The sequence below is a fragment of the Micromonospora sp. B006 genome, assembly GCF_003408515.1.
Lineage (GTDB): Bacteria > Actinomycetota > Actinomycetes > Mycobacteriales > Micromonosporaceae > Micromonospora > Micromonospora echinospora_A.
Genome location: NZ_CP030865.1, coordinates 2264046 through 2320133 on the forward strand (window position 1 = coordinate 2264046; position 56088 = coordinate 2320133).

Annotated in this window: 53 protein-coding genes (2 of these 53 running past the window's edge); 29 read left to right on the top strand and 24 right to left on the bottom strand. The window is 74.3% G+C overall.

Annotated features, from left to right (window positions below; genetic code table 11):
- The 3 genes in view from MicB006_RS10795 to MicB006_RS10805 are tightly spaced (at most 59 nt apart) and all read left to right on the top strand, a layout consistent with a single transcriptional unit that may run on beyond the window.
- Positions 1-270, top strand: partial view of an acyl-CoA dehydrogenase family protein gene (locus tag MicB006_RS10795; protein ID WP_116505673.1) — the final stretch only. 873 nt of this gene lie to the left of the window's left edge; the window shows 270 of its 1143 coding nt (coding positions 874-1143); its start codon lies beyond the left edge, outside the window; it ends in the stop codon at positions 268-270.
- 9 nt (positions 271-279) lie between these two features.
- Positions 280-495 carry a DUF433 domain-containing protein gene (locus tag MicB006_RS10800; RefSeq protein WP_030502405.1) on the top strand — a complete coding sequence of 72 codons (216 nt, stop codon included), beginning with the start codon at positions 280-282 and terminating at the stop codon, positions 493-495.
- Between the two features lie 59 nt (positions 496-554).
- On the top strand, positions 555-1058 hold the full coding sequence (locus MicB006_RS10805) for an Lrp/AsnC family transcriptional regulator (RefSeq protein ID WP_030502406.1): 504 nt from the start codon (positions 555-557) through the stop codon (positions 1056-1058).
- On the opposite strand, the gene MicB006_RS10810 is transcribed toward MicB006_RS10805, so the two are convergent.
- Complete coding sequence (locus MicB006_RS10810; RefSeq protein WP_116505675.1) at positions 991-1602, bottom strand: histidine phosphatase family protein; 612 nt, start codon at positions 1600-1602, stop codon at positions 991-993. The two genes, MicB006_RS10805 and MicB006_RS10810, sit on opposite strands and share 68 nt — an antisense overlap.
- A 161-nt stretch (positions 1603-1763) precedes the next feature.
- Here MicB006_RS10810 and MicB006_RS10815 point away from each other — a divergent pair, with 161 nt between their 5' ends.
- Positions 1764-1958: a CsbD family protein gene (locus tag MicB006_RS10815; protein ID WP_073829538.1), complete on the top strand. Its 195-nt coding sequence runs from the start codon at positions 1764-1766 to the stop codon at positions 1956-1958.
- A 59-nt stretch (positions 1959-2017) separates the two neighbouring features.
- On the opposite strand, the gene MicB006_RS10820 is transcribed toward MicB006_RS10815, so the two are convergent.
- On the bottom strand, positions 2018-3424 hold the full coding sequence (locus MicB006_RS10820; protein ID WP_116505677.1) for a KamA family radical SAM protein: 1407 nt from the start codon (positions 3422-3424) through the stop codon (positions 2018-2020).
- A gap of 143 nt (positions 3425-3567) precedes the next feature.
- Between MicB006_RS10820 and MicB006_RS10825 the strand changes: the two genes are divergently transcribed.
- Genes MicB006_RS10825 through MicB006_RS10850 form a run of 6 tightly spaced genes read left to right on the top strand, consistent with a single transcriptional unit; the run spans position 3568 to position 10289 of the window.
- Positions 3568-4629, top strand: coding sequence for a zinc-binding alcohol dehydrogenase (locus MicB006_RS10825; RefSeq protein WP_116505679.1), 1062 nt, complete (start codon positions 3568-3570; stop codon positions 4627-4629).
- Between the two features lie 4 nt (positions 4630-4633).
- On the top strand, positions 4634-6205 hold the full coding sequence (locus MicB006_RS10830) for an amidohydrolase (RefSeq protein ID WP_116505681.1): 1572 nt from the start codon (positions 4634-4636) through the stop codon (positions 6203-6205).
- Positions 6202-7761, top strand: a complete 1560-nt coding sequence (locus MicB006_RS10835; RefSeq protein WP_116505683.1) for a lysine 5,6-aminomutase subunit alpha — start codon at positions 6202-6204, stop codon at positions 7759-7761. Before MicB006_RS10830 ends, MicB006_RS10835 begins: the two co-directional genes overlap by 4 nt.
- Complete coding sequence (locus tag MicB006_RS10840; RefSeq protein ID WP_043324123.1) at positions 7758-8513, top strand: OAM dimerization domain-containing protein; 756 nt, start codon at positions 7758-7760, stop codon at positions 8511-8513. Before MicB006_RS10835 ends, MicB006_RS10840 begins: the two co-directional genes overlap by 4 nt.
- On the top strand, positions 8510-8902 hold the full coding sequence (locus MicB006_RS10845) for a hotdog domain-containing protein (protein ID WP_116505685.1): 393 nt from the start codon (positions 8510-8512) through the stop codon (positions 8900-8902). The genes MicB006_RS10840 and MicB006_RS10845 overlap by 4 nt, the downstream gene beginning before the upstream one ends.
- Before the next feature lie 52 nt (positions 8903-8954).
- Positions 8955-10289, top strand: a complete 1335-nt coding sequence (locus tag MicB006_RS10850) for a glutamate mutase L (RefSeq protein WP_116505686.1) — start codon at positions 8955-8957, stop codon at positions 10287-10289.
- Between the two features lie 414 nt (positions 10290-10703).
- Here MicB006_RS10850 and MicB006_RS10855 read toward each other — a convergent pair whose 3' ends face one another.
- From MicB006_RS10855 to MicB006_RS10865, 3 genes are all read right to left on the bottom strand, one after another.
- Entirely contained in the window at positions 10704-11486 is a 783-nt protein-coding gene (locus tag MicB006_RS10855; RefSeq protein WP_116505688.1) for an ABC transporter permease, read from the bottom strand.
- On the bottom strand, positions 11483-12451 hold the full coding sequence (locus MicB006_RS10860) for an ATP-binding cassette domain-containing protein (protein ID WP_116511339.1): 969 nt from the start codon (positions 12449-12451) through the stop codon (positions 11483-11485). The genes MicB006_RS10855 and MicB006_RS10860 overlap by 4 nt, the downstream gene beginning before the upstream one ends.
- 68 nt (positions 12452-12519) lie before the next feature.
- Positions 12520-15630 (bottom strand): BTAD domain-containing putative transcriptional regulator, encoded by a 3111-nt coding sequence (locus MicB006_RS10865; protein ID WP_116505689.1) that lies wholly within the window; start codon positions 15628-15630, stop codon positions 12520-12522.
- A gap of 138 nt (positions 15631-15768) precedes the next feature.
- Between MicB006_RS10865 and lnt the strand changes: the two genes are divergently transcribed.
- Genes lnt through MicB006_RS10880 form a run of 3 tightly spaced genes read left to right on the top strand, consistent with a single transcriptional unit; the run spans position 15769 to position 18775 of the window.
- Positions 15769-17364, top strand: a complete 1596-nt coding sequence (gene lnt, locus MicB006_RS10870) for an apolipoprotein N-acyltransferase (protein ID WP_225980800.1) — start codon at positions 15769-15771, stop codon at positions 17362-17364.
- 26 nt (positions 17365-17390) lie between these two features.
- Positions 17391-18182, top strand: coding sequence for a polyprenol monophosphomannose synthase (locus MicB006_RS10875; RefSeq protein WP_073829528.1), 792 nt, complete (start codon positions 17391-17393; stop codon positions 18180-18182).
- 53 nt (positions 18183-18235) lie between these two features.
- The gene (locus MicB006_RS10880; protein WP_116505691.1) at positions 18236-18775 is read left to right on the top strand and encodes an FxsA family protein; all 540 of its coding nucleotides are present in this window, start codon (positions 18236-18238) and stop codon (positions 18773-18775) included.
- 962 nt (positions 18776-19737) lie between these two features.
- Here MicB006_RS10880 and MicB006_RS10885 read toward each other — a convergent pair.
- A complete protein-coding gene (locus MicB006_RS10885) occupies positions 19738-20079 on the bottom strand; it encodes an RNA polymerase-binding protein RbpA (protein ID WP_007070998.1) in 342 nt (113 codons plus the stop codon).
- A 224-nt stretch (positions 20080-20303) separates the two neighbouring features.
- On the opposite strand from MicB006_RS10885, the gene MicB006_RS10890 reads away from it, so the two are divergent.
- On the top strand, positions 20304-21785 hold the full coding sequence (locus MicB006_RS10890; protein ID WP_116511342.1) for a peptide MFS transporter: 1482 nt from the start codon (positions 20304-20306) through the stop codon (positions 21783-21785).
- Between the two features lie 6 nt (positions 21786-21791).
- Here the strand turns inward: MicB006_RS10890 and MicB006_RS10895 are convergent, their stop codons facing one another.
- From MicB006_RS10895 to MicB006_RS10905, 3 genes are read right to left on the bottom strand one after another with little or no spacing between them, the layout of a single operon-like run.
- A complete protein-coding gene (locus MicB006_RS10895) occupies positions 21792-22382 on the bottom strand; it encodes a pyridoxamine 5'-phosphate oxidase family protein (RefSeq protein ID WP_116505693.1) in 591 nt (196 codons plus the stop codon).
- A 60-nt stretch (positions 22383-22442) separates the two neighbouring features.
- Positions 22443-23702: a hypothetical protein gene (locus MicB006_RS10900; protein ID WP_116505695.1), complete on the bottom strand. Its 1260-nt coding sequence runs from the start codon at positions 23700-23702 to the stop codon at positions 22443-22445.
- A 12-nt stretch (positions 23703-23714) separates the two neighbouring features.
- Positions 23715-25067 carry an MFS transporter gene (locus MicB006_RS10905; protein ID WP_116505697.1) on the bottom strand — a complete coding sequence of 451 codons (1353 nt, stop codon included), beginning with the start codon at positions 25065-25067 and terminating at the stop codon, positions 23715-23717.
- Positions 25068-25147: 80 nt separating this feature from the next.
- On the opposite strand from MicB006_RS10905, the gene MicB006_RS10910 reads away from it, so the two are divergent.
- From MicB006_RS10910 to MicB006_RS10925, 4 genes are read left to right on the top strand one after another with little or no spacing between them, the layout of a single operon-like run.
- A complete protein-coding gene (locus tag MicB006_RS10910) occupies positions 25148-25804 on the top strand; it encodes a TetR/AcrR family transcriptional regulator (protein WP_116511344.1) in 657 nt (218 codons plus the stop codon).
- Between the two features lie 54 nt (positions 25805-25858).
- A complete protein-coding gene (locus MicB006_RS10915; protein WP_116505699.1) occupies positions 25859-27166 on the top strand; it encodes an NAD(P)/FAD-dependent oxidoreductase in 1308 nt (435 codons plus the stop codon).
- A gap of 52 nt (positions 27167-27218) precedes the next feature.
- The gene (locus MicB006_RS10920) at positions 27219-28100 is read left to right on the top strand and encodes an SDR family oxidoreductase (RefSeq protein ID WP_116511346.1); all 882 of its coding nucleotides are present in this window, start codon (positions 27219-27221) and stop codon (positions 28098-28100) included.
- A 10-nt stretch (positions 28101-28110) separates the two neighbouring features.
- Complete coding sequence (locus MicB006_RS10925; RefSeq protein WP_116511349.1) at positions 28111-28620, top strand: NUDIX domain-containing protein; 510 nt, start codon at positions 28111-28113, stop codon at positions 28618-28620.
- Here the strand turns inward: MicB006_RS10925 and MicB006_RS10930 are convergent.
- From MicB006_RS10930 to MicB006_RS10950, 5 genes are all read right to left on the bottom strand, one after another.
- On the bottom strand, positions 28617-30794 hold the full coding sequence (locus MicB006_RS10930; protein ID WP_116505701.1) for a glycoside hydrolase N-terminal domain-containing protein: 2178 nt from the start codon (positions 30792-30794) through the stop codon (positions 28617-28619). The two genes, MicB006_RS10925 and MicB006_RS10930, sit on opposite strands and share 4 nt — an antisense overlap.
- Positions 30791-31810, bottom strand: coding sequence for a LacI family DNA-binding transcriptional regulator (locus tag MicB006_RS10935; protein ID WP_116505703.1), 1020 nt, complete (start codon positions 31808-31810; stop codon positions 30791-30793). Before MicB006_RS10935 ends, MicB006_RS10930 begins: the two co-directional genes overlap by 4 nt.
- Positions 31807-34215 carry a beta-glucosidase gene (locus tag MicB006_RS10940; RefSeq protein ID WP_116505705.1) on the bottom strand — a complete coding sequence of 803 codons (2409 nt, stop codon included), beginning with the start codon at positions 34213-34215 and terminating at the stop codon, positions 31807-31809. The genes MicB006_RS10935 and MicB006_RS10940 overlap by 4 nt, the downstream gene beginning before the upstream one ends.
- A 239-nt stretch (positions 34216-34454) precedes the next feature.
- Entirely contained in the window at positions 34455-35651 is a 1197-nt protein-coding gene (locus MicB006_RS10945) for an ROK family transcriptional regulator (RefSeq protein WP_116505707.1), read from the bottom strand.
- Positions 35652-35699: 48 nt separating this feature from the next.
- Entirely contained in the window at positions 35700-38063 is a 2364-nt protein-coding gene (locus MicB006_RS10950; RefSeq protein ID WP_116505708.1) for a TIM-barrel domain-containing protein, read from the bottom strand.
- A gap of 115 nt (positions 38064-38178) precedes the next feature.
- On the opposite strand from MicB006_RS10950, the gene MicB006_RS10955 reads away from it, so the two are divergent.
- Positions 38179-40188: a beta-galactosidase gene (locus MicB006_RS10955; protein WP_116505710.1), complete on the top strand. Its 2010-nt coding sequence runs from the start codon at positions 38179-38181 to the stop codon at positions 40186-40188.
- A 45-nt stretch (positions 40189-40233) separates the two neighbouring features.
- Here the strand turns inward: MicB006_RS10955 and MicB006_RS10960 are convergent, their stop codons facing one another.
- Entirely contained in the window at positions 40234-40884 is a 651-nt protein-coding gene (locus MicB006_RS10960) for a LysE family translocator (RefSeq protein WP_116505712.1), read from the bottom strand.
- 152 nt (positions 40885-41036) lie between these two features.
- Here MicB006_RS10960 and MicB006_RS10965 point away from each other — a divergent pair, with 152 nt between their 5' ends.
- Positions 41037-41573, top strand: coding sequence for a GNAT family N-acetyltransferase (locus tag MicB006_RS10965; protein WP_116505714.1), 537 nt, complete (start codon positions 41037-41039; stop codon positions 41571-41573).
- Between the two features lie 18 nt (positions 41574-41591).
- On the opposite strand, the gene MicB006_RS10970 is transcribed toward MicB006_RS10965, so the two are convergent.
- Positions 41592-41984, bottom strand: a complete 393-nt coding sequence (locus MicB006_RS10970; protein WP_116505715.1) for a YkvA family protein — start codon at positions 41982-41984, stop codon at positions 41592-41594.
- 120 nt (positions 41985-42104) lie between these two features.
- Between MicB006_RS10970 and MicB006_RS10975 the strand changes: the two genes are divergently transcribed.
- On the top strand, positions 42105-42578 hold the full coding sequence (locus MicB006_RS10975) for a DUF1992 domain-containing protein (protein ID WP_116505717.1): 474 nt from the start codon (positions 42105-42107) through the stop codon (positions 42576-42578).
- 4 nt (positions 42579-42582) lie between these two features.
- Here the strand turns inward: MicB006_RS10975 and MicB006_RS10980 are convergent, their stop codons facing one another.
- The gene (locus MicB006_RS10980) at positions 42583-43149 is read right to left on the bottom strand and encodes a hypothetical protein (protein WP_116505719.1); all 567 of its coding nucleotides are present in this window, start codon (positions 43147-43149) and stop codon (positions 42583-42585) included.
- Entirely contained in the window at positions 43146-43922 is a 777-nt protein-coding gene (locus MicB006_RS10985) for a class I SAM-dependent methyltransferase (RefSeq protein WP_116505721.1), read from the bottom strand. The genes MicB006_RS10980 and MicB006_RS10985 overlap by 4 nt, the downstream gene beginning before the upstream one ends.
- A gap of 94 nt (positions 43923-44016) precedes the next feature.
- On the opposite strand from MicB006_RS10985, the gene MicB006_RS10990 reads away from it, so the two are divergent.
- A complete protein-coding gene (locus MicB006_RS10990) occupies positions 44017-44874 on the top strand; it encodes an MBL fold metallo-hydrolase (RefSeq protein ID WP_116505722.1) in 858 nt (285 codons plus the stop codon).
- Positions 44875-44878: 4 nt separating this feature from the next.
- On the opposite strand, the gene MicB006_RS10995 is transcribed toward MicB006_RS10990, so the two are convergent.
- On the bottom strand, positions 44879-45601 hold the full coding sequence (locus MicB006_RS10995) for a hypothetical protein (RefSeq protein WP_225980697.1): 723 nt from the start codon (positions 45599-45601) through the stop codon (positions 44879-44881).
- Between the two features lie 220 nt (positions 45602-45821).
- Here MicB006_RS10995 and MicB006_RS11000 point away from each other — a divergent pair, with 220 nt between their 5' ends.
- Positions 45822-46316 carry a tetratricopeptide repeat protein gene (locus MicB006_RS11000; RefSeq protein ID WP_116505724.1) on the top strand — a complete coding sequence of 165 codons (495 nt, stop codon included), beginning with the start codon at positions 45822-45824 and terminating at the stop codon, positions 46314-46316.
- Here MicB006_RS11000 and MicB006_RS11005 read toward each other — a convergent pair.
- Entirely contained in the window at positions 46313-46906 is a 594-nt protein-coding gene (locus MicB006_RS11005; protein WP_116505726.1) for a TetR/AcrR family transcriptional regulator, read from the bottom strand. The genes MicB006_RS11000 and MicB006_RS11005 overlap by 4 nt on opposite strands.
- 127 nt (positions 46907-47033) lie before the next feature.
- On the opposite strand from MicB006_RS11005, the gene MicB006_RS11010 reads away from it, so the two are divergent.
- The gene (locus MicB006_RS11010; RefSeq protein WP_370013476.1) at positions 47034-48221 is read left to right on the top strand and encodes a macrolide family glycosyltransferase; all 1188 of its coding nucleotides are present in this window, start codon (positions 47034-47036) and stop codon (positions 48219-48221) included.
- A 69-nt stretch (positions 48222-48290) separates the two neighbouring features.
- Here the strand turns inward: MicB006_RS11010 and MicB006_RS11015 are convergent, their stop codons facing one another.
- Complete coding sequence (locus MicB006_RS11015; protein ID WP_225980698.1) at positions 48291-48827, bottom strand: DUF1062 domain-containing protein; 537 nt, start codon at positions 48825-48827, stop codon at positions 48291-48293.
- Between the two features lie 332 nt (positions 48828-49159).
- Between MicB006_RS11015 and MicB006_RS11020 the strand changes: the two genes are divergently transcribed.
- Together MicB006_RS11020 and MicB006_RS11025 are read left to right on the top strand one after the other, a co-directional pair.
- The gene (locus tag MicB006_RS11020) at positions 49160-49768 is read left to right on the top strand and encodes a TetR family transcriptional regulator (protein ID WP_116505731.1); all 609 of its coding nucleotides are present in this window, start codon (positions 49160-49162) and stop codon (positions 49766-49768) included.
- Positions 49769-49835: 67 nt separating this feature from the next.
- Positions 49836-51407: an MDR family MFS transporter gene (locus MicB006_RS11025; protein WP_116505733.1), complete on the top strand. Its 1572-nt coding sequence runs from the start codon at positions 49836-49838 to the stop codon at positions 51405-51407.
- A gap of 66 nt (positions 51408-51473) precedes the next feature.
- On the opposite strand, the gene MicB006_RS11030 is transcribed toward MicB006_RS11025, so the two are convergent.
- The 3 genes from MicB006_RS11030 to MicB006_RS11040 all read right to left on the bottom strand — a co-directional run bounded on the left by MicB006_RS11030 (position 51474) and on the right by MicB006_RS11040 (position 54304).
- Positions 51474-51782 carry a hypothetical protein gene (locus MicB006_RS11030; RefSeq protein ID WP_073829505.1) on the bottom strand — a complete coding sequence of 103 codons (309 nt, stop codon included), beginning with the start codon at positions 51780-51782 and terminating at the stop codon, positions 51474-51476.
- A gap of 148 nt (positions 51783-51930) precedes the next feature.
- On the bottom strand, positions 51931-52749 hold the full coding sequence (locus MicB006_RS11035; RefSeq protein ID WP_116505735.1) for a TIGR04222 domain-containing membrane protein: 819 nt from the start codon (positions 52747-52749) through the stop codon (positions 51931-51933).
- Between the two features lie 13 nt (positions 52750-52762).
- Positions 52763-54304, bottom strand: coding sequence for a glycosyltransferase family 39 protein (locus MicB006_RS11040; RefSeq protein ID WP_116505737.1), 1542 nt, complete (start codon positions 54302-54304; stop codon positions 52763-52765).
- A 108-nt stretch (positions 54305-54412) separates the two neighbouring features.
- Between MicB006_RS11040 and MicB006_RS11045 the strand changes: the two genes are divergently transcribed.
- The 3 genes from MicB006_RS11045 to MicB006_RS11060 form a co-directional block, all read left to right on the top strand.
- The gene (locus MicB006_RS11045) at positions 54413-54901 is read left to right on the top strand and encodes a GNAT family N-acetyltransferase (protein ID WP_116505739.1); all 489 of its coding nucleotides are present in this window, start codon (positions 54413-54415) and stop codon (positions 54899-54901) included.
- Positions 54902-55191: 290 nt separating this feature from the next.
- Positions 55192-55719, top strand: a complete 528-nt coding sequence (locus tag MicB006_RS11055) for a DUF2087 domain-containing protein (protein WP_116505741.1) — start codon at positions 55192-55194, stop codon at positions 55717-55719.
- On the top strand, positions 55716-56088 hold the 5' portion of the coding sequence (locus tag MicB006_RS11060; RefSeq protein WP_192900226.1) for a GNAT family N-acetyltransferase. Its footprint extends 137 nt past the window's final position; only the first 373 of its 510 coding nucleotides appear in the window; the start codon lies at positions 55716-55718; the stop codon falls past the right edge of the window. The genes MicB006_RS11055 and MicB006_RS11060 overlap by 4 nt, the downstream gene beginning before the upstream one ends.

Sequence of the window (56088 nt, forward strand, 5' to 3'; positions counted from 1 at the left end):
ATCTCCGCCGCGCGGGCGCTCACGCTCGCCGCCGCGCGGCTGCGTGACGCCGGACGCCCGTACTCGATCGAGGCGGCGAAGGCGAAGCTGTTCGCCACCGACGTGGCGATGCGGGTGACCACCGACGCGGTGCAGGTGCTCGGCGGCGCCGGTTACGTCGCCGACCATCCGGTGGAGCGGTACATGCGCGAGGCGAAGGTGCTGCAGATCGTGGAGGGCACCAACCAGATCCAGCGGCTGGTCATCTCGCGCGCGCTGGCCAAGGGCTAGCCTGTCGCGGTGACCTTCCCCCGGATCACCGCCGACCCCGACGTCATGGGGGGTGCGCCCTGCGTACGGCAGTCGCGCATCCCCGTGGCGACCCTGCTGGCCATGATGGCCGAGGGCATGTCCGTCACCGACATCCTCACCGACCTGCCATTCCTGGACGAGGAGGACATGGCGGAGGTGCTGAACTACGCCGCGGACGCGGTGCGCGACCGGACGGCGCGCTGAGCGTCACCCCGGCGGGCCGGGTGCGGCGTGGGAGCGCTTTTCCGGCTAGGGTGCACCGCGTGGAGGAGATCGACCGTGCCATCGTCGCCGCGCTGACCGGGGACGGTCGGCTGTCGTACACGGACCTGGCCGAGCGGGTGGGCCTGTCGGTGTCGGCCGTGCACCAGCGGGTCCGCCGGCTGGAGCAGCGCGGGGTGATCAAGGGGTACGCCGCGCGGGTGTCGTTCGAGGCGCTGGACCTGCCGCTGACCGCGTTCGTGGCGATCCGGCCGTTCGACCCGTCGCAGCCGGACGACGCGCCCGAGCGACTGGCGCACCTGCCCGAGATCGACTCGTGCTACTCGGTGGCGGGGGAGGACTTCTACCTCCTGCTGGTGCGGGTGGCGGGTCCGGCCGACCTGGAGCGGGTGCTGCAGGAGATCCGCACCTCCGCGAACGTCACCACGCGCACCACTGTGGTGCTGTCGACGCCGTACGAGAACCGGCCGCCGAAGATCAATGGCGAGCTGACCGGTCGGGGGCGTCCCCGCCCGTCGGCGGAGCCGGCAGGTTCCACCGCCTGATCACCCGCCGGCCGTGCTCGTGACCGAGCACGCTGAGCGTGGCGGTGTCCAGGCGCAGCAGCCCGCCGGCCGAGGGCGGCAGCCCGATCCAGCGCGCCCCGAGCACCCGCAGGCTGTGTCCGTGCCCGACGAGCGCGACGTCGCCCTGCTCCAGCAGCGGCGCGACCCGGTCCAGCACGCGGTCCAGGCGGGCACCCACCTGCTCCGGTGACTCACCGCCGGCGCCGCCGTCGGTCCAGATCGACCAGCCGGGCCGCTCGGCCTGGATGTCCGCGCTGGTGCGTCCCTCGTACTCGCCGTAGTCCCACTCGGCCAGGTCCGGCTCGATCGCGTCCACGGTGAGCCCGGCCAGGGCGGCGGTGCTGGTGGCGCGCTGCCGGGGGCTGGACAGCACCCGGGCGAAGCGCCGGCCGGCGAGCAGGGGAGCCAGCGCCCTCGCCTGCCGCTCGCCGTCGGGGGTCAGCTCCAGGTCGGTGTACGAGGTGTGCCGGTGGGCGGCGCTCCAGGTGGTCTCGCCGTGCCGGATCAGCAGGATCTCGTTCACCGGCCCAGTCAACCACGGTGAAGCCGCGTCGGCCCGGGCACCGAGTCTTCAACCTATTATCCTAGGACGCCTTACGCGATGTGCGCCGGTCAACGGCGTTTGACCCGACAGGCACCGGGGACGCGACAAGGGCAAGGCGTAGCCGGACGAGGGAGGGCGACATGAGCTTCACCGACAAGGCGAAGAACAAAGCCCAGGAAATGAGCGGTATGGCCAAGGAGCGGATCGGCGACGTGACCGACAACGAGCGGTTGCGGGCCGAGGGCGCCTCCGAGCAGAGCACGGCGCGCGCCCGGCAGGCCGGGGAGCACGCCAAGCAGGCGGGCCGCGACGTCAAGGACGCCTTCAACAAGTGAGTACGCGAACGGCGGGCCACCTCCATCGCAGAGGTGGCCCGCCGTTCGGCTGTGCGGGGTCAGTCGTCGCGGTGCGCGAGCCACCAGGCCTGGCCGGCCTCGGGCAGCGTGTCGATCGGGTCGTAGTAGGCGTAGCGCTTGTTCAGCACCTCCAGGTCGGCCGACTCGATCGAGGTGCGGTAGTTCTTGGTCCAGTAGGAGATGCCGCGCTCACGGTCGTAGTCGGTGAGCATGTGCACCCAGCGCTTGCCGACGAACGGGACGTCGCAGACGATCCGCGGGGTGGCGTAGCCGGGCAGGTAGCCCATGATGTCGTGCTGGAGCTGCTGGGCGTGCCAGACCGGGACGCGCCAGTGCTCGGCGTTGGGGATCATGTCGCACATGTAGAAGTAGTACGGCAGGATGCCCGCTTCGCCCTGCAGCGCGAAGCACAGGTCGAGCAGGTCGGCGTTGGTGGCGTTGACGCCGCGCATGAGCACGCCCTGGTTGCGCACGTCGCGTACGCCGACGTCGAGCGCGGTCTGGGCGGCCTTGGCGACCAGCGGGGTCAGCGACTGGGCGTGGTTGACGTGGGTGTGGATGGCCAGGTTGACGCCGCGGCGGGCGGCGGTGCGGGCGACCCGTTCCAGGCCCTCGACGACGTCGGGCTGGAGCCAGTGCTGGGGCAGGCCCATGAGCGCCTTGGTGGCGAGCCGGATGTCGCGGATCGTCTCGATCTCCAGCAGGCGCATCAAGTACGACTCGAGGTTGCGCCACGGCACGTTGGCGACGTCGCCGCCGGAGACGACCACGTCGCGTACGCCGGGGTGGGCCTTGAGGTAGGTGATGTGGGCGTCGTAGCGGTCGACGGGCTTGAGGGTGAGCTTGAGCTTGTCGACAGCGGGGGTGGAGTTGCCGACCAGGTCCATGCGGGTGCAGTGGCCGCAGTACTGCGGGCAGGTGGAGAGCAGCTCGGCGAGGACCTTGGTGGGGTAGCGGTGGGTGAGGCCCTCGGCGACCCACATGTCGTGTTCGTGAAGGCTGTCGCGGCTGGCGTACGGGTGGGAGGGCCAGTCGGTGCGGCGGTCGGAGGCGACCGGGATCATGTAGCGGCGGATCGGGTCGGCGAGCAGCGCCTCGGTGCTCATCGGCTCATGCGGCACCATGGTGTTGATCATCTGCGGCGGCACCAGCATGGACATGGTGGCCAGCGCCTTCTGGTCGGCCTCCAGGTCGGCGTAGAAGGTCTCGTCGACGGTGTCGCCGAGGACGGCGCGCAGCTGCTTGATGTTCTTGACGCAGTTGACCCGCTGCCACTGGGCGCTTTCCCACTGGTCGCGGGTGACGTGGCGCCAGCCGGGGAAGCGGGTCCAGTCGGGTTCGACGAGGGGCGCGCGGCGGTATTCGTAGGGCTGTCCGGCGGCCGGGACGGCGGCCGGCGCGGGGCGGGGCGTCGGGATGGTCTCCACCGGTTGGGTCTGGGTCACGGCCCCTCCTCGTCAGCATGCGGGTTGATCAACGGATGCGTAGGCTACTGGAAAATCTGCGGTGAAGAAATTAGTCTGCCGTAAGTTTTCCCGCGACGCGACCCCTGGCCGGGGGTTCGGGCGGCTGGACATAGGGGGTCGGCGTGACGTCACCGGTGGGCCTGCACCGAGTCGTGGAGCCGGCGGGGGTGCTCCCGCAGGCGGCCTGGCGGCTGGACCCGGACCCGCGGATCGCGGCGAACGAGGTGCGGATCCGGGTCGAGCGGCTGAACCTGGACGCGGCGAGCTTCCGGCAGCTGGCGGAGAAGCACGGCGGCGACGGGGACAAGGTTCGCGCCGAGGTGCTGGAGATCGTGTCGACCCGGGGGAAGATGCAGAACCCGGTGACCGGTTCCGGCGGCATGCTGATCGGCACGGTGGAGGAGGCGGGGCGCCGCTCGCCGCTGGGGCTGCGAGCGGGCGACCGGGTTGCGACGCTCGTGTCGCTGACGCTGACGCCCCTGACTATCACCGACGGGCTGGCCCGCTGGGACGGGCGCAGCGAGCAGGTGCCGTGCGACGGGCACGCGATCCTGTTCGCCCGGTCGATCGCGGCGGTGCTGCCGGCGGACCTGCACCCCGAGTTGTCCCTCGCCGTGCTGGACGTGTGCGGGGCGCCGGCGTTGACGGCGCGGGTGGTGGCCGAGCAGGTGGCGCGGCGCTCGCGGGACGGTGATCCGCGTCCGGTGTCGGTGGCGGTGATCGGTGGGGCCGGCAAGAGCGGGTCGTTGTCGCTCGCGGCGGCGCGGCGGGCGGGCGCCGCTCGTACCGTCGGGGTGGTGCCGGTGGCCGCGGAGCGGGACGCGCTGGCGGCGGCCGGGCTGGCCGACGTGGTGGCGCTCGCGGACGCGCGGGATCCGGTGGGGCTGTCGACGGCGGTGACGACGGCGCTGGGTGTGCCGGCGGACGTGACTGTGGTGTGCGTGGACGTGCCGGGGTGTGAGCACGGCGCGGTGCTGGCCACGGCGGACGGCGGTACGGTGATCTTCTTCTCGATGGCGACGAGCTTCGCGGCGGCGGCGCTGGGCGCGGAGGGCCTGGCGGCGGACGTGACGATGCTGGTGGGCAACGGGTACGTGCCGGGGCACGCGGCGCTGGCGCTGGACCTGTTGCGGACCGAGCCGGGGGTGCGCGGTCTGTTCGAGGCCCGTCTGGCGGCAGACTGAGACCATGACGAACCCCTCGACGCTGTATCGCGGCGGAGTGCTGCACTGTCCGGCCGACCCGAGCGCGACCGCGCTGCTGGTGCGCGACGGGCGGATCGCCTGGCTGGGCACGGACGCGGACGCGCCGCGGGCGGACCGGGTGGTGGAGCTGGGCGGTGCGCTGGTGACGCCGGCGTTCGTGGACGCGCACGTGCACGCGACGGATACCGGGTTGGCGTTGTCGGGGCTGGATCTGTCGGCGGTGCGGTCGGCGGGTGAGCTGCTGGAGGCGGTGTCGGCGTTCGCGGCGGGCCTGCCGGGTGACGCGGTCGTGCTGGGGCACGGCTGGGACGAGTCGGCCTGGGCGGACCCCTCGTTGCCGGACGCGGCGGCGCTGGACCGGGCGGCCGGTGGGCGGCGGGTGTATCTGTCGCAGGCGTCGATCCATTCGGCGCTGGTGTCGGCGGCGTTGCTGGCGGCGTGCCCGGAGGTGGTGTCGGCGGCCGGGTACGAGGCGTCGGGGTGGTTGCGGCGTGACGCGCACCATGTGGTGCGGGCGGCGGCGTTCGCGTCGGTGACGCGGGCGCAGCGGGTGGCGGCGCAGCGGCGGGCCCTGGAACACGCGGCGTCGCTGGGTGTCGCGGCGGTGCACGAGTGCGGTGGTCCGGACATCTCCGACGAGGAGGACTTCACCGGGCTGCTGGCGATCTCGGGGGCCGGGGTGCCGGAGGTGTACGGGTACTGGGGTGAGCTGCTGGGCGCGGCGAAGGCGCGGGAGCTGGGCGCGGTGGGCGCGGTTGGTGACCTGTTCGCGGACGGGGCGCTGGGGTCGCGGACGGCGCACGTGTCGGCGGCGTACCTGGACGGTGAGGCGGGGGCCTGCGGGCACGGGTACGTGTCGGCGGAGCAGGTGCGTGACCATCTGCTGGACTGCGCGGCGCACGGGTTGCAGGGCGGGTTCCACGCGATCGGGGACGCGGCGATCGGGACGGTGCTTGCGGGGTTCGGGCTGGCGGCGCGGTCGCTGGGTGTGGACCGGTTGCGGGCGGCTCGGCACCGGGTGGAGCACGCGGAGATCATGAGCAAGGCGTTGATCGCCGGGTTCGTGGAGTACGGGATCGTGGCGTCGATGCAGCCGGCGTTCGACAGGTTGTGGGGCGGCGCGGGCCGGATGTACGAGTCGCGGCTGGGGTTGGCGCGGTCGCTGGAGTCGAATCCGATGGGCGCGATGCACGGGGTCGGGGTGGCGTTGGCGTTCGGGTCGGATTCGCCGGTGACGCCGCTTGATCCGTGGGGTTCGGTGCGGGCGGCGGCGGCGCATCACAATCCGGCGCAGCGGATGAGTGTGCGGGCGGCGTTCGCGGCGCACACGCGCGGCGGCTGGCGGGCGGTGCACCTGGACAACGAGGGTGTGCTGGCGTTGGGGGCGCCGGCGACGTTCGCGGTGTGGGACACCCCGGCGGGCGTGGAGCGGGGGCTGCCGGTGGTGCAGGCCGAGGATCCGGAGTTGCGGGGCGCGGACGATCCGACGCCGCTGCCGGTGTGCCGGGCCACTGTGTTGCGCGGTGACGTGATCTATCAGGAAGGGTCTTCGTGACAGGCAAGCTTGGGCTGGATCCGGCGTTGGTGGCGCGGGCGCGGGAGTTGGCGCGCCGGGCCGGGCAGCCGGTGGTGGATCTGGCGCGTAGCCACACGACGGTGTCGGTGGAGCGGGCGGTGCTGCGGCTGGCCGGGGTGACCGGCGCGGACCCGGACGGCATTCCGTGGGTGAACCGGCTCGTGGACGCGGTGGTGGCGGACGTGGGCCTGGGGCACGGGGTGGCGGCGCCGGTGTTCGACGCGCTGGCGCGGGAGGGCATCGCCGATGTGACGTTGCTGGCGCAGAAGGCGGCGGCGGGGTCGGTGCGGTTCGGGCAGCCGTCGGGGAAGGCGGCGACGGCGGCACGGCGGGCGTCGCGTAAGGCGGTGGCGGCGGGGATCCGCAGCATCGACCGGCGGCGCGCGGAGCGGGACCGCCTGGTGAAGCGGTTCGGGGATCCGGCGCGGCGGCCGTGGATCTACCTGATCGTGGCGACGGGTGACATCTACGAGGACATTCCGCAGGCGCAGGCGGCGGCGCGGGCCGGCGCTGATGTGATCGCGGTGATCCGGTCGACGGGGCAGTCGCTGCTGGACTACGTGCCGGAGGGGGCTACCCGGGAGGGGTTCGCGGGCACGTACGCGACGCAGGAGAACTTCCGGCTGATGCGGGCGGCGTTGGACGAGTCGTCGAAGGAGCTGGGCCGGTACGTGCGGTTGACGAACTACGCGTCGGGTCTGTGCATGCCGGAGATGGCGACGCTGGCCGGCCTGGAGCGGCTGGACATGATGCTCAACGACTCGATGTACGGGATTCTGTTCCGCGACATCAACCCGATCCGGACGTTCGTGGACCAGCGGTTCTCGCGGCAGGTGCACGCGCGGGCGGGGATCATCATCAACACCGGTGAGGACAACTACCTGACCACCGCGGATGCGGTGGACGAGGCGCACACGGTGACGGTGTCGCAGTTGCTGAACGAGTTCTTCGCGCACGAGGCGGGGCTGGCGGACTGGCAGTTGGGGCTGGGGCACGCGTTCGAGATCAACCCGGATGTGCCGGAGTCGTTGCGGTTGGAGCTGGCGCACGCGTTGCTGGCGCGGGAGTTGTTCCCGGACGCGCCGTTGAAGTGGATGCCGCCGACGAAGCACATGACCGGTGACGTGTTCCGGGGCAATCTGCTCGACGGGTTCTTCAACCTGGTGGGCACGATGACCGGGCAGGGGATTCTGCTGGTCGGGATGATGACCGAGGCGGTGGTGACGCCGTGGTTGTCGGACCGGGACATCGCGTTGCAGAACGTGCGGTACGTGCTGGGCGCGGCGGGCGGGTTGCACGAGGACTTCGTGCCGGCGCCGGGCGGGTTCATCCAGGAGCGGGCGCACCGGGTGCTGGGTGAGGCGGTGGACCTGTTGGAGCGTATCGGGGACCAGTCGTTGCTGACGGCGATCGCCGAGGGCACGTTCGGGATCATGAAGCGGCCGGCGGACCGTGGGAAGGGTCTGGACGGGGTGGCGCGGCACGAGGCGGACTACTACAACCCGGCCACGGAGATCCTGGAGCAGACCCTGTGAGCGAGAAGACCGTCGTGCGGCCGTACGGGGACACCACCGGTGACGGCATGGTGCAGGTGTCGTTCACGTTGCCGGTGCCGCATGACAAGCGGGCCGAGGGCGCGGCGGTGCAGCTTGCCAACAAGATGGGCATGGACCCGGCGATGCTGGTGCACGCCAAGCCGATCGGTGACGGGTTCACGTTCTTCGTGGTGTACGGGCGGGTGAACCACCTGGTGGACCTGGCGAAGGTGCAGGTGGTGGAGCGCGACTATCCGCTGCTGTCGGCCAAGGAGGTCAACGCGGTGGTGAAGCGGCGGCTGCGCCGCAAGCTGTCGGTGGTGGGCGCGTGCATCGGCACGGACGCGCACACCGTCGGCATCGACGCGATCCTCAACGTCAAGGGCATCGCCGGGGAGAAGGGCCTGGAGTACTACCGGGAGCTGAAGGTCACGAACCTCGGCGCGCAGGTGAGCGTGCCGGAGCTGGTCGAGGCGGCCCGGCGGGAACGCGCCGACGCGGTGCTGGTGTCGCAGGTGGTGACGCAGCGCGACGCGCATCTGCACAACACGCGGGAGATGTCGGCGGCGTTCCGGGAGGCGATGCCGGCCGGGCGGCGGCCGCTGCTGATCGTCGGCGGGCCGCGGTTCGACGAGACGATGACCGGCGAGCTGGGCGTGGACCGGATCTTCGGCCGTGGCACCACTCCGGGCGAGGTCGCCAGTTACCTCGTCCACGCTTTGATCACTTCCAGGAAGGCGAACGTCGCATGAGCGATCCGCGTGTCGGTCTGACAGTCACCCACCGCCGGTACGTGCCGTACTCCCACGCCCACTACGCGGGGAACCTGGTCGACGGGGCGTACGCGCTGGGGTTGTTCGGGGACGTGGCGACGGAGGTGTGCATCCGCACCGACGGCGACGAGGGGTTGTTCGCGTCGTACGCCGATGTGCAGTTCCGGGCGCCGATGAAGGCCGGTGACGTGCTGGAGGTGACGGCGACGGTGACCCGGGTGGGCACGCGCAGCCGCACGATCGACTTCGCCGCCACCGTGGTGTGCCGGGGCCGCCCGGACAAGGGGGAGTCGGCCGCCGAGGTGCTCGACGAGCCGATCGTGGCGGTCACCGCGACCGGCACGGTGGTCGTCCCGCCGTCGGCGTGAGCGCGAGGAGCGAGCCGGTGTCGCGAGCCCCGCGAACGAAGGGCGGCCGGGCGTGAGCGTCGTCGTCTGCGCGGACGTCGGGTCGACGTACACGAAGGCGGCGGTGGTGGACCTCGACGGCGGCCGCCTGGTCGCGGCGGCGTCCGCGCCCACCACTGTGGGCACGGATGTGCTGCACGGCCTGGACGCCGCGGCCGGCGCGGCCCTCGCATCGGCCGGGGCCGCTGAGGCGCCCTGGTACGTGTGCTCGTCGGCCGGGGGTGGGCTGCGCCTCGCGGTGGTGGGTTACGAGCCCCTCGTCACCGCTCAGGCGGGCCGGCGGGTCGGTCTGTCGGCGGGCGCGAACGTGGTGCACGTGGCGGCGGGACGCCTGTCCGGCGCGGACGTGTCGGCGTTGCGGGCGGCCCGCCCGGACGTGGTGCTGCTCGTGGGCGGCACCGACGGCGGCGACGCCGAGACGGTGACGCACAACGCGACGCGGCTGGCGAAGGCCCGCTTGCGGGTGCCGGTGGTCCTCGCCGGCAACGCCGACGTACGCGACGAGCTGCACGCGCTGCTGGCGGGCGCGGGGGTGCCGGTGACGGTGGCGGGCAACGTGCTGCCCCGCATCGGGGTGCTGGAACCCTCCTCGGCGCGGGCTGCGATCCGGGACGTGTTCCTGCGGCACGTCATCGGCGGCAAGAAACTGTCCCGGGGTACCCGGTTCGCGCGGCTGGTCCGCGCCGCCACCCCGGACGCGGTGCTCACCGGTGTGGAGGTGCTCGCCGGCACCCTCGGCGGTGACCTGGCCGTGGTGGACGTGGGTGGCGCCACCACCGACGTGTACTCGGTGCTCACGCCCGACGAGCGGGACAGCGGCCCGAGTCAGGAGGTCGCCGGGACGCTCTGGCGGGCCCGTACCGTCGAAGGGGACCTGGGCATGCGGTGGAGCGCGCCGGGCGTGGTGCGCGCCGCGGTCGAGGAACGGCTGCTCGATGCGGCCGGCGAGGCGGAGCTGGCGGCCGCGGCGGCGGTACGGGCCGCCGACCCGGGGTTCCTGCCCGCCGGTGACGCCGACCGGGCCGCGGACCGGCGCATCGCGGCCCTCGCCGCGACTGTGGCGCTGCGGCGGCATGCGCGTGGGGCGGCGACGGGGGAGCGGGCCGGGCGGGACCTGCGGGAGGTGAAGCTGCTCGTCGGCTCCGGTGGGGTGCTGCGGCACGCCGACCCGGGCGACGCGGCGGCGGTGCTCGACGCGGTGCTCACCGACCACGCGGGCGGGTGGGCGTTGCCGCGGGCGGCCCGCCCGGTCGTCGACGTGGACTACGTGCTGGCCGCCGCGGGGCTGCTCGCCGCCGACCATCCGGGTGCGGCGGCGGCGATGCTGCGGCACCACCTCGGCGCCTGAACCGCGCTCAGGAATCGAGACGCGCCGACGCGACACGCCGTGTCGCAACACACGACAGGCCCGGGTGGGTTGACAGCGGCGGGGGTCCACGCCGTACCGTCTTTGAGTCCTACCACGGGAAGCGGCTGTTGTTCGCTTCGTCCCTTCGTCCGCTGGCCGAGCGACCGGAAGGTTGCGGCGGCCAGGTCCAGCGGGCGGGGGTCGGCGGGGCGGCGCGAACCGGCCGCGGTTACCGGTGTACGGGCAAGGTGAGAGGCACGGCCAGTAGACAACGGCCAGGCGGGGGCAGCCAGTCCACGTCGGGTCGGTCCGAAGGTCGGCGCCGATCGTCTTCGCCCCACCGGCCGGGAAGGGCCTGGGAGCATCGGGGCGCGGCTTCGGCCGCGCCCCGATTTCATCCCCCCGATACCCCCGTCAGCGGCCCAGTCGCCGGTAGCGGCGCACCGCCGCCGGGGCGGCCACCGCGATCAGCGCCAGCGGCCAGGCGACCGCCAGTTCCAGCGCGTGCCGGGCCGGCCACGAGTCGCCGCCCAGGCCCGGGTTGCCGAACAGGTCCCGGGCCGCCGCCACCGTCGCCGACAGCGGGTTCCACGCGGCGATCGCGCCCAGCCAGGCCGGCATCAGCTCCGGCGCCACGAACACGTTGGACAGGGCGGTCAGCGGGAACGCCAGCGGGAACACCACCACCGCCACCGTGTCCGGGTTCGGCACCAGCAGCCCGAACAGGATGCCCACCCAGGTCATCGCGACGCGCAGCAGCAGGATCAGCGCCACCGCCGTCAGGGCCGGGCCGACGCCGTCGCGCCACTGCCAGCCCACCAGCAGCCCGCACACCACCAGCGTGGTCATCTCCAGGCAGGCCCGTACCAGGTCGGCGCCGGCGCGGCCGGACAGCAGCGCCGAGCGGGCCATCGGCAGCGACCGGAACCGGTCCACCACGCCCCGGCCGGCGTCCGCCGCGATCGCCGACGCGGTCGCGCCGAGGCCGTAGAGCATCGTCATCACGAACACCCCGGGCAGCAGGAACTCCCGGTAGTTGCCGCCGCCCGGCACGGCCATGCCGCTGCCGAACACGTAGCCGAACACCAGCACGAACATGATCGGCAGGCTGAAGTAGATGATGATCTCCTCCGGGGCGCGGACGACGTGGCGCATGTTCCGCCCGGCCATCAGCCACCCGTCGGCGAGCGCCCTCACGACGCCGCCCCCACCCGCTGCGGGTCGGCGCCGGTGAGGCGCAGGAACGCCTCGTCCAGCGTCGGCCGGCGCACCAGCACGTCCTCCACCGCCACCCCGGCGTCCTCCAGGGCCCGCAGCACGGTCATGAGCACGGCGATCCGGTCGGTCACCGGCGCGTCGACGCGGCGCAGCTCGGCGTCCACCGTCACCGCCGTGCCGGTGGCGCGTTCCACCACGGCGGCCGCGGCCGGCAGGTCCGCCGCGTCGCGGACCACCAGCTCCAGCCGGTCCGCGCCGATACGGGCCTTCAGCCGCTCCGGCGTGCCCTCGGCGACCACCCGGCCGGCGTCGATGACGCACACCCGGTCGGCGAGGTGGTCGGCCTCCTGCAGGTACTGGGTGGTCATCAGCACCGTGGTGCCGTCGGCGACCAGTTCCCGCACCGCCGACCACAGACCGTTGCGGCTGCGCGGGTCCAGGCCGGTGGTCGGCTCGTCGAGGAACAGCACCCGCGGCGGCACCACCAGGCTGGCCGCCAGGTCCAGGCGGCGGCGCATCCCACCGGAGTAGCCGCCCGCCGACCGGTCCGCGGCCTCGGTCAACCCGAACCGGTCCAGCAGCTCCTCGGCGCGGTCGCGGGCCCGGCGCGCGGACAGTTGGCGCAGCCGGCCGAACAGCACCAGGTTCTGCCGGCCGCTGAGCACCTCGTCGACCGCCGCGTACTGGCCGGTCAGGCTGATCGCGGCGCGGACCCGGTCCGGGTCGGTGGCGACGTCGTACCCGGCCACCCGGGCCCGGCCGGCGTCGAAACGCAGCAGCGTGGTGAGGATCCGCACCGCAGTGGTCTTGCCGGCGCCGTTGGGGCCGAGCACCCCGTACACGGTGCCGGCCGGCACGGCCAGGTCGAAGCCGTCCAGGGCGGTGGTGCGGCCGTACCGTTTTCGTATCCCGTCGGCCAGCACGGCCGTCGTGTCGTCGCTCATGCCGGTCAGCGTCACCGGTCGCGCTGACCGGTCGCGTACCGCGCGCGCACCGGGCCGTGCCGCGCCGGTCAGCGCCCGTCGACAAGCGCCAGCGCCCGCTGCCGGGGCAGGTTCGCGCCCCGGGCGTACGCGGTGGCGAACGCCGCCTCACCCAGGTGTTCCCGCAGCGTGACGGCGGTGGGTGTGCCGGCCGGGGCGTCGGCCGCGCCGGTGCCGGCCAGCAGCGCCGCCGCCGCGCCCAGCAGCCGCGCCGCCGACTCGGGGTCGCCGTCGCGCAGCAGCGGCCCGGCCAGCCCGTCGGCCGCCGCGGCCACCACCGGCACGTCCCACACGCCGACGCCGGCGGTGAGGACCTGCCGGTAGTGGGCGCGAGCCGCAGCCGGGTCCCCGGTGGCCTCGGCGAGCTGCCCGAGCGTCACCAGCGCCGCGAGCCGCACCACATCGGCGCCGAACCAGCCCGACGGGCAGTGCGCGACCGCCCGTTCGCACAACGCCCGCGCCCGCTGCGGGTCGCCGTCGCGGCGGGCGATCTCGCCGAGCCCCAGGTACGCGGCGGCGACCAGCTCCGGCGCGCCGGCCGGCCCGGCGATGCGCCGCACCCGCCCGAAGTCCTCGGCCGCGCCGGTCAGGTCACCGGCGGCGAGCCGCCCGTCGGCGCGGGTCCGCAGCAGTTCCGCCAGGTCCAGGGTGGAGCCGAGCTGCTCGGCCAGCTCCAGGGCCTCCGCCATCGGCGCTGCCGCCGACGCGACGTCACCGGTGCGGTAGGCGGCCTCGGCGTGGGTGGACAGCGTGACGATCATGCCCCAGCGATCGTCGAGGGCCCGGAAACCGGCCAGCGCACCGTCCAGCTCCGCGCGGGCCTGGGTGTGCCGGTTGTGGAGCAGACTGACCATCGCGGTGCCCAGCAGGCCCAGCGCCCGGCTCCACGGGTCGGTGCCGAGCAGCCGGTCCCGGACGGCCTGCTCGTGCAACGCCGCCGCGTCCTGCGGCGACGGGGGGCCGCTGGCCATGCCGGACAGGTAGAGCAGGAACGGATGCCGGGGCGGCCGGGCCATGGTCCACAGGATCCGCGACGCGGCATCGACCTCGCCGCGCTCGCCGCCACCGGCCAGCGTGGCGATCAGCAAGGCCAGCGCGTACTCCTCGGCCAGACCGTCGGGCGGGCCGTCGAGCCGGTCGACCAGCCGCCGAGCCAACGCCGCGCCCTCCCCGCGCAGGCCCCGCAGCCACCAGTAGAACGCCAGCGCCGCGACCAGCCGCAACCCGGTCGCGGTGTCCGCGTGCCGCAGCGCCGCGTGCAGGTCGTCGCGGGCGGCGTCGAGGCGGCGCAGCCACCGCTCCTGGCCGCCGCCGCGCAGGCCCGCGTCGCCGGCCTGTGCCAGATCCAGGAAGTACGCGGCGTGCGCGTCCCCCATCCGCCCGGTCTCGCCGTGCTCGGCCAGCCGGGCGGCGGTGAACTCGCGGATCGTCTCCAGCATCCGGTAGCGCCCGCCGGTCGCTTCCACCAGCGACTTGTCCACCAGACCGGTGAGCACGTCCAGGACGTCACCGGCGTCCGGCGCGCACACCGCCTGCACGGCGGCCAGGTCGGCGGCGCCGGCGAACACGCTCATCCGGGCGGCGAGCAGCCGCTCCGGGGCGTCGAGCAGGTCCCAGCTCCACCCGACGACCGCCTCCAGCGTGCGGTGGCGGGGCGCGGCGGTGCGGTCGCCGCGGCGCAGCAACCGGAACCGGTCGTCCAGCCGGGCCGCGACCTGCGAAACCGGCAGGGCCCGCAGCCGCGCCGCCGCCAGTTCCAGGGCCAGCGGCAGCCCGTCGAGGGTGCGGCAGATCCGCAGCACCGCCGGGGTGGTGTCGGCGTCGAGGGCGAACCCGGGCGCCACGTCGGCGGCCCGGTCGGCGAACAGCCGCACCGCCGGGTACGCGGCTGCCGTCTCCGGTGTGCCCGGCGCGTCCGGGACGGCCAGGCCGCCGACCGGGCACAGCGCCTCACCGGTGAGGCCCAGCGGCTCCCGGCTGGTGGCCAGCACCCGCAGTCCGGGGGCGGCGGCGAGCAGCCGGGCGGTCAGCCGGGCCGCGTCGTCGATGACGTGCTCGCAGTTGTCGAGCACCAGCAGCAGGCGCCGGCCGGCCAGCGCCGCCACCAGCCGGTCGGTGAGGTCGCGGGGCCCGTCGGGGGCCCGCAGCCCGGCGTCGCGCAGGTCCAGCGCGGTCAGCACCGCCGGCGCGACCGGCGAGCCGGGCGTCACCGCGGCCAGCTCCACCAGGCACACCGCCCCGTCGTGCCGGGCCGCCGCGGTGGTGGCCAGCCGGGTCTTGCCGGCGCCGCCCGGCCCGTGCAGCGTCACCAGCCGCGCCGAGGCGAGCAGCTCCTCGACGCGCCGCAGCTCCCGTTCCCGGCCGACGAAGCTGGTCAGCGGGGAGGGCAGGCGCGCCGGTGGCGCGGGGTCGTCGCGCAGCAGCGTGGCGTGCAACGCGACCAGCTCCGCGGACGGGTCGGCGCCCAGTTCCTCGGCCAGCACCCGGCGGGCGTCGGCGTACGCGGCGAGGGCCTCGGCGCGGCTGCCCGCGCCGTGCAGGGCGCGCATCAGCAGACCGTGCAGCCGCTCCCGCAGCGGATGCGCCGCCACCAGGGCCCGCAGCTCGGCGATCAGCGGCGCGCCGGGTGGCGCGAGCGCCAGGTCCGCCGCCACGCGGTCCTCGATCGCCGCCAGGCGCAGCTGGCGCAGCCGGGCCGCTTCGGCGTCGGCGAACGGCGCCCCGGTGACGTCCGCGAGGGGTTCGCCGCGCCACAGGTCGAGCGCTTCGCGCAGCAGCGCCGCCGCGCCGCGCGGATCGCCGTCGGCGAGCGCCGCCCGTCCCGCTGAGGCCAGCCGGGTGAACCGGTGCACATCCACCCGCTGCGGGTCGACGGCCAGTCGGTAACCGGCCGGGCCGAACTCGATGTGCGCGCCGGGCAGCAGCCGCCGCAGCCGTGACACCTGCGACTGTAGGGCGTTCGCGGCCTGCTCGGGGGGCCGGTCGCCGTAGACGCCGTCGATGAGCCGCCGCGGCGGCACGGTGCGGTCGGCGTCGAGCAGCAGCAGCACCAGCAGGGCGCGCAGCCGGTCACCGGCGACGGGAAGCGCGCTGCCGTCGGCCGCGTACGCCTGCGTCGCGCCGAGCACACCGAACCGCATGGGCCCGATTGTCGCCTGCCGGGGCGCGCGGCGGCACGCCCCACCCCGCCGGTGGCGCGCCCCACACCGGTTCGGCCCGGCGCCGGCGCGGGCGGGTAGCCTTCGGCCCGTGATCGTGGTGAGGTGCCGGTGACGACGCTGGACCGGGAACAGCCGCGTGCCACCGACGGGGCACGCGGGGACGGCGGCGCGCGGCCGCTGCCGCTGACGCTGGCCGTGCCGGCCGCCGTGCTGGCCGGGGTGGCGCTGCTGCTGGCGTTCCCGCCGTACGGGATGTGGCCGCTGGCGCCGGTCGGGGTGGCGTTGCTGGCCGCCGCCGCGCACCGGCGGCGGTTGCGCGCCGGCGCCGGGCTGGGTTTCCTCACCGGGGTGGCGCTGTTCGCGCCGCTGCTGGAATGGACGAACCTGCACACCGGCTACCTGCCGTGGGCGCTGCTGTCGCTGCTGCAGGCCGCCTACCTGGCGCTGCTGGGCGCCGCCACCGCCTGGGTGTCGCCGCTGGCCGACCGGAACCGGGCGGCGTGGCCGCTGCTCACCGGCGTGCTGTGGGTGGCGCAGGAGGCGCTGCGCGACCGGACCCCGTTCGGCGGGTTCCCCTGGGGGCGGCTGGCGTTCAGCCAGGACACGTCGCCGCTGCTGCGGCTGGCCGCGCTCGGCGGCGCGCCGCTCGTCACGTTCGCGGTCGCGGTCGCCGGCGGGATCCTGGTCGCCGTGGCCTGGCGGGACTGGCGTCGCGCGCCCGGGCAGTGGCGTCCGGTGGCCGGGCTCACCGCCGCGCTGGTCGCGCTGCTCGCCGCCGGACCGGCAGTGCCGGCCGAGGTACGCGGCGCGGGCGGCACCGTCACCGTCGCGATCGTGCAGGGCAACGTGCCGCGCCTCGGGCTGGACTTCAACGCGCAGCGGCAGGCGGTGCTGAACAACCACGTCGACGCCACGCTGGAGCTGGCCGAACGGGTCACCGAGGGCGGGCAGCCCCGCCCCGACCTGGTGGTGTGGCCGGAGAACTCCAGCGACATCGACCCGCTGCGCAACCCGGGCGCGGGCGAGCGGATCGCCCAGGCCGCCGACGCGATCGGCGCGCCGATCCTGGTCGGCGCGGTGCTCGCCGGCCCGGAACCGGGGCAGGTGCGCAACGTGGGGCTGCTGTGGCGGCCCGGCACGGGCGTCGACCTGGACCAGACGTACGTCAAGCGGCATCCGGTGCCGTTCGCCGAGTACGTGCCGCTGCGTTCCGTCGCCCGCATGGTCAGCTCGCAGGTCGACCGGGTCAGCTCCGACTTCGTCCCCGGTGACCGGCCCGGCGTGGTGGACGCCGGCGCGGCGGTCCTCGGCGACGTGATCTGCTTCGAGGTCGCCTACGACGGGATCGTCCGGGACACCGTGACCGGCGGCGCGCAGCTGCTGGTGGTGCAGACAAACAACGCCACGTTCGACGTGGCCGAGGCCCGCCAGCAGCTGGCCATGGTGCGGTTGCGGGCGGTGGAGCACGGCCGGGCCGCGTTGATGGCCTCCACGGTCGGAGTGTCCGGGTTCGTTTCCCCGGACGGGCGGGTAGACGGTGCGACCGGGTTCAACACCGCCGCGGTGGTGGTGCGGCAGATGGAACTCGGCAACGGGCGTACCCCGGCGACGACGGCCGGGGTGTGGCCGGAGGTGGCGCTCACGGCGCTGGCGGTCGCGGCCCTGGCCGGCGCGGCCGTGCTGCGCCGCCGCCGGGAGGTCGCTCCCGGCTGAGCCGACGAGCGGGAGGCGGTGCGACGGTGGCGGTGACAGCCGACAGGCGGACGGCCGGCCATCCCGGTGTGGGGCGGGTCCTCGTGGTCGTCCCCACCTACAACGAGGCCGACAACGTCGAACGCATCGTCGCCCGGGTACGCGCCGCGGCGCCGGCCGTCGACGTGCTCGTCGCCGACGACAACAGCCCCGACGGCACCGGCGCGATCGCCGACACCCTCGCCGGGAACGACCCGCGGGTGCACGTGCTGCACCGGGCGGGCAAGGAAGGGCTGGGCGCGGCCTACCTGGCCGGTTTCGCCTGGGCCCGGGCACGCGGCTACGACGCGGTGGTGGAGATGGACGCCGACGGCTCGCACGCGCCGGAGGACCTGCCGGCGCTGCTGGACGCCGCCCGCGACGCCGACGTGGTGATCGGCTCCCGGTGGACCCGCGGCGCGCGGGTGCTGAACTGGCCGTGGCAGCGGCTGCTGCTCTCCCGCGTCGGCAACCTGTACGCGCGGCTGGCGCTGGGCATGCCGGTCAGCGACGCCACCGGCGGCTACCGGGTGTACCGGGCCAGCGCGCTGGACGCCATCGACCTGGACTCGGTGCGCTCCCAGGGGTACGCGTTCCAGGTGGAGCTGTCCCGGCTGGCGCACCGCGCCGGGGTACGCATCGTGGAGGTGCCGATCACGTTCGCCGAGCGGGAACACGGCGACAGCAAGATGAGCCCGCTGATCGTGGCGGAGGCGCTGTGGCGGGTCACCCGGTGGGGGGTGCGGGACCGCCTGGCGACCGTGCAGGCCCGCCCGGACGCGCTCGCCCGCTGGCCTTGAGCCAGGGCGTGTCATGCTTGAGGGGCGTGATGACCCCGGGCGGATGAGGTGAGATGCGCCGAGGACTGAAGTACGTACCACCGGCCCTGCTGCTGCTGACGTTGCTGGAGCTGGGCGTTTTCGTGCTGGTCGGCCGGGCTGTCGGGTTCGGCGCGGCGGTGCTGCTGGTGTTCGGGGCGTCCCTGCTGGGCCTGGTGCTGCTGCGCCGCGAGGGCATGCGGGCGTGGCGGGGTTTCCGCGCCGCGGCGCAGGCCGGCCGGCCGCCGGGCCCCGAGGTGACCGACGGGCTGGTGGGTCTGCTGGGTGCGCTGCTGCTGGCGATGCCGGGCCTGTTCAGCGGTGTGGTGGGCCTGCTGTTGTTGCTGCCGCCGCTGCGGCGGGTGGCCGGGGGCGGAGTGCGCCGGGCCACCGAGCGGCGCGTGTCGTCGATGGTCGCCGGTGACCTGTTCGGGCCGCGCCGGGTACGGGTGTACCGGGGCGCGCCGCAGCCGACCCCGCAGCCCACACCGTCGCCGTCGCCGGGTCCTGCGCCGTCGCCCCAGCCGGTCACCGACCCGGGCAAGGCCATCGAGGGCGAGATCGTCGACCGCTGACGCGCGCCCGCCGTGCCATTAGCTTGATCAACTCCACTTCGCCGAGGTGGCGGCATCAGACCGCGCCCGACCCCGCCACCTCCCGAAGTGGCGGCCCGACGCTCAATTTTGGCACGGCGGATCAGCGCTCAGGACGAGCACCCAACCGACCGGCGCAGGGCTCAAGGCCGTCGCCGGATAGGTAGCCCGTCCCGGGTGGCCTGCCCATGATCAACGCCAGCTCGGCGAAGTGGTGGTATCACCGCGGCCCGGATACACCCACCTCCCCGAGGTGGGGCCCATTCACCGGCCGGCGGGGCGAATCGGCACCACGTGGGGCGGATCAGCCGCCCGCGGCCTCCCCGCCCGCCCCATGATCGTCACCACTTCGGGGAGGTGGCGGCATCAAGGTACGCGAGATACCGCCACCTCCCCGAAGGGGTGGCCCGACACTCGAACTGGCACGGCGATCAGGGCACAGAGCGAGCCCCGCCCTCACCCGCCCCACCTCATGATCGACGCCAGCTCGGCGAAGTGGTGGCATCACCGCCGCCCGGATACACCCACCTCCCCGAACTGGCGGCCGGTTTGCCAGCCAGGCGCACGAGTCGACACCACGCGCGGCGGATCGCCGCCCGTGGCACCCCGACCACCCATGATCCACGCCGGTTCGGGGAAGTGGCGGCATCAAGGCACATGCCATACCGCAACCTCCCCGACGTGGTGGCCCGTTCACCAGCCCTCGGGCGCGCGAGCCAGCACGGCCGGGCGGCGGATCAGCGGCCGACGTCCGGCCGGCCCTGCGCCAGCCCTGCCGGTCCCGCGTCAGCCCCTGCCCGGCCTCGTGATCAACACCGGATCGGGGGAGTGGTGGCATCACCGGGGCCCGGATACCGCCATCTCCCCGAAGTGGCGACTGTGCTCACCCGGGCAGCGAAACGCCCCCGGGTGATCCCGGGGGCGTTTTCGGTCGTGCGGGATGCTCAGGCGCGGCCGCGACGGGTCCGGACCTCCTGGAGCCGCTCGGCGAGGATGTCCTCCAGCTCGGCGATCGAGCGCCGCTCCAGCAGCATGTCCCAGTGCGTACGCGGCGGCTTGGCCTTCTTCTGCTCCGGCTCGGTGCCGTCGACCAGGCGGGCGACGCTGCCGTCGAACTTGCACTCCCAGGTCGTCGGGACCTCGGCGTCGACGGCGAACGGCACCTCGAACTGGTGGCCCTTGGCGCAGAGGTACTCGCGGGTCTGGCGCGGCGCGAGCTCCGTGTTGCGGTCGGATTCGTAGCTGACCGCGCCCAGCCGGCTACCGCGCAGCATGCGCTCGCCCATGATCGACTTCCCCTCGTCCGTGGTGCTGGTCTTCAGGTGTAACGGCCGGTCACCGTTCGCCCATTCCCCACCCACGACGGCAGGGCCGTACGCGGGTCGGAAGAACCAAGGGTAACCGGCCATGACAGCTGCCCGGCGGGGTCGTCCCCGGCCGGGCCGAATCGGTGGAGTGTTTCGCCTGCCAACGGGGATGTTACCCACCTGTTTGCGTGCCGGAGGTGACGATGAGCAGTGACGCGCCGGTCGGGGCCCGACCACCCGCCGGGAAGACCTTCTTCGGTCATCCCCGTGCGCTGTCCACGCTCTTCCTCACCGAGATGTGGGAGCGGTTCAGCTTCTACGGCATGCGGGCGATCCTGGTGCTGTACCTGACCGCCGCGGTCGCCGACGGCGGCCTCGACATCGGCGAGTCCAGCGCCAACGCCGTGTACGGCACCTACAACGCCATGGTCTATCTGATGGCGTTGCCCGGTGGCTGGGTGGCGGACCGGCTGATCGGCGCGCGGCGCAGTGTGCTGTGGGGCGGCGTGGTGATCGCCGCCGGCCACTATGTGATGGCGATCCCGACCGGGTGGAGCGTGTTCGCCGGTATGGCGCTGATCGTGCTCGGCACCGGCCTGCTCAAACCGAACATCTCCACCATGGTCGGTGACCTGTACGAGCGGGACTCGCCGCGCCGCGACGCCGGGTTCTCCATCTTCTACATGGGCATCAACCTGGGCGCGTTCATCGCACCGCTGATCACGGGCTTCCTCGGCGAGAAGATCAACTGGCATCTGGGGTTCGGCGCCGCAGCGGTCGGCATGACCTTCGGCGTGCTCCAGTACGTGCTGGGCCGCCGCAACCTCGGCGACGCGGGCGCCCGCCCGGCGGACCCGCTGCTCGGCGCGGACCGGCGGCGCGCGCTGACCCGTATCGGCGTGGCGAGCGTCGTGGTGCTCGCGGCGCTGCTGGTACTGCTGCTGGCGGGCTGGTTCACCGTCGACACGGTGGTCAACCTGCTGACCGTGGTGACGGTGCTGGTGACCGTCGGCTACTTCGCGCGGATCCTCACCGACCGGGAGATCAGCGACACCGAACGCAGCCGCATGAAGGCGTACGTGTGGCTGTTCGTGTTCGCCGCCTCGTTCTGGCTCATCTACGACCAGGCCGGGTCGGTGCTGAACATCTTCGCCGCCGACCAGACCGACCGCTCGGTGGGCGGGTTCACCTTCCCGGCGTCCTGGCTGCAGTCGGTGAACCCGATCCTCATCATCATCGGCGCGCCGCTGGCCGCCGCGCTGTGGCTCAAGCTCGGGCACCGGGTGTCCACGCCCACGAAGTTCGCGGTCGGCCTGGTGCTCAACGGTCTGTCGTTCGTGCTGATGGCCGCCGCCGCGCGGGCCGCCGTCGGCGGCGACCTGGTCTCACCGCTGTGGCTGGTCGCGGTGTACGCGATCCAGGTCGCCGGTGAGCTGTCGCTGAGCCCGGTCGGCCTGTCGGCCACCACGAAACTGGCCCCGGTCAAGTACGCCAGTCAGATGCTGGGCCTGTGGTTCCTGGCCACCGCCGTCGGCGACGCCATCGGCGGCCAGGTGGCCCGGCTGGCCGGCGCCTGGTCGCAGCCGGTGTACTTCCTGACCTTCGGGCTGGCCTCGGTGGTGCTGGGCCTGGCCGCGGTGATGTTCACCCGCCAGATCCGGCACCTGATGGCCGGCATTCACTGACCTGGTTCACACCACCGGGGTGGGCGGCAGCGGCAGCGGCAGGCCGGGCAGCCCGTCGATGCTGGTGGCGACGTGGTCCTTGCCGGCGAAGTACGCGCTCAGCGACGTGTCGTCCTCCCTGGCGAACCGGCGTTCGTGCAGGTCCCGGTCGGCGTCGTAGGTCATGAACGGCACCGCGTAGCCGCAGGTGTCGCGGATCAGTTCGGCGTGCGCCACGATGACTGCGCGCAGCCCGTGCGGGCCGGGGTCGATGTCGGGGAAGTGCCGCAGCAGGCCGGCCCAGCGGCTGTCGTCGCGGAACACCGGCTCGCCGCGTCCGTGCACCCGTACGATGTTCGGCGGGCCGGTGAACGCGCACCACATCAGCGTGATCCGGCCGTTCTCCCGCAGGTGGGCGATGGTCTCGGCGTTGCTGCCGGCGAAGTCGAGGTACGCCACTGTGTGCTCGTCGAGCACCGCGAAGCAGCCGCGCAGCCCTTTCGGGGACAGGTTGACGGTGCCGTCACCGGACAGCGGGGCGGTGGCGACGAAGAACATCGGCTGCGCCTCGATGAAGTCCCGCAGCCGGCCGTCGATGCGCTCGTATGTCTTTCCCATGCCCCGATCATCGCCGCCGGCACCGGTTCGGCGCTGCCCCGTTCCCAGCCCGTGGCGTGGTCAGCCGGTGCGCGTACCGAGCCGCGCCAGCGCCGTCGCCAGGTCACTGACCTGGTCGGCGAGCTGACCGGCGCGCCGCTGCGCGGCGTCCCGGTCCGCCTCGATCACGGCCGTGCGTGCGGCCAGCTCGGCCGCCCGGGCCTCGGCGGCGCTCACGGCGCGCCGCGCGTCGGCCAGCTCGGCGGCGAGCGCGTCCCGCTCGGCGGTACGGGCCGCCGCCTGCTCCACCGCGGCGGCCACGTCGCCACGGAACCGATCGACGGTGCCGGCCGCCTCGGCACGAGACCGCTCGACGGCAGCGGCAGCCTCGGCGCGGACCGCTTCGACCGCAGCGCTCGCCTCGGCACGGACGCGCTCCAGCGCCGCCTCGACGTCGGCGCGAGCCGCGTCGGCCCGCTCCCGCTCGGCGCGAGCCTGCCGCGTGGCGGTGGCCTCGGCGTCGGCGCGTTCGGCTGCGGTCCGGGCCGCGCGCTCCGCCTCGATGGCCCGACCCTGGGCGGCCTGCGCGTCGGCGCGCACCCGGTCGGCCTCGGCGCGGGACTGCTCGGCCCGGTCCAGGGCTTCGGTTGCGGAACGGGTGGCCCGCTCGGCGTCGGCGCGGGCGGTGTCCCGTTCGGCGGTCAGCTCGGTGACGCGGCGGCGTTCGGCGTCGCGCTCGGCGCGTACCGTGCGCAGGTCGTGCCGGGCCGCGTCGCGGTCGCGTTCGGCCTGCACCCGCAGCGCCTGCGCCGCACCGGCCTCGGCGCGGGCGGCGTCGCGGGCGTCCCCGGCGGCGGTGGCCCGCTCGGCGGCAGCGGCGGCCGACGCCTCCGCCCGCTCGGCCCGGTCGGCGGCGGCGTCGCGCTCGGCGTACGCGGCGCGGGCCTGCTGCCGTTCGCGCGCCGCCGTCGCGGTGGCGTCCTCGGCCTCGCGGCGGGCCTCGTCGCGCTCGGCGTGCGCGGCCGCCACCTGCGCCGACGTCTCCGCGCGCAGCTCGGCGAGCTGGCGTTCCACACCGGCCGGTGACAGTTCGGCGTGCAGCGCCTCGGTGAGCGTCTCCACGATCTGGTCGAGCCGGTCCACCGCCTCCCAGGTGCGCGCCACCTGCCCGGGCAGGCCGGGGGAGTTGCGGTGACGCATCCGCGAGTTGCGCGCCGCCCGCTGGCAGGCGCCGTCGTTGTCCCGGCAGTAGCGGAACGGGCGGCCCGCGCCGACGCGTTGCGGCACGTCGCGTCCGCAGTGGGCGCAGGGGCGGATGTCGGTGGCGGGCTCGGCGTCCATCGGGGGCGAAGTCTATCCGGCGGCGTCGGCGCGGGCCGCGCCGTCGAGGGTGTAGCGGCGCTGCAGCAGCACCGCGACCACCATCACGGCGGCCGGCAGCAGCCCGAAGCCGTAACGCAGCGCGTCCAGCGCGGCCGGGGACTGGGTCACGCTCTGCCCGGCGGTCGAGGCCACGAACCCGCCGGCGGTCAGGCACAGCGCGTACGCGTACGGGCCGAGCGCCGCGCCGGTGGCCTCGGTGGCGGTCCACACCCCGGTGTACGTGCCGGCCCGCTCGGCGCCGCCTCCCGCGCGGATCACGTCGGGCAGCATGGAGAACGGCAGCAACTGCATGCCGGCGAACGCCACCCCGAGCACCGCCACGGCGGCCACCAGCACGGGCAGTCCGGCGGGACGGCCGATCGCCAGCACGAGCGACCCGGCGGCGAACGCGGCCTGCGCGGCGAGCAGGGCTCGTTGCTTGCCGATCCGCCGGGCCACGGTCAGCCAGAGCGGAGTCACCAGCAGCGCGGGCGCGACGAACGCGGCCACCAGCACTGTGGTGAGTCCGGGGCGGCCCAGCTCGTACTCGGCGTAGTAGGGCACCCCGGCGAGTACCAGGTGGGTGGTGGTGGACATGGCCAGGTACGCGCCGACCAGCCAGCGGAACTGCCGGTCCCGCAGGCTCGCCGTCAGCGCCCGCCACCCGCCCGGGCCGTGCGGGGTGACCGCGTCGGCGGCGGTGCGGCGCAACCGGCCGATCCCGGCGACGCCGACCAGCATCGCGGCGAGCATCCCGGCCGCCAGCACCACGCCCATCAGCAGGTAACCGTCCCGGGTGGCGTCGTCGCCGCCGGCCAGCAGCGGCGCGAGCAGCCCGGAGACCAGGATGCCGAGCGTCAGCACCACCATCCGGAACGCCATCAGCCGGGTCCGCTCGTGGTAGCCGATCCGCAGGTCCGCGGGTGTCGCCAGGTAGGGCACCTGGTACGCGGCGAACAGCAGGTTGCCGGCGACGAAGAACACCGCCACCCAGCCGGCCGCGCCGGCGCCGGTGAGGCCGCCGGGCACGGCGAACAGCGCGGCGAACGCCAGCGGCAGCGCGCACCCGGCCAGCAGCAGCCGGCGGCGGTGACCCCGGCGGGCCTGCTCGACGTCGCAGAGGTGCCCGATCCACGGGTGCAGCAGCACGTCGGCGATCTTCGGCAGCAGCAGGGTGAGCCCGGCCAGCCACGGGGCGACCGCCAGCACGTCGGTCAGGAAGTAGAGCAGCAGGAGGCCGGGCACTGTCACCCAGACGCCCATGCCGAGCGAGCCGGTGGCGAACCCGGCGAGCGGGCCGCGCGGCAGGGTGAGCGCGTCGGAGCGCTGATCCAGCCCGGTCATCGCGGCCTCCTGTTCCTCGGGGCACGCCGCCCCCAATCCAACGGTTGCTGGATTGTAGGGGGAACAATGGCCGGATGACCATGCCTCGCCGACGGCCGGGCCGGCCCCGCCGCGACGATCAGCGCCCGACCCGTGACCTGGTGCTCGCCGCCGCCACCGCGTTGTTCGCCGAGCGGGGCTTCGCCGCGGTCAGCGTCCGCGACGTCGCCGCCGCGGCCGGCGTGGACGCGGCCACCGTCGTGCACCACACGGGCACCAAGGCGCAGCTCTACGACGCCTGCTTCGCCCGGGTGTTCAGCGCCGAGCGGGAGGTCATCGAGGCAGCCGGGGAACGCGCCCGGGCGGCCCTGTCCGCCGGGCCGCACGACGCGCTGCGCGCGCTGCACGACCTGCTGGACGTGTTCGTCGACTTCCTGGAGGACCGGCCGGAGACCACAGCGCTGTGGCTGCGCCGCTGGCTGGAGCCGCAGCGGCACGGCGAGCTGGACCGCCGCTACGCCGCGCCGCTGTACGGGCTGGTCGAGGAACTGCTCGTCGCGGCGGCCGAGGCGGGCGCGCTGACCGAGCCGACGCCGCACGTGACGGTGCGCTCCCTGGTCTGGGCGGTGCACGGGCACGTGGTGGCCCTGGCGGCGGGCAGCGGCTCCGACGCGCGGGAGCGGCGGGAGTTCCGGGCGTTCGTGCACCGCTTCCTCGACGCGCTGTACGCCGGCGCCCCGCCGGACACCCGGTCTTGACGCCGGCCCGCGCTCCGGGGATTATCCATCAGTCGTTGGATTAAGGAGGCGGGTATGGCCACACCGAGGGTCGCGGTCGTCGGCGCCGGAGCCGCCGGGCTGGCCACGCTCAAGGCGCTCGCCGACGCCGGTGTCCCGGCCGTCGCGTTCGAGGCGGCGGACACGCTCGGCGGTCTCTGGGTGTACGGCGCACCCGGCTCGCCCGCGTACCGCACGCTGCACCTGAACACCAGCAAGGGGCGCACCGAGTTCGCCGACCACCCGATGCCCGCGGACTGGCCCGACTACCCCGACCACACCCGCGTCGCGGGCTACCTCGGCGACTACGCCGACCGGTTCGGGCTGCGCGAGGCGGTACGGCTGCGCCACACCGTCGAGCGGGTCACCCGCACCGGCGACGGCTGGCGGGTGCTGGCCACCGGCCCGGACGGCCCGGTCGAGGTCGACGTCGAGGCGGTGGTGGTCGCCAACGGGCACAACCGATCCCCGAAGCGACCCGAGCCGTACCCGGGCGAGTGCACGGCCGAGCAGATGCACAGCCACGACTACCGCGGCCCGGAGCAGCTCGCCGGGCGTCGGGTCCTGGTGGTCGGCGGCGGCAACTCCGCCATGGACATCGCCGTCGACGCCTCGTACGCCGCCACGACCACGCTGCTGTCGCTGCGACGCGGCGTCTGGGTGGTGCCCAAGTACCTGCTCGGCCGCCCGTCGGACACGCTCAACGGCGCGCTGGCCCGCCGGCTGCCCTGGCGGCTGCGGCAGCGGATCAGCCAGACCATGATCACCACTGCCGTCGGCCCGCCCACCCGGTACGGGCTGCCCGCCCCGGCGCACGGCTTCCTCCAGGACCACCCGACGCTGTCCGACGCGCTGCTGTCCCGGCTCACCCACGGCGACGTCCAGGCCCGGCCCGGCATCGCCCGCTTCGACGGCGACCGGGTCGAGTTCACCGACGGCCGCCACGACGAGATCGACCTGGTCGTCTGGTGCACCGGCTACCGGGTGGAGGTGCCGTTCCTCGACCCGGCGCTGCTCGGCGACGGCCCCGACCGGCTGCCGCTGTACCGGCACGTGTTCCACCTGGACGCCCCCGGGCTGGCGTTCGTCGGTCTCATGCAGTCCACCGGCGCCGCGTTCCCGCTGGTGGAGGCGCAGGCCCGGCTGGTCGCCGCGCGGCTGGCCGGCACGTGGGCGCCACCGGATCCGGCGGGGCAGGCCGCCGCCTGCCGCGCCGAGCTGCGTGCCGCCACCGCCCGGTGGGGGCAGCGCCGGCCACACATGCGCGTCGACTTCGACGTCTATCTGGCCGAGCTGGGCCGCGAACTGGCCGCCGGCCGGCGCCGTGCGGGAGCGGCACGATGAGCGCGCCGGTACGGATCCCGGCTGTCCGCCGGCGGCGCGCCGGAGCGGCACGATGAGCGCGGCAGGCCGGAACCCGGCCGCCGGCCCGCAGCGAACCGGAACCGGCGTGGTCCACGGGCTCGCCGGACGGCGGGTGCTCGTCACCGGCGCGCGCGGCACGTTCGGGCAGCACCTGGGCGCGGCGCTCACCGCCGTCGGCGCCCACGTGGTCGGGCTGGACCTGCACGCCGACCCCGACGCCACGCCGCCGGTGCTCGGCGTCGACCTGACCGACCCGGCCGCGACGCCACCGGCCGTGGCCGCCGCGATCGACCGGCTCGGCGGCCTCGACCTGCTGATCAACAACGCCGGCGTGGGCGGGCCCGCCCCGGCCGAGCTGCCGCCGGACGAGGTGGTGCGCCGCCAGATCGAGGTGAACCTGCTCGCCGCCTGGCGTACCACCGCCGCCGCGATGCCCGCCCTGGAGGCCGCCCGCGGCCGGGTGATCTTCGTGGCCAGCCGGATGGCGGTGCTGCCGCTGCCGCTCGCCGCCGCGTACGGGGTGAGCAAGCGGGCGCTCGTCGCGTACGCCGACGCGCTGCGCCACGAGGTCGGCACCCACGTGGGCGTCAGCGTCGTCTATCCCAGCATGGTCGCCTCCCCGATCCACGACAGCACTGTGGCGGCCGGGCTGTCGCTGAGCGGGGTGTCCCGGCCGGAACCCGTCGACGGGGTGGTCGCGGCGATCCTGCACGCCGCGACCGCCCGGCGCGCACCACGGGACGTGGCCACCACCCGGCGCGGCCGGATCGAGATGGCGCTGGCCCGGCACGCCCCGGCGCTGGCCGACCGGATGGTGCGCCGTACCGTCGCCGGCAGGCTGGCCGCCGGTGACCTGGACGGTGCGGCGCTGGCCGAGGGCATGGTCCGGCGGCACCGGCAGGCCCGCGGGTAGCGTGCTCGCCATGGCCGTCTCGCCCTACATCGCCCGGCTGCGCGGCCACGTCGGCCACGACCTGCTCATGCTGTACGGCGTCAGCGGCGTGGTCACCGACGACGAGGGACGGGTGCTGCTGGCCCGCCGGGGCGACAACGGCCACTGGTCGGTTCCGGCCGGCACCGTCGACCCGGGTGAGCAGCCCGCCGACGCGCTGGTGCGCGAGGTCCACGAGGAGACCGGCGTGAAGGTGGCGATCGACCGGCTGGCCGGTGTCGCCACCCATCCGGTGGTCTATCCCAACGGCGACGCCTGCGAATACCTGAACATCTGGTTCCGCTGCCGGGCGATCGGCGGGGCGCCGACGGCCGACGGTGACGAGTCGCTGGCGGTGGCCTGGTTCGCCCCGGACGCGCTGCCCGCCCTGGACGACTGGGCCCGGCTGCGGATCGGCACCGCGCTGACCGACGACGCCCCGCCGTGGTTCACCGCGCCGGGGGAGACCCACCCGGCGCTGCACCAGCCCGACAGCCTCTAGCCGAACACCACCTCGCACGGCCGGCCCGGAACCAGGTCCACCGCACGGCGGTTCCCGGGCGCGTGCACTACTACGCGCTGCGCCACCGGCGACACCAGCCGCGCCCGTACCTGGCCCGGCGCCCAGGTCAGCTCCTCGACGGTGACCCGGCCCCGGCCGGTGACGCCGCGCAGTGTTCCCGTCGGCAGACCCGGCAACGGTGCGGGCAGCAGCCGCAGCACCCCGGGGCGGGACTGCACGAGCGACTCGATCAGCACCGCCGGCAGCGCGTGCGCGGCGTCGGCGTTGTAGGTGGTCCGGCCCGGGTTGTGCGCGCTCATCAGCGACCGGAAGAACATGTCCGCGCCGAGGATCTTGCCCAGGTTCGCCGCGACCAGTCCGCCGTCGCGCAGCCGCGCCGCCGCGAGCGCCCGGTGCAGGCTGCCGTGTGCGGAACCGTCCTCGTCGCCGCGCAGCGTCAGCGCCCGGTGCGCGGCGACGGCCAGCTCCGGGGTGTCGTCCCTGTTGATCTCGTCCAGCGGCCACACCGGATACAGGTGGCTGACGTGCCGGTGCTCCTCGACGCCGGTGCTGCCGGGCCACGCCCACTCGGCGAGCGCGCCACGCCCGTCCACCAGGTAGCCGGGCAGCAGTACCCCGGCCCACCTGTCGTCGCCTGTCACTTCGGCGGCCAGCCGCAGCGCGTGGCGGGCGGCGGCGACGTCCATGGTGGCGTTGATCGCCACAGGCGCGGTGCGGCCGGTGTCGTCGTACGGGCCGGTCTCCGGCGAGTACGACGGCAGCAGCGCGGGCTGCCCGTCCACGTCGGTGAGCACGTCGGCGAAGAAGTCCGCCACCTCGGCCAGCCACCCGGCCACCTCGCCCAGCGGCTCACCGGTGACCAGATGATGCTCGTGCAGCGGGTGCAGCAGCCAGTCCGCCCCGGCCAGCCACGCGGTGAACGGCCAGTCCGGGTGGACGTGGAACAGGTGCCCGTGCTCGCCGTCGGTGCGGCTGGGCGCGAGCAGCCCGCGTGCCCCGTACACGGCCCGGGCGTTGGCGCGCCAGTGGTCCACCTGCGCGGCGACCAGCCGGGCGTGCGCGGCTGTCACCTCCGGCAGCGCACCCACGTTCGCGCCCGCGAGTTGCAGGTTCAGGTTCGCGTCGGTGGTGAAGTCACCGGCCCACGCCGCGTCCCAGGAGCCCAGCCACAGCCCGGTCAGCCGGGGCGGCAGCACTCCGCTGGCGCTGAACAGCAGGTACCGGCCGGAGTGGAACAGCCGCTCCAGCAGCGCCGGGTCCAGCCGGTGCGGCGCGGCGGTCTGCCGGGCCAGCAGCTCACCCACCGGCAGCGCCTGGTCGGCGCCGGGCACGCCGAGGTCCAGGCTCACCCGGGTGTACGGGCCGCGATGGCGGGGCAGGTGCCGGGCCAGCAGCTCGTCGTAGTGCCCGGCAAGCGCCGTGAGCCGCCGCTCCGAGTCCCGGGTACGCCAGGGCGGCTCCTCGGGCCGGTCCACGACCGTGGTGAGCAGCGCCGGTCCGCGTACCCGCACCCGGTCGCCGTCGACGCTCACGTCGCCGCGCAGCAGCGTCAACCCCTCGAACCCGTACGCCCCGCCCGCCTCCGGGTAGCGGACGCGGACCCGCAGGAACACCAGCCGGTCGCGGCGGTACGCGGCGTGCTCGTAGACCACGCCGGAGGGCCGGCCGGGCAGCTCACCGGTCGCACCGACCACGCAGTCGCCCTGGTCGAGGTGCAGCACCGCCACGCCGTCGGCGCGGGAGGCGAAGCAGCGCCGCCGCCCGCCCGACCACCGCACCGTCACCTCCCCGGTGGTGAAGTCGGTGTCGCGCCGGTAGTCGCGTACCGGGCCGGGCGGCGCGTCGACGGTGAGCGCGTACCCGGGGTGGAACGACTGGGTCCACTGCAGCTCTCGGCCGCCGGTCAGCAGCCGGGCGGCCTCGGCCCGTCGCCCGGCGAGCACCAGCGCGCGGATGTCCGGCATCGGCGCGGCCAGCTCGGGCGCGCGGGCGTGCCGGGTGCCGTTCGGCAGGACGAGCCGGTGGTGGTTCACCACGATCCGCTCCGTGTGCGGCTGCCCGTGGACCATGAGGCCCAGTTCGCCGTTGCCGGTGAGGAACGCGTCGGTCCAGTCGGCTGCCGGTGCGGTGTCGTGGATGCGGTGCGCTGTCACCGGCCGGCGCTGGTGTCCCGCACGACCAGGCGCGGTTCCAGCAGCGTCACCTCCGGCACCGCCTCGTCGCTCAGCCGCCGCATCAGCAGCGCCACCGCCTGGCGGCCCACCTCCTCGGCGGGCACCGGTACGCAGGTGAGCGCGGACTGCTCGGCCAGCTCGTCCGGGCAGATCGCGACCACCGACACGTCGCGCGGCACCCGGCGGCCCAGCAGCGGCAGCGTGGCCAGCACCGGGCCGACAGCCGACTCGTTCTGCACCACCAGGCCGCTGACATCCGGGTGGTCGGCGAACAGCGCCTCCAGGTCGCGGCGCACCGCGGCAGGTCCCTCCTCGCAGGAGCGGGTCACCGCGTCGACGCCGAGCAGCTCGGCCGCGGCGCGTACCCCGGCGCGGGTGCGGTGGGCGAACCCGGTGCCCCTGTCGTAGACGGCGGCGGGCGCGCCGAGCAGCGCGATCCGCCGGTGCCCGGCGGCGGCCAGGTGTTCCACGCACAGCTCACCGGCGCGCCGGAAGTCGAGGTCCACGCAGGCCAGGCCGGTGCTGTCGGCCGGGTGCCCGATCAGCACGCCGGGTAGTGCCAGCTCCCGCAGCAGCGGCACCCGGGAGTCCTCCAGCTCGACGTCCATCAGCAGGACGCCGTCGACGAGCGCGCTGCCGGCGATGCGGTGCAGCCCGGCCGGGCCCTCGTCGGCGGTGACCAGCAGCACGTCGTGGTCGTAGCGGCGGGCCGTGGTGACCACGGCGGTGGCGAAGCGCATCACGACCGGGACCTGCATGCCGGTACGCAACGGCAGCACCAGCGCGATCACGTTGGCCCGGCGACTGGCCAGGGCGCGCGCCCCGGCGTGCGGGTGGTAGCCCAGCGCGCGGATGCTCGCCAGCACCCGTCCCCGGGTGGTCGCCGAGATGGTGCGTTTGCCGCTGAGCACGTACGACACGGTGCTGGCGGCCACCCCGGCGTGCCGGGCCACGTCGGCGATGGTGACCTGCTCGCCGGGGACGCGCCCGCTCACCGGGCGGCTCCGCAGCTGCGGTCGGCCGGCTCGGCGGTGGCGTCGCCTCCGGTCACGGTGAGCGCGCCGACGAGCCGGATGTCGCGCGCGGACCGGCCGACCAGCACCGAATGGGTGGCGTCCTCCACCACCATCGCGGCGCGGGTCTCGTCCCACCAGGTCAGGTCGGCGGTACGCAGGCGCATCGTCACCCGGGCGGCGCAGCCCGGGTCGAGGGTGACGCGGGCGAAGTCGCGCAACTGCCGCAGCGGCTGCTTGACCCGGGAGCGCCGCTGCCGGGTGTAGAGCTGCACCACCTCGGTGCCCGGGCGGCGGCCCGTGTTGGTGACCTCGACGCTCACCTCCACCTCCTCGCCGGCACGCGCCGCGACGGTGCTCAACCGTAGGTCAGCGTAGTCGAACGCGGCGTAGCTGAGCCCGTGCCCGAACGGGTACAGCGGCTCACCCCGGTGGTAGAGGTAGGTGGTGTCGGCGCCGATGACGTCGTAGTCGAGCAGGTCGGGCAGTTCGGCCGTGTCGGCGTACCAGGTCTGGGTGAGCCGCCCGCCCGGGTCGGCGGCGCCGAGCAGCACGTCGGCCAGCCCGTTGCCGTGCTCCTGTCCACCGTGGGCGCTCCACAGCACCGCCGGCAGGTGCTCCTGCGCCCAGCCGACCGCGTACGGGTAGCTGCTGGTCAGCGCCAGCACGGTACGCGGGTTCGCGGCGTGCACCGCGCGCAGCAGTTCCTCCTGGCCGGTGGGCAGCGCCAGGTCGGCCCGGTCCTCGGTCTCGCGGCCGTTGACCATCGGGTGGTTGCCGAGCACCACCACCGCCACGTCGGCGGCGGCTGCGAGCGCGGCGGCATCGGCGGCCCCGTCGGCGCGCAGCGTCACGGTGAACACGGCCGGATCACCGGTGGTCACGCTCAGGGTCCCGTCCAGGGCGACGCCGACGTGCCGTCCGGTGGCCAGGTGGTGCAGCAGCGCCGTGCCGTCGGCCCGGTGGTCCAGGCGGAACGTCTCGCGTACCACCCAGCCGCCAGGTCCGTCGCGGTCGGCCACCAGGGCCCCGGCATCGTCGGCGCCGACGTACCGGCCGGCGTCGACGGCGCGCAGCGCCACCACGTCCTGTCCCCAGTCGACCACCTCGAACTCGGCCGCGGTGTCGCCGAGCGCCAGCGGGCCGTCGCCGTCGAGGCGTACCGCCCGGTCGCCGACGTGCAGCGTGATCCGGTCGTTGCCCGGGTGGGTGGTCACCTCGGGCAGCCGTCCGAGCAGCCCGGCGTACGCGCTGATCGTGTACGGCGGGGTGCCGCTGTACCAGTCGGTGAGCACGGTGTCGGCGAGCGGGCCGAGCACGGCGACGCGGGTGCCGGGGCGCAGCGGCAGCAGGCCGTCGTTGCGCAGCAGCACGACCGACTGGCGGGCGGCCTCGCGGGCGAGTTCCCGGTGGGCGAGGCTGTCGAGCGTGTGGGGCGGCACGTCGTCGTGGGGATCCGGGTCCAGGTCGCCCAGGCGCGACCGCACGGACAGGATCCGCCGCACCGCCCGGTCCACGTGGGAGGGCTCGATGAGCCCACGGGCCAGCGCTTCGGTGAGCCGTTCCACTGTGGGGGCGCTGTCCTCGTCGTCCTCGGTGAAGCTGTCGATCCCGGCGCGCAGCGCGGCGGAGAACCCGGCCACGTGGTCGGGCAGGTACTCCTGCACGCCGGCGATGTTGCCCACCGCCCCGGCGTCGCCGACCACCATGATGTCGTCGTCGGCGTAGCCGCGCAGCTCGCCCTCGATGAGCGGGCTCAGGTGCGCCGGCACGCCGTCGACCAGGTTGTACGACGCCATCACCGCGACCGCCGCGCCGGCGGCGAGCGGGGCGCGGAACGCGGGCAGCTCGTACTCGTGCAGCACCCGGGGCGGCAGGTCGCTGGAGGTGGTGGCCCGGTCGGTCTCGTTGTTGTAGCCGAGGAAGTGCTTGAGCGTCGGCGCGGTCCGCAGCCGGATCGGGTGGTCGCCGCGCAGCCCGAGCGCGTACGCGGTGGCGAGCCGCCCGGTCAGCCACGGGTCCTCGGACCAGCCTTCCTCGTTGCGTCCCCAGCGGGGGTCGCGCAGCGGGTTGACCACCGGCGCCCACACGTTGAGGCCGACCCGGACCGGGTCCGCCCGGTGCTTGACCCGCACCTCGTCGCCGACGGCGGCCCCGACCGCCCGGATCAGGTCCGGGTTCCAGCTCGCGGCCAGGCCGACCGCCTGCGGGAAGACGGTGGCCGTGCCGAGCCACGCGACGCCGTGCAGCGCCTCGGTACCGGTGCGGAACGCGCGCAGGCCGAGCCGGGGCACCGGCGCCTGCCACTGGTGCAGCAGGCCGAGCTTCTCCGGCAGCGTGAGCCGGGCCAGCAGGTCGTCGGGACGGTGGGGGACGGGGTCGGTCATGGTGGGCGCCTCCGGTCGGCGTACGTGCCGCCGCTCAGCCGTCGAAGCGCTTCGACGACCGTGCCGGTGACGGGGCGGCGCGTACGCGAAAAGGGGTGGTGGTCGGTGTCGGCAGGGTCGGCCCGGAGCGGTGGTGAAGCGCTTCGACAACCGCCGAAAAACACGCCGCTCTCAGGGTTGCCCGGTCCCGGAACGCGGCGATACCGAGGTTGACACTTCCGGCCGGTGCGGTCAAGGGGTCACACGGCGGGCAGGCGTCCCGCCTCCACTGTGGCCAGCGCCGCGGTGGCCCCGCCCAGCGCGCCGGCCGCGGACCCGAGCGTGCTGGCCTCCAGCCGCACACCCGGTGGGACCGGTGCCCGGGCCGCGAGTTCGGCGTGGGCGGCCGGCAGCAGCCACGGCGCGAGCGCCGCCAGGTGCCCGCCGACCACCACCACGTCCGGGTCGAGCAGCCCGGCGAGCACCGACACCGCCTGGCCGAGCAGCCGGCCGATCTCGGTGAGCCCGGTCCGCGCCGGCTCGTCCCCGGCCCGGGCGAGCGCCTGGATCCGTTCGATCTCCGGCAGGTGGTCGGTGACCGGGCCGGCGTCCGGCAGCAGGCGGCCGATCACCGCGTCCACGCCGAGCAGCGCGGTGAGGCAGCCGCGCCGCCCGCAGACGCAGGGCGGACCGTCAGCGGCCAGTGGCAGGTGCCCGACGTCGCCGGCGAAGCCCCGGCCGCCGCGCAGCAGCCGCCCGCCGCTGATCAGGCCCGCGCCGATCACCGGGCCGCCGGTGAGGTGTACCAGGTCGGCCGTGCCGGCGTACGGGCCGTGCCGCTGCTCGGCCAGGACGGCGAGGTTGGCCTCGGTGTCGACGGCGACCGGGAAGCCGGGGTCGCGCAGCGCGCGGCGCACCGACGCGGCCAGCGGCACGCCGCGCCAGCCCAGCGTGGGGGCCACCGGCACGTCGCCGTCTGGGTTCACCAGCCCCGGTACGGCCACTGTCAGGCCGAGCACCGTGCGGTCCGCGCCGATCCGGGTGACGGCGCGCCGGGTCAGCGCGGCTAGCGCCTTCACCGTCTCCTCGGGGCCGGCGGTGGCGGCGGGGAACGCGCGCCGCCAGGTGAGCACCGGGTCGCCGTCCAGCCCGGCGGCGACCGCGACCAGCTCGTCCGCGCCGACGCGCAGCCCGAGCCCGACGTAGCGGGCGCCGTCGAGGACGAGCATGGTGGCCGGGCGGCCCACCCGGTTCTCGGTCAGCCCGGTCTCGCGCAGCAGCCCGTGTTCGATCAGCTCGCCGACCAGGCTGGAGACGGTGGCCTTGTTCAGCCCGGTGTGGGCGGCGACGTCGGCGCGGGAGCAGGGGGCGTGCCGGCGGACGTGCCGGAGCACCACTGCCCGGTTCGTCACCCGCACGTCGCCGAGGTCGGCCGTCGGCCGGTCGATGCTGATCACGTACTGCCCGCCTCCTGCGCCCGGCCATGGGTTCGGCTAAAGCTTAAACTAAATAGGCGCGATCCCGGCCGGGTGGGCCCGGCCGGCGAACCACGGCACGAACGGCGTGACCGGGATCGACTCGCCGTCGAGCACCACCCGGCGCGGCGGGTCCGTACCGACCACGCTCACCCGCCGCACGTCCAGCGGCCCGTCCACGCGGACGCGCAGCGTGTCGCCGTCGCGTACGGCGGTGATCGTGGTGTCGCCGTCGGGGTCACGCACCACGCTCACGCCGTCGACGCCGCCCCAGGCCACCAGCGTGACGTCCCGGAACGGGCCGGTCCCGACCGTCGGCGCGGGCGCCACAGTGGGGATCAGGGCGCCGTGCCGCACGTACAGCGGCAGCCGGTCCAGCGGCACGCCGACCCGCAGGTGCCGTCCGCCGGTGTGCCGCTGTCCGGTGTACGCGTCCAGCCAGTCCTCGCCGGTCGGCAGGTAGACCGCGCGTTCGCCGGACGGGTCGAGCACCGGCGCCACCAGCAGGTCCGAGCCGAGGCGGTACTGGAGGTCGGTGGTCCAGGCGGCCGGGTCGTCCGGGGTGTCCACGAGCAGCGCGCGCATCATCGGGCTGCCGCTGCGGGCACTGTCCACCGCAGCCGACCAGAGGTACGGCAGCAGCCGGTAGCGCAGCCGCAGCGCGTCCACCGCGTGCCGTTGCGCCTCGGGCGGGAACTCCCACGGCAGGCGGCTGGTGGTGCCGTGCAGCCGTACCAGCGGCGAGAGCGCGCCGAACTGGGTCCAGCGCACGTACAGGTCCGGTTCGGGGGTGCCGTGGAAGCCGCCGGTGTCGTGGCTCCAGAACGGCACCCCGGACAGCCCGTGGGACAGGCCGCCGCGCAGCGTGCTGGCCATGCCGGGCCAGGTGGCGTTGACGTCGCCGCTCCACTGGGCGCTGTGCCGCTGCCCGCCCAGGTACGACGAGCGCGCCCACACCGTGCGGTGCCCGGCCACCTCCTCGGTGACGTCGGCGACGACGTCGTTGAACATCAGCGCGTACACGTTGTGCAGTTCGACGCCGGTCATGCCGTTGTGCGCCACGGCGTCGGCGGGCACGCCCTCGGCGAAGTCGGTCTTGAACACCGCGACGCCCTGGGCGAGCAGCGGGCGCAGCAGGTCCTGGAACCAGCGCACCGCGGCCGGGTCGGTCAGGTCCACGATGGCGCATTCGGGGTAGCTGCCGTGCCAGGTGTCGGCGACGTACGTGCTTCCGTCCGGGCGGCGCAGGAAGTAGCCGGCGGCCTCGGCCTCGGCGTAGAGCGGGCTGCCGGTCATCAGGTACGGGTTCATCCACAGGCACACCCGGAAGCCCTGCTCGGTGAGGTCCTTGAGCATGCCGTCCGGGTCGGGGAAGGCGTCGGCGTCCCAGCGCAGGTCCGACCAGTGCCCGGCGACCTGCCAGTAGCAGTCCAGGTGCAGCACGTCGCAGGGGATGTCGTCCTCGCGGATGCGCCGGGCCCGTTCCAGCACGCGCTGCTGGCTGTCCGGGAAGAAGCCGGAGGAGATCCAGGCGCCGAACGCCCACCTCGGCGGCAGGTACGGCCGTCCGGTCAGCGCGTCGAGCCGGTCGAGCACCTGCGCCGGGGTGGGTCCGGCGAGCACGTAGTAGTCGAGCAGGTCGTCCGGGACGAGGATCTGCACGCTGCTGTGGGTGCTGGCGCAGACGTCGAACTGCACCGGCAGCCCGCTGTCGACCAGGACGCCGTAACCCCTGTCGGACAGGTAGAACGGCACGTTCTTGTGCGACCGGTCGGACTCGCCGCCGAAGGCGTCGAAGTTCCACATCAGCGGTCGCTGGCCGCGCTTGTCCAGCGGGGTGAACTTCTCGCCGAAGCCGACGAACCGTTCGTCGCCGGGCGCGACGAAGCTCTCGTGCCAGGCGGCCGGCTCCCCGTCGACAGTGGAGCGGCCGAGCGGCAGTGTGCGGCGGCGACCGCTGATGTCGCGGGTGCCGGTGTCGGAGGCCAGCAGCAGCCGTCCGTCGGGGGTGCGGAACCGCAGTCCCCACGGGTCCAGGCTCAGCTCGGCGACCACGCCACCGGCCGCTACCCGGACCCGCCCGTCGGTGACGGTCACGGTGGCCGGGTGGCGTTGCGGGTGGACCAGTGTCAGTGCCCGCGCGGAACGGCTGCGTACCGAGGGGTCGTCGGCGAGGCGTACCCGGATGATCCCGTCCCCGGCGGCCTCGACGCGCGCGACGAGGGTGCGGCCGGACGCGCAGGTCGCGGTGAGCGTGACCCCGTGCGCGTCGGTAGCGGCCACCTCGGCCCGCAGCACGTCGTCGGCGCCCTCCTCGCCGGGGGCGCGGACCGGCAGATCGGGCGGGTCGGCCACGAACGTCTCGTACGGGACCAGCGGCGGGCGGTACGGCATGGGCGTCTCCTCGCGGCGTCCACGGGCGGTCCCGCCAGTTTCTTTGGAATCCCAACTAACTGTCAATGATCGACGGCATTGACTTTCCGTCTCACCTGTTCCTACTTTGGCCAGGATGACAACTAAAGCGCCGTGGAGCGACGGGCCGCTCTGCTACGGCGGCGACTGGAACCCGGAGCAGTGGCCGCCGCACGTGTGGCGCGAGGACATCGCCCTGATGCGGGATGCCGGGGTCAACCTGGTCACCGTCGGCGTGTTCGCCTGGTCGCGGCTCGAACCCGAACCCGGCCGCCACACGCTCGACTGGCTCGACCGCATTCTGGACCTGCTGCACCCCGCCGGCATCCGGGCCGCGCTGGCCACCCCCACCGCGTCGCCGCCGCCGTGGTTCTCGCTGCGCCACCCGGACGCGCTGCCGGTCACCGCCGACGGCGTACGCCTGACCCACGGCAGCCGCGACACCTACTGCGCCGCCGCACCCGCGTACCGCGACGCCGCCCGCAGCATCGCCGGGGTGCTGGCCACCCGGTACGCGGACCACCCGGCGCTCGCGCTGTGGCACGTGCACAACGAGTACGGCACCACCTGCCACTGCCCGCACGCCGAGGCGGCGTTCCGCCGCTGGCTCACCGGCCGCTACGGCGACCTCGACGCGCTCAACGACGCCTGGGTCACCAGCTTCTGGAGCCAGCACTACACCGACTGGGCGCAGGTCGGCACGCCCCGCGCCACCCAGTACCTGGCCAACCCCGGCCAGCTGCTCGACTTCCGCCGCTTCTGGTCCGACACGCTGCTGTCCGCGTACACCGAGCAGCGGGCCCTGCTGCGGGCGGCGAACCCGGCGGTGCCGGTGACCACCAACTGCGTGCTCGGCGACTGGGTTCCCATCGACCACGCCCGCTGGGCGCGCGAGGTGGACGTGGTCACGATCGACCACTACCCGACCACGGCTGACCTGGGCGCGGAGGAACAGACCGCGTTCGCCGCCGACCTGGCCCGCGGCTGGGCCCGCCACGGCGCCGGGCACGCGGCGCCGTGGCTGCTGGCCGAGAGCGCGCCCAACCAGATCCACACCGCCGGGCGGATGCACACCAAGGAACCCGGCCGGATGACCCGGCACAGCCTCGCCCACGTGGCGCGCGGCTCGGCCGGTGTGATGTTCTTCCAGTGGCGCGCCCCGGCCGGCGGCGCGGAACGCTTCCACTCCGCAGTGGTGTCGCACGCCGGCGCCGACACCCGCGTGTTCCGCGAGGCCACCGACCTGGGCGCCGCGCTGGCCCGGCTCGCCGGGACCGCGCCGGGCCGCGTCGAGGCGAGCGTGGCCATCGCGTACGACGCGGCGAGCGGCTGGGCGCTGCGGCACCCGGGGATGCCCCGCGCCGGACTCGACCACCCCGGTGAGGCGGCCGCCGCGCACCGGGCCCTGTGGCACGCGGGCGTCGCCGCCGACGTGGTGCCGCCCGGCACCCCGCTCGACGGCGCCCGGCTGCTCGTGCTCCCGGCCCTCTACCTGGCCTCGGACGCCACGATCGACTGGGTACGCCGGCACGTCGACGCCGGCGGGCACCTGCTGGTCACCTGGCTCAGCGGTGTCGCCAACGAGCACGCGCGGGTACGCCTGGGCGGCTACCCGGGCGCGTACCGGGATCTGCTCGGCGTGCGGGTGGAGGAGTTCCACCCCCTCGCCGACGACGAAGAGGTGCCGCTGACCGGCGGCGGGACCGGCCGGATCTGGTCGGAGAGGGTGCACCTGGCCGGCGCCGAGACGGTGCGCGCGTACGCCGGGGGAGTGCTTGACGGCCGCCCGGCGATCACCCGGCGCCGGGTCGGCGACGCGTACGTCTGGTACGTCTCCACCCGCCCTGACGACGACACCTACCGGCGGCTGCTCACCGAGGCGGCCCGGCTCGCCGGTGCCACCCCGACGTGCCCGGACGCGCCCCCGGGCGTGGAGGCGGTACGCCGTCACGACACCGACGGCAGCCTGCTCTACCTGCTCAACCACACCGACCGGCCGCAGCGGGTGCCGGCTGCGGGATTCGAGCTGCTCACCGGCGCAACGGTCGACGGCGTGCTGACGGTGGCGCCGGGTGGCGTGGCGGTGGTGCGCGAGGAGCCGTCGTGACGCCGGTGTGCGCTTGTGACGAACGGGTGGGTGCGCGTACCCCGGTCAGGGGGCGGCGACGGCGGCGCGGGAGCGGTCCGCGGCGATCCGCACCGCGAGCGCCGCCAGCACCGTGCCCATGACCCACCGCTGAAGGCGCGCCCAGCCCGGCCGCCGGGTGAGGAACGCCGACACCGAACCGGCGCTCAGCACGATCAGCGCGTTCACGGTGAGCGCCACGACGATCTGGGTCAGGCCGAGCAGCAGGCTCTGCACCGCCACGTGCCCGCGCGCCGGGTCGACGAACTGCGGCAGCAGCGACACGTACAGGATGGCGATCTTCGGGTTGAGCAGGTTGGTGACCAGACCCATGGTGAACAGGCGCCGGGGCCGGTCCGGTGGCAGCGGCGTCGGGGTGAACGCCGACGTGCCGCCTGGGCGCAGCGTCCGCCAGGCCAGCCACAGCAGGTACGCCGCGCCGGCCAGCTTCACTGCCGTGTACAGCGGCGGGACCAGTACGAACACGGTGGCGATGCCGGCCACCGCGGCGGCCAGGTAGACCAGGAAGCCGACTGCCACGCCGAGCAGTGACACCAGCCCGGCCCGCCGGCCCTGGGTCACCGAACGGGACACCAGGTAGACCATGTTCGGCCCGGGCGTGAGCACCAGGCCGAGCGCCACCAGGGCGATTCCCATGACCGCGCCGACAGTTACCACGTCGCCTCCCCGTTGCCGACCGTGAACCGGACCCTACGCCCGTTCCCGCCCCGGGCGAGGCCCGGAACCGTGGCCCGGACCGGTGACCCGCGACACTTCCGCGCCGGTTCCGGGGATCCCGGCGAGCGGGCACAACGGTGATACTTGGCCGCATGTCGCTCGTGCTGTCCGCGCCGGCCACCCCGACCGCGCCCGGCCTGCTGTTGCGCCCGTGGCGCGACGGTGACGTCGACGCGCTGATCGAGGCGTACCGGGACCCGGTGCTGCGCGCCTGGACCAGCTACCCGGTGACCGGTCCGGCGGAGGCGCGGGCGTTCCTGCGCCGCAGCCGGCAGGGCTGGGCCGCCGCCGACCGGTTCAGCTTCGCCGTGCTGGAGGGGGAGCGGCTGGTGGCCTGCGTGGTGCTCAAGGGGGTACGCCCGGGACGTCCGGCCGCCGAGGTCGGCTACTGGACGGCCGCGCCGGCACGCGGCCGGGGTGTCGCGCCGCGGGCCGTGGAGGCGGTCACCGGGTGGGCGTTCGCCCGGTTCGCCGCCACCGGCCTGACCCATCTGGAGCTGCTGCACCAGGTCGACAACCCGGCGTCCTGCCGGGTCGCGGAGAAGAGCGGGTACGCCTTCGCCGAAGTCCTGCCGGCCCGCCCGCCGTACCCGCGCGACGGCCACCGCCACGTCCGCCACCTGCCCTGACGTTGGCCTGCTCGGCCGCTACTCTCCCCGGCCGAGCAGGCGCAGGAGCAGCCGTAGCTCGCCCGGCCACGCGTCGAGCAGCACCTGCCGGGGCATCTGCCGGGCGGCGTAACGCAACGCGAGCGCCACCACCACGATGTCGTCCAGCGGCCCGATCACCGGCAGGAACTCCGGGATCAGGTCGATCGGGCTGGCCACCCAGAGCCCGGCGACCACTATCGCGACCCGGGCGCGGCGGGGCACCCGCGGGTCACGGCGCAGCCGACGCACCGCAGTCACGCAGTCGGGCAGGAACGCGGCCAGGTCGCGCAGGATCCCCGGCGGCAGGCGCCGTGCCAGCAGCACCAGCACCGCCCAGCTCACGACCAGGCAGGCCGTCGCCACAGCGAGGCCGATCAGCCAGTTGCGCACGCCGACACCCCCTTTCCGGGGGGACGCTACGCGGAGGCCCGCGCGGGAACAGCCCGGCCCCGCGCAACGCTGACTCTTGTCGGACGGCGGCGGCTACCGTGGGTACGGGAGGTGACGGCGGTGACGACAGCCTGGGAGGCCGCGGTCGAGGCGCAGATCCGCTCGGCCCAGGAACGCGGCGAGTTCGACAACCTGCCGGGCGCCGGCAAGCCCATCCCGGGGCGCGACATGCCCTACGACGAGGGCTGGTGGATCCGTAGCTTCATGGAGCGCGAGCAGATCCCGTCCGACCTGCTACTGCCCACGCCGCTCCAGTTGCGCCGCCGCATCGAACAGCTCCCGGCCGAGCTGCGTGACCTGCCCACCGAGGAGTCGGTGCGGTCGTACGTGGCCGCGCTCAACACCGAGGTGGTGGCCTGGCTGCGTACCCCGACCGGGCCGCGCGTGGTGGTCCGCCCGGTGAACGTCGAGGAGGCGGTGAGCCGCTGGCGCGCCGATCGGGAACGGGCCGCGCCGGTGGTCGTCACGACGCCGGAGCCACCCCGTGCCGCGTCGGCCCGCCCGCGCCGTCGTTGGCGCTGGTGGCGCCGCTGAGCGTTCAGGGGCGCGCCGCCTGCCAGGTCCACGAGGTGCGTCGTGGCCGGTCGTCGAGCGGCGCGCGGCCGGTCAGCCACAGCAGCACCGGCGCCGGCTCGCCGTCCGGCGCATCAGGGAACAACCGGCGTACCACAGGGGCACACAGCTCGGCGGGTGGCGACCAGTCCAGGCCGAGTCCTCGGGTCAGGTCGCCTGTGTGCAGCAGGATCTCGGCCACGCCCATCGCGGCGAAACCATCCGGGTCGCACGGGCCGAAGTGCCACGCCCGGTCGTCCGGGCTCGCCGCGTCGACGGTGGCGGCGAGGATCCCGGCCGCGGCAGCCGCGACGGTGAGCACCTCGGCCGGCGCGGCGTCGGCGCGTACCCGCAGGTCGAACGGGAGGTAGCCGCCGTCGGGCCGGGCGGACACCTGATCGGCGTACGCGACCAGGTCGTGCGCGATGTGCGCGGCGGTGGTCCAGCAGGACCAGTCCAGGTCTCCCGCGCGTACCGTCCAGTCGCGGTCGACGGCGGGCCGCAGCACGGCGGTCATCGCCGCCGCGGCGGCGCGGACGTCCGCGCCGTTCACAGTCTCCGTACCCGCAGCACGCACGTCAGCATCGGCAGCGTGAACTCGCCGTCGGCGGTCTCCGGCCGGCTCGCCAGGTACGCGCGGATGCGGTCGAGCGCCTCCATGCGTTCCCGCTCCGGCATCACCAGCATCCCCGCCCGGGTGGCGAGCGTCGCCACGAGCGAGTCGGCGGTCCGGCGCTGCCCGTGCGGGAACTGCTCCTGCTCGGGAGAGCCGAACCGGGCCTCGCCGGTCTTCGGCAGGTGCATGGTCGCCGTCGCGGCGCGCCAGCTCGCGGGCGTGTCCCGGGGGCCGATGGCGGCGCTGCCGCTGACCGCCGCGAGCCCGGCGACCCAGTCGACATGGTCGTCCACGACGTTCCACAGTCCGGCCAGGACACCGCCGGGGGAGAGGACGCGGGCGATCTCGGGCCCGGCCACGGCCATGTCGAACCAGTGCATGGCGTTTCCGGCGACCACGGCGTCGACGGAGGCGTCCGGCAGCGGGATCGCCTCGGCACTGCCGGACAGCGCCCGTACGCCTGGCAGGGCGCGGCGGAGCTCGGCGAGCATCGCCGGGTCCGGCTCCACGGCCGTCACGTCGTCGCTCACCTCGGCCAGCGTGGCGGTGAGCTTGCCGGTGCCCGCCCCGAGGTCGAGCACCCGCGCGCCGGGTGCGGGTTCGAGCGCCCACCGCAGGGCGGCCCGCGCGTAGTCGGGACGGTGTTCGGCGTACGCGGTGGCCGCCGCGCCGAACGACGAGGAGTGCCTACGTCGTGCGTCTTCGTCCATCGGGTCACCCTATCGACGGGCGCCTTCGGCTGCGGCCCTCGCGGCGCCGTTCGGACAGCCACCAGCGCGAGAACGGGCGCACTACCATCTGCGCATGGACTCCAGCGGGACGTCTGTCGAGGCCATCTTCTTCGGCACCACGACCGTCTGGCTGTCCGACGGGACGTCCGGCATCCTGATCGACGGCTTCCTGAGCAGGCCCTCGCTGCTCCGTGTCGCGTTCGGTCGCGTCGCACCCGACCTCGGGCGGATCACCGGCGCCCTCGCCCGGGCCGGGGTGACCCGTCTCGACGCGCTCTTCGTCGCCCACTCCCACTACGACCACGTCATGGACGCCCCCGAGGTCGTCAAGCATCTCGGGGGCAGGCTCTTCGGATCCGAGTCGACCCTCAACGTGGGACGCGGCGCGGGCCTCGCGGAGGAGTCGATGACGCGCATCGGGGACGGCGACGAGCACACCGTCGGCGCGTTCACCGTGCGCGTACTCGCGGGCGTCCACAGCCCCGGCAACAGATTCCCGGGCACGATCGACGAACCGCTCGTCCCGCCGGTCCGGGCGAGCAGCTACCGCGACGGCGGATGCTTCTCCTTCTTCATCACCCATCCCGGCGGCTCGCTGCTGATCCACCCGAGCGCCAACTTCGTACCCGGCAAGTTCGACGGACTCGACGTCGACGTCCTCTACCTCGCGACAGGCGCCCTGGGTGCTCAGCCTCGGCGGTTCCAGGACGACTACTGGCGGCACGTGGTGGAAGCGACGCGGCCCGGCCTCATCGTGCCGATCCACTGGGACAACTTCTTCGTGTCGCTGGACCGCAGGCTCCGCCCGCTGCCGCCCGTCTTCGACAGGTTCGCCGTGACGAAGGCGTTCCTCGACCGCAGGAGTGCGGAGACCCGGATCCCCGTACGGTTCCCCGAGCCCTTCGAGGTGACCAGGCCGTTCGCGAGGTAGGGCGTCAGCGGAACCGGTCGACGGTGACGGGAACCATCCCCTGCTCGCGCATCCGGGTCGTCAGACCGTGCAGCAGCACACCGACGGCTTCATCGCGGTCGCCGAGAAGGTCGCAGGTCACGTCCAGTCCCCAGGCGGCACCCGCGGCGACGCGGCGCAGATCCCAGCGGAAGGCGTCGCCTCGGACCTGACGGCGCACCGCTCCCAGGATGCGCGTCCCGGGATCCGCCGGGTCGCCGGTGATCGGCATCTGCCACGCCTCGCCGAGTGCCGTGAGACCGTCCGGGCTCAGCTCGCCGGCGAACAGGATCCGGTAGACACGCGTCTCGCGGAACCCCGGCCGGGGCCCGGAGTCGCCCAGCCGCAGAGGGGGCGGCGGCTGAGGCGGAGGGGCGCCGAAGCACTCCCGCAGCGTGTCCTCGTCCGGCAGGTCCGCGCCGCAGAGGTCTCGACAGAGCGCCGCCGCCGAGGCGCGGTCGACGGGCATCACCCGCTGGCGCAACCCGGCGTCCGCGCGCAGGCGCCGGCTGGTGGCCAGCGCCTCGTGCCAGCGGCCCTCGGACCGGGTCCAGCCAGCGCTCATCAGGCCGGCGGAGGAGTAGTCCGCCGCGAGCAGGAACTCCTCGGCCAACAGTCCTTCCGGCGCGCCGGCGGCGTCGTGCAGCACGTAGTAGTGCAGTACGGGAGGCGAGCCGACCATCTGGCGCACCGGGGAAGTCGTCGTCACCCGTGGATTGTCGAGCAGGCCGGGAGCCGACGGCGTCCGGCTCGCCGGAGGCTACGTCGGCATGCCTATTACCGAATTGCTGGTAACAGCAATCCTCTTATCTCTACGGTCAAAGAGGGCAAATCGGCGCTACACCATAATGACAGTTATGTGCGGTCGGGCTCCGCGGGCGCTATCGGCGTACGATCACGCCACCGCAGCCGACCCCAGGGAGCAGGCGATGGCGTTCGACGCGACGCTGACCCGGATCAACGACGGCGTGCAGATGCACCACCAGCACGGTCGGCGTGAGGACGCCCGCGACCTGTTCGCCCGGATCTGGGACGAGATCGGCGGGGAGCAGGGCGATCCCCTGCACGTCTGCGTTCTCGCGCACGCGATGGCCGACGTGCAGGACGACGTACGCCAGGAACTGGTCTGGGACCGGCGGGCGCTCGCGGCGGCCGACCTGCTCACCGACGAGCGGGTCGCGCAGGCCGGGGTGCCGATGTCGGTTGCCGGGCTGTACCCGTCGCTGCATCTCAACCTGGCGGAGTGCCACCGCAAGCTCGGCGAACTCGACCAGGCGCGGGACCACCTCCAGCGGGCCCGGGAGGGGATGGGCGCGCTCGGCGACGACGGCTACGGGAAGCTGATAAGAGACGGACTCGATCGGCTGTCGCAGGAACTGGCCGCCGGACAGGTCGCCCGCGACAAGCCGCAGGCGAGTGGCTAGCGGCCGGTGCTCGGTGACGGGGTGACGGCGGCGACGACCAGGTCGACGATGCCGTCGGCGTAGTCGTCGGTCAGTGGGCCGTTGCGCAGCAGCCAGCGGTGGTACAGCGGGCCGAACAGCAGCTCCACCACCAGGTCCAGGGGAGCGTCGGGGCGTACCTGGCCGGCCTCGCGTGCGGCCTCCAGTCGGGCGCGGACCGCGTTCAACTGAGGACGGAGCAGCCGGTCGCGCGCCTGACCGGCCAGGTCCTCGTCGGCGAGCGTCTCGATGGTGATGGCGCGGGTGGTGGCGGACAGCCGGGCGTCGGCGAACTCGGCAACTGTGGCCCGGAGAACCTCACGCAGGTCGGCCCGCAGGTCACCGGTGTCGGGCAGGGCGATGACCTCCGGCATGTCGTCGGCGAGCGCGTCCAGGATGACCGCGCCCTTGCCACGCCACCAGCGGTAGATGGTCTGCTTGCCGACCCCGGCGCGGGCGGCGATCGCCTCGACGGTCAGGGCCGAATATCCGGTCTCGGTCAGCAGCTCCAGGGCGGCGGCGAGGATCGCGCGGCGGGACTGCTCGTTGCGGCGGGTGGGCTGCGGAGTCACAGCGGCAGCCTACAGCGAGACGAGACGTATCGTCTTGACGGGCGAAGTCCCGCCGTGCTCTGCTGGGCAAGCGAGACGGTACGTCTCGTCTCAGCAGAGATCAGGAGATCACTTGCCGCACATCGCCATGGTCAGCATTCCGTTCCACGGGCACGTCAACCCGAGCCTGGACATCATTCGTACCCTCGTGCGGCGCGGCCACCGGGTCACGTACGCCAACGACCCGGCCTTCGCCGAGGTCATCCGGTCCACCGGCGCGGAGCTGAAGCCGTACGCCTCGACGCTGCCCGCCGACGGCGGCGCCGGCATCGACGACCCGATCGCGCAGCTCACGCTCTTCCTCGACGACGCGATCGCCATGCTGCCGCAGCTGCGGGCCGCCTACGCCGACGACCGGCCGGACCTGTTCCTCTACGACATCGCCGGCGCGCCGGCCCGGCTGCTCGGCGAGCAGTGGGGGATCCCGGCCGTCCAGCTCTCCTCGACGTTCGTCGCCTGGGACGGCTACGAGCAGGAGATGGCACCCGCTGTGGAGGCGATGCGGGCCGATCCGCGCGGCGCCGACTACTACCGGCGGTTCACGGCATGGCTGACCGCTGAGGGTTCGTCGGTCACCGACAGCATGGCGTTCCAGGGGCGGCCGGTCCGCAGCCTCGTCCTGCCGCCGGAGGCGCTCCAGCCGAACGCCGACCGGGTCGACCGGTCGGTCTACAGCTTCGTCGGCCCGGTGCTGGGCGACCGCGCCGAGCAGGGTGCCTGGGTGCGACCGGAGCACGCCGGGAAGGTGCTGCTCGTCTCGCTCGGCTCCGCCTTCACCCAGCGGCCCGAGTTCTACCGCCGCTGCGTCGCCGCGTTCGGCGATTTGCCCGGCTGGCACACCGTTCTGCAGATCGGCAAGCACGTCGACCCGGCCGAACTCGGTCCCGTCCCGGACAGCGTCGAGGTCCACCGGTGGGTGCCGCAGCTGGCCGTGCTGGAGCAGGCGGATGCCTTCGTCACCCACGCCGGCATGGGCGGCAGCAGCGAAGGTCTCTACTGCGGGACGCCGATGATCGCCGTACCGCAGGCGGCCGACCAGTTCGCCAACGCCGAGCAGCTGGCCGCCCTCGGCGTCGCCCGGGTCGTCGACTCGGCCGGCGTCACCGCCGCGGAGCTGCGTGCGGCGCTGCTGGCCCTCACGTCGGACCCCGTCGTGCTGGCCCGCAGCGCCGAGTTGAAGCGGCAGGCGCGCGCCGCCGGAGGCGCGGACCGGGCCGCCGATCTGATCGAGGCCGAACTCGCCGTCGCGCGCGGCGGCGCCGGGCGGCGATCGTGAGCCGTCCGGTGCCGCCGCGCTGTCACGCGGGCGTGGTCGCGGCGGGATGCCGCCGCGACCACGCCGCGATCAGTCCTCCGCCAGTACGGTGAAGGTGAATGCGGTGCTCGTCGGACGGTTCAGTGGGATGTCGCACTTGACCCGGCGCAGCACCTCGGACCGGGTGAGACCGAACCGGTGGGCGATGAGCCGGTCCGGGCGAACCGGCACCGGGTCGTCGAACGTGACGTTGACCTGCACCGGCCACCCGTCGAGCGGCACGACCGGGGCGTCCAGGCGCCACGCGCCGGTCCAGTCGAGGGTGAAGCGGCAGCGCCGGGCGAATGCCGGGTCCAGCAGTGTGGCCGCCACCAGGTCGGGATCGTTGAGTTGGTGGCCGTGCAGATCGGTGGGATCGAACGAACTGACCGTCGCCCGCTCGCGGACGGTGAGCTTGCTGGTCCGGCCGCAGGACACGCAGTGCACCAGCAGCCACACGTCCAGCAGCTTGCCGTTGGCGTTGACCCGGAACCGGCCCCGGGCGGCGGTGGCCGACTCCCCCCGGCAGATGACGCAGCGCAGCGACAGCAGCGGAAGGCGGGTCCGGCGTACGACCCAGGGCAGCACGATATGAGGTTGGGATGACATGGAGACCTGATCTCTGAAGACCTGACGCGAGGCCGATTACGCGCGGCCTCGGACGCTGTGGCCGGGCGCGCGAGGGCAGCCCGGGGAGCCGTCGCGCAGGCGACGGCTACAGGCGTGGGAACGTGTCAGGTTCTAGAGAGCAGGAGGGGTCACGCGGAATCGTCCTTCTTCGCTGCGACAAAGGTGCGAGGAACGTACGGGACGCCGGAAACCGCGCTCAACCCGTTTTCCGGCGTCGCCGCGGTGCGTCGCACGTCACTTCACTCACTAAAACTTTGCACTCTCTGCAAGATCGCTCGTAGAGTCGTGGCGTGACCACGGATCAGAGCCGGCCCGGCCTGCGTGACCGCAAGAAGCGGCAGACCCGCGCCGCCCTCAGCGCCGCCGCGCTGCGCCTGGTCGCCGAGCGCGGCCTGGACCAGGTGACGGTGGAGGAGATCAGCGAGGCCGCCGACGTGTCGGCCCGCACCTTCTTCAACTACTTCCCCAGCAAGGACGAGGCGCTGCTCGGCGACCAGCCGACCGACCGCGAGGTGCTGGCCGCCCGCGTCGTCGCCGCGCCGCCGGAGGTGTCCGCGTTCGACGCGCTGCGGCTTGCCTTCGGCGACGTCGTCGAGGCCATCGAAGCCGACCGGGAGGTGTGGCTGCTGCGGCTGCGGGTGATCGCGGCGAACCCGTCGCTGCTCCCGCGGCTGGTCAGTGGCAACGCCGAGACGGAACAGGTGATCGTCGCGGCGGTGGCCGCCCGGCTGGGTCTCGACCCGGGCCACGGGCACCCGACGCTCGTCACCACTGTCGCCGGCGCGGTCTTCCGCACCGCCCTGATGCAGTGGGTCGAGCAACCCGACACGACGACGCTGCGCGAGCTGACCGCCCAGGCGTTCGCCGCCGTCGCCGCTGGCCTGCCCGATCCGTCCTGACCTCTCCCATCCGTACCGGCCGCCGCCGTCGCGCGGCCGCTCGCCCGTGCACACGACAAGGAGTTCGATGACCACCGCCACTGTTCCGCCCGCCGACACGGGTACGCGGATGTCACGCCGGGAGGTGCTCCAGGCGTTGTCCGGCCTGATGGTCGGCATGTTCGTGGCGATCCTCGCCTCGACGGTGGTGGCGAACGCGCTGCCCCGGATCATCGCCGACCTCAACGGCAGCCAGACCGTCTACACGTGGATCGTCACCAGCGAACTGCTGGCGATGACCGCGACGGTCCCGCTGTGGGGCAAGATGGCCGACCTCTACAGCAAGAAGCTGCTGATCCAGTTGTCCCTCGGCCTGTTCGTGGTCGGCTCGCTCGTCGCCGGCTTCACCCCGAACGTCGAGGTGCTGCTGCTCAGCCGGGTCATCCAGGGCATCGGCGCGGGCGGCATGACCGCGCTCGCCACGATCGTCATGGCGGCCATGATCCCGCCGCGTGAGCTGGGCCGGTACGCCGGCATCTTCGGCGCCGTCTTCGGTGTCGGCACCATCGCCGGCCCGCTGATCGGCGGCATCCTGGTCGACACGTCCTGGCTCGGGTGGCGCTGGTGCTTCCTGATCGGCGTGCCGTTCAGCCTGCTGTCCATCGCGCTGCTGCAGAAGACCCTGCACCTGCCGGTGGTCCGCCGCAAGGTCCGCATCGACTGGCTCGGCGCCCTGCTGATCACCTCGGGCGTGTCCACGCTGCTGATCTGGTCGTCGCTGGCCGGGAACAAGTTCGACTGGGCGTCCGGCTGGACCGCGCTGCTGGTCGGCGGCGGGCTGGTGCTGCTCGCGCTCGCCGTGTTCGTCGAGGCCCGGACCGAGGAGCCGATCATCCCGCTGGGCATCTTCCGCAACCGCACCGTCAGCCTCACCACGATCGCGAGCATCCTCGTGGGCGTGGCGATGTTCGGCGGCACCGTGTTCCTGTCGCAGTACTTCCAGACCTCGCTCGGCAAGTCGCCGACAGCGGCCGGCCTGATGAGCCTGCCGATGGTCCTCGGTCTGCTGGTCTCCTCGACAGTGGCGGGCCAGCTGATCACCAAGTACGGCCGCTGGAAGATGTTCCTGGTCGCCGGTGCCGCGGTGATGACCGTCGGCATGCTGCTGCTGAGCACCATCGACGCGAACACGAGCGTGCCGGTGCTGTCGGTGCACATGGCGGTGCTGGGTGTAGGCGTCGGCATGCTGCTGCAGAACCTGGTGCTGGCCGCGCAGAACGACGTGCCGGCCGCCGAGCTGGGCGCGGCGACGTCGGTGCTGACGTTCTTCCGCAGCATGGGCGGCGCGGTCGGGGTCAGCGCGCTCGGCGCGGTCCTGGCGAACCGGGTGACGTCGCTGACCACCGAGAAGCTCGGCCCGCTGCCCGGCGGTGGCGGTTCGGCCGAGGTGCCGGATCTCTCGGCCCTGCCGGAGCCGGTGTTGCGGATCGTGCAGGAGGTCTACGGCACCGCCACGTCGGAGATGTTCCTCATCGGCGCGCCGTTCGCGCTGCTCGCCCTGATCGTCGTGCTGTTCATCAAGGAGAAGCCGTTGAACACGCTCAGCGGTGACGAGCGCCGGGCCCGTGAGGAGGCGGCGGCCGCCGCCGGGATGCACTGACCCCGCCCGATCGAGCGTGGGGCCGCCCCCGGGATTCACCGGGGGCGGCCCCTTGTGCGATTCCGGTCAGCGTTCCGTGCGGTCGTTGATCTCGGTGCCGGACTCGCCGGGCATGGCGCCGATCGACTCCTCGGCGGCCCGGCCGCCGGTGCTCTCGTCGCCCTGCGTCAGCGAACTGCGGGGCAGCCCGGCCAGGTGTGCCGGGTCCTCGATCGGCTGGGGCGGCCACTGGTCCTGCGTACCGTTCGTCACCCCGGCGCGGCGCAGCGCCTCGACCAGTTGGTCCGGCGACAGGCGGTCGACCTCCTGTATCCCGGCCCCGCGCGCAATCGCCTGCAGTGTCTTCAGGTCTTCGCTCACGAATGTCTCGGCCATGCCCGAGCCTTCCCGGCGCCCAAGACAAGGAAACCCGGCCCACGCCGACGGCCTGCCCGCCCATCCTTCGCCGAGCATGAAGTTGTGCCGGACAAACCGGACACCAAACGCCGTCAAGTTCATGATCGACGCGAAATGGGAGGTTCGGTCAGCGGCGGGCGGGTTTGCGGTCGGGGCGCGGGCGGTCCCGTTCCGGATCTACGCCCACCTGGACGGCGAAGGCCGGATCCACGGCGAGCAGCGGCCGGGGGCCGAACAGCGCCATCCCCGTCAGCAGGGTGTCGGTGTCCCGGCCCTGCCAGGTGGGACGGCGTTCCGGGTCGAGGTCGGCGTGCTCACGGCGCAGCCGCCGCAGCAGGCGGCGGGCGGCGGACCCGGTCTCCGGCACCTCGGTCAGCCACCAGCCACCGAGCGCGGTGGCCAGGCAGCACAGCAGCAGCCCGGCGACCGAGGCGGGACCACCGGCGGAGCGCCCCTCGACAGCGCTGTCCACGAGCCGGGTCAGCCCGACCACGGCGACCGCGAACAGCGGCACAGTGCCCAGCGCGATCCGCCGTCGCTGCGCGCGGGTGAGCAGCCAGCCGTCGCGGACCAGCCGCCCGACAGTACGGCGCAGCGCCCGGCCCACGTCCGGGTCGGCGAGCACCGCCGCCCAGGTCTGCGGGCGGCGCAGCGCGCTGTGCAGGGCGCGCACCAGCGCGGGCGAGCCGGCCGGGGGCGGTCCCTGCGCGTGCAGGGTGGCGAGCTCACCGATCTCGACCCCGCCCGCGCGGCGCAGCGCGGCCACCCCGACCTGGCAGGCCAGCAGCGCCCGGTCGGTCAGGTACGCCAGCTCGACCCGGTCGGGCGTCGCGCCCCGGGCACGGCGGCCGGTCAGTTCGCGTACCGCGACCGCGATCACGACGGCCACGGCGACCGCGCCGAGGTAGTCGAGGAGGAAGATCGGCCCGCTGACTCCCCAGAGCATGGCGGCAAGTATGTCAGGAGCCGTGGCGTACCTCGGTGTCCCAGATCTGCGACCACTGACGGCGCAGCCCTCGGGCGACGAAGATCGGCTCGCCGTTCTCGTCGTTGTCGACGTCGACCCGCTGGTCGACCCGGCCCGCCTCGGTGACCTCGGTGAACCAGGCACGCAGCCGGTCCGGACGGGACCAGCCGACGACGATCACCACGTCCGCGTCGTCGGGCGGCCGGCCGAACGTGGCCATGCTGTTGTGCCCGGAGTACGCGCGCGGCAGTCCCCGCTGCGGCCCGTACCGGGCCAGCGCGCCGGCCTCGCCGTAGTTGCCGGTCAGCACCACCGCCCGGGCGCGCTCGGGCGCGGGCAGGGCGCGGTGCACGGCGGCCACCGAGTCGGCGAACTCCGGCCAGCCGATGGTCTCGCCCGCGTCGTAGTTGGCCGCCACCACGAATCCGGGCAGCCGGTCGGCGGGCAGCGTGGGCAGCAGCAGCACCGCGCTGCTCGCGGCCATCAGCACGGTGGCGGTGACCAGCAGCGCCTGCCGGACCCGGGGTGCGCCCCGCCGCGCCCACGCGACGGTCGGCACCACCCCGGCGGCGGTGAGCACCAGCAGCAGCGGCGCGTCGTAGTAGCCCTTGCCACCGGCCACCAGCACGATCGCGACCACCACCAGCCAGGCCCAGGCCAGCGACCGGTACGCCGCCCAGGACGGCCGGCGCAGCAGCGCGACCAGCCCGGCCACCCACACCGGGACCGCGAACGGGCTGATGATCAGGAACTGGAGCACCAGCGCGTCGATCCGGCCGCTGTAGGAGCTGTCGCCGTCGGCGATCGACGCGGCGACGTCGAGCTGCGGGAAGCCGTGCGCGGCCTGCCACGCCCCGTACGGCACGGCGAGCAGCACGGCGGCGCCCGCTCCGGCGAGCACCCACCTGTCGCGCAGCAGCCGGCGCGGACCGGCGATCAGCACCCCGGCGACCAGGCCCACGCCGAGCAGGGCGGGCAGCGGCTTGTTGAGCAGGCCGACGCCGAGCGCCAGCCCGGCGCCGAGCGCCCACCGGGTGTCGCCGGTGCGCAGCATCCGCACCACGCACAGCGCCGCGGCCAGCCACACCAGCAGGTCGACGCTCGTGGTGCTGAGCAGGTGACCGCCGGCCAGCACGATGCCCGAGGCGGCGGCGAGCACCGCCGCCGCCGTCTGGGTGACGCGGTCGGCGCCGAACTGCCGGGCGATCGCGGCGACCAGCACCACCGCCGCGCCGCCGATCAAGGCCGACGGGGTACGCAGCACCACCAGGTTGCCCGGCGCGATCGTGTCGGCCAGCCGCGCCAGCGCCGGCACGAGAGGCCCCTGGTCGACGTAGCCCCAGTCGAGGTGCCGGCCGCACAGCAGGAAGTACAGCTCGTCGCGGTGGTAGCCGTAGCGGCCGGCGAGCGACAGCAGCACGACGGTCAGGACCGCGCCCACCACCAGGGGCGCGCGGGTACGCGGACCGGCGGCTGGCGGGCCACCGGGCGCGGCGGCCTCGCTCCGATCGAGGTCGGCGACTGATTCGGCCACCTGCCCATGATGGACCGGACCGGCGGGCCGCCGATGCCCCGCGACCCTCGGCCGGGTGGACGGAAAGCGGTGGCCGGACGGCCGGGGCGGCGGCTAGCGTGCCCGGCGATGAGGATTCGTGACTACACCGACGCCGACTGGGACCAGGTCTGGCCGATCTTCGCCGACGTCGTCACCGCCGCCGACACGTTCGTGTACGACCCCGCATGGCCGCCGGACGTGGCGCGCGAGGTGTGGGTGGAGCGGCCGCCGGGGCGTACCTCGATCGCGGTGGACCACGACGGCACGGTGCGCGGCACCGCGAAGATGGGCCCGAACCGGCCCGGGCCGGGCTCACACGTGGCGACCGCGAGTTTCATGGTGGCGGCGGACGCGCGCGGCCGGGGTGTGGGCCGTGCGCTGTGCGAGGAGGCGCTGGACTGGGCCCGGCGACAGGGCTTCGCCGCGATGCAGTTCAACGCCGTGGTGGAGACCAACGCGGCGGCGGTGGAGCTGTACCGGCGGCTGGGCTTCACGGTGATCGGCACCGTGCCGGAGTCGTTCGCCCACCCGACGCTGGGCCTGGTGGGACTGCACGTCATGCACCGTCGGCTGTGAGACGGCAGCGCCTTCCTGTCGGGGGGTCGAGGCGCTGGTGCACAAGGCGTACGGCGACTCGTTCGAGGACACCAACCTGTACTGGAGTTTCCAGACCGCGCCGGGGCGCACGGCCGGCACCGTCGAGGCCGCCGACGTCGACTTCGCGGCCTGACCCGCGGCGTGTGCCGGTCGCGTCGGTCGGGTGTCGCCAACCGCCGGGCCGCCGCCGCCCGTCGTGGCGGCCCGCGGCAGCGGCGGGCCGGAAAACGCCTCGCCGGATCCGGCGGGTTGCTGACAGGCTGCCCGCCATGACCGCTCATGCCCTCGCCGGGGCGCTCGCCGACGAGCGCCGCCGGACCGTGTTCGCCGCGATCGTGCTCGGCGCCCGGGACACGCCGACCGTGGTGGCCCGTACCGGGCTGCCGGCCCGCGACGTCGCGGTGGCCGTACGCCGCCTCACCGACGCCGGTGTGCTGGCCGACGACGGGGATGGGCTGCGGGTCGACGCCGAGCGGCTGCGCGAGTTCGCCCGGGCCGGGGCGGCGTCGCCGGCGGCCCCGGCGGCGGACCCGCGGGAGACGATCCTGCGGACGTTCCTACGCGACGGCGCGCTGACCCGGCTGCCCGCGCAGCGCGGACGCCGCCGCGTGCTGCTGGAACACGTCACCGAGCGCACCTTCGAGCCGGGGATCCGCTATCCGGAGCGGGAGGTGGACGACGCGCTGCGCCAGTGGTGCGAGGGCGGCGAGGCCGACCACGTGACGCTGCGCCGCTACCTGATCGACGACATGCTGCTGACCCGCGAGCACGGCGTCTACTGGCGGACCAGGCCGTGACCGGCTGGAGCACGGGCGCGGCCCGGCCGGACGAGCCGGACGCGGCGCTGCTGCTGCGCGAGTACATGGCGGAGATGGTGCGCCGTTGGTACGGCCGCCCGGAGCGGCCCGGTGAGGTGGACGCAGCCTTGGCCGAGGACCCGAGCGACGACCTGGCCCCGCCGACCGGGCTGCTGGTGCTGGCCCGCCGCGACGGCCGGCTCGCCGGGTGCGCCGGGCTGAGGTGGCAACCGGGCTGGGCCGAGCTGACCCGGGTGTACGTGCGTCCGGAGCACCGGGGCGCCGGGGGCGGGGCGGCGCTGATAACGGCGGTCGAGGCGTACGCGGCCGAGGGCGGAGCGCGGCGGATCCGGCTGGACACCCGTTCCG

Excerpts from the sequence above, each read along its gene's own strand:
- MicB006_RS10815 (WP_073829538.1), top strand. The coding sequence starts at position 1,764 with ATGAGCTTCACCGACAAGGCGAAGAACAAAGCCCAGGAAATGAGCGGT.
- MicB006_RS10830 (WP_116505681.1), top strand. The coding sequence starts at position 4,634 with ATGACGAACCCCTCGACGCTGTATCGCGGCGGAGTGCTGCACTGTCCG.
- MicB006_RS10845 (WP_116505685.1), top strand. The coding sequence starts at position 8,510 with ATGAGCGATCCGCGTGTCGGTCTGACAGTCACCCACCGCCGGTACGTG.
- MicB006_RS10860 (WP_116511339.1), bottom strand. The coding sequence starts at position 12,451 with ATGAGCGACGACACGACGGCCGTGCTGGCCGACGGGATACGAAAACGG.
- MicB006_RS10865 (WP_116505689.1), bottom strand. The coding sequence starts at position 15,630 with ATGCGGTTCGGTGTGCTCGGCGCGACGCAGGCGTACGCGGCCGACGGC.
- MicB006_RS10880 (WP_116505691.1), top strand. The coding sequence starts at position 18,236 with ATGCGCCGAGGACTGAAGTACGTACCACCGGCCCTGCTGCTGCTGACG.
- MicB006_RS10885 (WP_007070998.1), bottom strand. The coding sequence starts at position 20,079 with ATGGGCGAGCGCATGCTGCGCGGTAGCCGGCTGGGCGCGGTCAGCTAC.
- MicB006_RS10890 (WP_116511342.1), top strand. The coding sequence starts at position 20,304 with ATGAGCAGTGACGCGCCGGTCGGGGCCCGACCACCCGCCGGGAAGACC.
- MicB006_RS10895 (WP_116505693.1), bottom strand. The coding sequence starts at position 22,382 with ATGGGAAAGACATACGAGCGCATCGACGGCCGGCTGCGGGACTTCATC.
- MicB006_RS10900 (WP_116505695.1), bottom strand. The coding sequence starts at position 23,702 with ATGGACGCCGAGCCCGCCACCGACATCCGCCCCTGCGCCCACTGCGGA.
- MicB006_RS10905 (WP_116505697.1), bottom strand. The coding sequence starts at position 25,067 with ATGACCGGGCTGGATCAGCGCTCCGACGCGCTCACCCTGCCGCGCGGC.
- MicB006_RS10910 (WP_116511344.1), top strand. The coding sequence starts at position 25,148 with ATGCCTCGCCGACGGCCGGGCCGGCCCCGCCGCGACGATCAGCGCCCG.
- MicB006_RS10915 (WP_116505699.1), top strand. The coding sequence starts at position 25,859 with ATGGCCACACCGAGGGTCGCGGTCGTCGGCGCCGGAGCCGCCGGGCTG.
- MicB006_RS10920 (WP_116511346.1), top strand. The coding sequence starts at position 27,219 with ATGAGCGCGGCAGGCCGGAACCCGGCCGCCGGCCCGCAGCGAACCGGA.
- MicB006_RS10925 (WP_116511349.1), top strand. The coding sequence starts at position 28,111 with ATGGCCGTCTCGCCCTACATCGCCCGGCTGCGCGGCCACGTCGGCCAC.
- MicB006_RS10940 (WP_116505705.1), bottom strand. The coding sequence starts at position 34,215 with ATGACCGACCCCGTCCCCCACCGTCCCGACGACCTGCTGGCCCGGCTC.
- MicB006_RS10950 (WP_116505708.1), bottom strand. The coding sequence starts at position 38,063 with ATGCCGTACCGCCCGCCGCTGGTCCCGTACGAGACGTTCGTGGCCGAC.
- MicB006_RS10955 (WP_116505710.1), top strand. The coding sequence starts at position 38,179 with ATGACAACTAAAGCGCCGTGGAGCGACGGGCCGCTCTGCTACGGCGGC.
- MicB006_RS10965 (WP_116505714.1), top strand. The coding sequence starts at position 41,037 with ATGTCGCTCGTGCTGTCCGCGCCGGCCACCCCGACCGCGCCCGGCCTG.
- MicB006_RS10985 (WP_116505721.1), bottom strand. The coding sequence starts at position 43,922 with ATGGACGAAGACGCACGACGTAGGCACTCCTCGTCGTTCGGCGCGGCG.
- MicB006_RS10990 (WP_116505722.1), top strand. The coding sequence starts at position 44,017 with ATGGACTCCAGCGGGACGTCTGTCGAGGCCATCTTCTTCGGCACCACG.
- MicB006_RS11000 (WP_116505724.1), top strand. The coding sequence starts at position 45,822 with ATGGCGTTCGACGCGACGCTGACCCGGATCAACGACGGCGTGCAGATG.
- MicB006_RS11010 (WP_370013476.1), top strand. The coding sequence starts at position 47,034 with ATGGTCAGCATTCCGTTCCACGGGCACGTCAACCCGAGCCTGGACATC.
- MicB006_RS11025 (WP_116505733.1), top strand. The coding sequence starts at position 49,836 with ATGACCACCGCCACTGTTCCGCCCGCCGACACGGGTACGCGGATGTCA.
- MicB006_RS11030 (WP_073829505.1), bottom strand. The coding sequence starts at position 51,782 with ATGGCCGAGACATTCGTGAGCGAAGACCTGAAGACACTGCAGGCGATT.
- MicB006_RS11035 (WP_116505735.1), bottom strand. The coding sequence starts at position 52,749 with ATGCTCTGGGGAGTCAGCGGGCCGATCTTCCTCCTCGACTACCTCGGC.
- MicB006_RS11045 (WP_116505739.1), top strand. The coding sequence starts at position 54,413 with ATGAGGATTCGTGACTACACCGACGCCGACTGGGACCAGGTCTGGCCG.
- MicB006_RS11055 (WP_116505741.1), top strand. The coding sequence starts at position 55,192 with ATGACCGCTCATGCCCTCGCCGGGGCGCTCGCCGACGAGCGCCGCCGG.